Raw genomic sequence first — 41,256 nt, 5'->3', positions numbered from 1 at the left:
ACAACCGAATCAGGCTCCACAGCCATAACAACTACCTGCCGCCAATAGCCATGGAGCAGCAGGCAGCTTGATCACCGTAATCGGTGTCCGGAAAAACTTGACCAGAACAGGCTCGCTCCCACAGGTTTTTTCAGGGTGTGGAGGAAAAGTGAACACCCAGAAACAACAAAGCCCCCGCATTTCTGCGAGGGCTTCGTCTTGTATGGTGCCGGCACCAGGAGTCGAACCCGGGACCTACTGATTAAAAGGAAGGTGCTTAAGACTTATAAAACAATGAGTTAAGTGGTTCCTTGTTACGTGCGGACACGCCAAAACCCTTATGTTCCGCGGGCTCTGGCTCGCCTGTTACGTGGCGGATAGGCACTCAGAGATTCTCGGATATGAGGATTGGCATTTCGCGTGACCATTCGCCTAACCCCTCAATATCGAGATCGACACGGAATCGATACCAGCCACCCTCACCGACAGTGTCGATTTGCTCAATCGAAATAACCTTCCGAACACAGCGCAACGGCGTCGTCGGCGGTGTTATGCCGTGGCTGTCTACGTATGGAATTGCGGCCATCCTAATCGCCTCCAGCTTGATTAGACGTGGAAGCCAGGGCGAGCCAAAGAAACCGACGGAATACTCACGAATTCGCGTGCCGTAGCTGGGAGCGAAGTAGGACTCCGCACGGCTCATTGAAAGACACGTTTTGACTTGTTGAGGGAGCGCCTCCAAGCCTCTTATACGAGCGAGACTTCCGTTGAGTATTTGAAAGTCATGGTCGTCACCCAGTGCCATCGTCATTGGAAGCTGATGGACATCGATCTTCGGAAAACTGGGCTTAACCAGAGTTGTGATCACGCAGTCATTGCCGGTTTTCGACCATGACGGCGCGGCCAACAGTTCGCGGCCGTCACCAAGTTCATTGACGAGCACGTATTTATCATAAGGATCTGCGCTTTCGAACTGGTCTATGTATCTCAACAGTTCAGAAAGATTTCCTATTACGAAGTGCTCTACGCGATAGCTCCACTTGCTCTGCTCTGCAGCTACTAAATCACCGACAAAAACTATCGACGGGCCGATGGCTATGAAGTCAAAAGCGTTTCGTCCAGGGTTTAAACCGGAAATTTCAAGATTTATGCGCGCTTCGTGCTCGGCTTTCATTGCGCGGAGTAAGTGTGCGGGGTAGACAGAGGGATCAACATCGATGAGCCGAGCGTGAATTTTACACATCCATATCCCGTTGCTGATGCTAGTCCTCTGCTCTGGGGTCAGGGTGGGATCGTACCGCGCGCCTCCCGGTGCAGCAGCGGTGATATGGGCAGCCTCACCGATGCTTATGGTTTTGGTAATGGCGGAATCGCTTGGGCCGATGGTTGTCTTGTCGCAGTTTCTAAATGAGCAACGGTAGGCAACGCGCAGTGCAAGCATGCTTTTCGTAGTAGAACTGAACTCATCTCGCGCTGATTTAGCGATGCGTCCTTTGCTCGGTTCGTCAGTTCTCATGCATCGTTTCCCTACGTTGGCCGCATTCAGCCGTGGCTTGTCAGCTTAGCTTTTTTGCGGCTGCCTCCGCTATTTTTTGAAGGCAACTGCCCTTCTCAGGATAGAGGTGTCAGTCAGCAGTGAAGCGGGGAATTTACCGCAATCTGTTTCCAGTTTCTCTACGTTAGGCGCCATTGCTGTTGATCTTTCCAATCATTTGGAAATCCCATGAGCCTCAAGTAATCCAGTTCCTGCTGATCCATGATTTCGGCCAGGCGAAGCTTCCACTGGCTGTCTGGGCTGATCAAGTCGGTTAGGTAGGCCAGCATCGTCAATACGACGTATAGCCGCTGTTTGGGCTGAGGCTGGTCGGCGGGGGCAGTGGGAATGGCCCATTCTTTAGGTAAGGACGGTCGAATCGAGAGCTCTCGGTTCCATAGTCGTGAGTGGTGGGCACAGCAGTTGCGAATGAAGGTCAGCGTGTGTAGCCAGGAGGCCAGTACTTCGAAGGGTAGGCTGAATCTGGTGGCGATAGCTTTCTTGTCGGCGCTTTTGCCTATGGCATTGAAGAGGGTAGATACCGTCCCAAGGCTGAGTTCTTCCAGGACCGCCCAGGCGGGTGGCAGCTCAGGGGAGGCATAGGTTGCAGCGTAATATCGGAAGTAGTTGTCACGCATGCGGTTTTCTATCCGCTGTTGTTGGAGCCCATCGGCTTGCCGGCCCTTTTTGATGCGGTCGATATCTCGTCTGAGTTTGTTGCGTTCCTTATTCAATTGCTCCCGCAACGGACGCAACAGATCGGGGTGTGAGTATGAAGAGGAGAAGACTGACGCGTCAGCTATCCAGTCAGGCCCGTACTTGGGGCACATATGATTGCTGATAGTCGCTCGTATGGCGACTTCGACACGTTCGATGGCATCCATGGTGATGCGCCGTAACGAACCATCGAAGCGGTAGATATCGACGATTGCCTTCAGTTTGCTGCCGGGCTTGAAAGTATGTTCAGGATCTGACTCCTGAAAGGGGCGCATATAGGGACTCAGGCGAAACAGCGTGACCACTTCGAGAAAACGCATGGCCCGATCATCGTTGGCGATGTGCAAACCTCGTTGCTTTAGCAGTTCCAATTGCTGTTCTACGCTGAGAGCCGGTTTGTCGAAGGGCCTCATTGTAGTTTTCTCCGGGCAAAAAAAACCCGCACGATTTGAGCTTGCTGACTGGGTCAACCTAGGCTTGGCGGGTGTGTTGGGGTGCATTATAGGTCGGTGTAAGAGACCGTCAACATTGTCCTGACGTGAAATTGTAACGGGTAGGTGCGCAGGCAAGGTTCGGTCTGTGGATGCCGATAAGGCGATATCGGTCTTATCTAGCTCCTAGGAAGGTTCAACCTCCAGAAACAACAAAGCCCCCGCATTTCTGCGAGGGCTTCGTCTTGTATGGTGCCGGCACCAGGAATCGAACCCGGGACCTACTGATTACAAGTCAGTTGCTCTACCATCTGAGCTATACCGGCGTGTGGGCGACGATTATAGCGATTGAGTGATTTCTGTAAACCCCTGAATTCTGACTATTTTTGCCCGGACCTTAGGTCGGCTGAGAACCGGAAGCTTTCCTGGTTTGTCCTCGGCTTGGCAGGCACGGTTGTTCAGGGGGACCTGGAGCACGCCTTGACCTGTTTGGCGCAGGTAGGGATGTGATGGCTGGTGCTTTCCACTCCTGATTTTTCGACCGTTATGCCGATTTGCTTGGGCGCTTATGCACAACGGACACGACTGGACGAATGGCGTCTTGCGATTTTGTGACAGCCTTCTCGTTTGCTTGCAAATGCCTGTTTTAATGGTTTTTTCTGTTGATGAGCAAAAAATGATCAGTTGTAATTTGCTTAACAAAACGCGGATTTATTGGATCCAGGCATATTCCATCAACAGAGTTATCCACAGGCTGTTTCACCTCGGCAACGCTCTGCCAGCAGCATCAGATTTCGCGGTGTAATGGGTGTTTCGCAGAAAGTGCCAAGGCGAACGTCGTAGCCTTTTCCAGTGAGGAAAAGAGCTCGATCCAGTGCCAGCCAAAGTTCCAGTGGCCGTCGGAAAAGGCCACGCACCAGTTCCAAGTTACGCACCTCGACCAAACGTCGATGACCTGCGGCTTCTAGGGCGACCCAATCCGGCGAGCCAACGATGGACAGGTTTTTCAGGGCTGCCAGATCGATGCAGTATTGATCGAAGGATTTATCCAGCCACGCAGTGGGTAATGAGGGGGTGGGTAGGTAGTCGTTGTGGCCTCGGATCTGTCGTTGCAGTAGGTCGAAACCCAGGCGCCGGGCCATGGACTGATCTCGTTGTCTGCGCACACGGGCCCCGGCGGTAACGGTTTCGGTCAGTGGCAGGCCGAGATCGTCGATGGACAACTGCAGGGCTGAGTCCCGTGCGGCGTCGGACAGTGGCTGATAACGGTCAGCGCTAATGCGGTTATAGCAGCAGGGTGCAATCGCCAGCTGGGTGCAACCAGCGGCGGAGGCCAGTTGCATCAGACGGACATGCAAGTCACCGCAGGCGTGCAGGGCGACCGGTGTGTGCTCGGCATGGATCGCCTGGGCTGCCTCCGGTGCCAGTACATCTTGCTGCAGGTGCGTGGCGGCCAAATGGTGACGCTGGCTGAGTTGTTGGCCGTTGATGACCAATGCTGGATCGTATTCCAGACAGGTCAGTCGTTGGTCACTGTGCAGCAAACGTCTGCCGAGGTGGCCCTTGCCGGCGCACCAGTCGAGCCAGTGGGTCGGTTCGGTGGAGAATTGCAGGCGGCTGGCGAAGGCTTCGATCTGCTGCCACTTGCGCCCGGGTACGTCGACGTTGAGGCGCTGGGTTGGCGCTTCGAGTCGTCTGCCGGGCAGTTCCGCGACAGTGCTCAATGCATGGGAGCGCATCGCCAACTGCGGAAACGGCGCTGGCGCGTGCTCGATCAGCCAGGGCTGGTGATGGTCGTTCTCCGCATCTTCCAGCGAACGCCGGCGTAGCCACTGGGCGAGTTCCGGATACGATGTTTCCCAGGGCAGTTGCAAGTGGGTAAACGGGCGGGGTTCCCACAGCGCCTGGTGTGTCGTGAGAAATTCATCCAGTTCGACGAAGCGGGCGAGCAACGCTGCGCCCGTCAGCACGTCGGCTTCAGCGCCCCTGGCAGGCATCGACGCGTAACCAGCGTTCTAGCTGCTTGAAACCTTGCACCAGCAGGAACGCTATCACCAGATAGAACAAGCCCGCCGCGAAAAAGATCTCCACGGGCAGGTAGGTCCGGGCGATGATGGTGCGGGCCATGCCGGTGAGTTCCAGCAGGGTCACAGTGCTCGCCAGGGCGCTGGCCTTGAGCATCAGGATCACTTCGTTGCTGTAGGCCGGCAGCCCGATTCGCGCGGCCCGCGGCAGCATGATGTAGAACAGCGCCTTGGGTCGCGACATGCCCAGGGCCCGGGCGGCTTCGATCTCGCCTTTGGGGATGGCCTGGATCGCGCCCCGCAGGATCTCGGCGATGTAGGCGGCAGTGTGCAAGGTCATGGTGGCGGTGGCGCACCAGAACGGATCCCGCAGGTATGGCCACAATGCGCTGCTGCGTACGGCGTCGAATTGCGCCAGGCCGTAATAGACCAGAAACAGCTGGACCAACAACGGTGTGCCGCGGAAAAAGAAGATGTAGGCGTAGGGCAGTGCCCGCACGTACCAGAGGCGCGAGGAGCGGGCGATGCCCAGCGGAACCGCCAGCAACAAGCCGGCGATCACGGCGATGGCAACCAGTTCCAGGGTCAGTGTCGCGCCTTGGGCCAGTTTTGGCAGCCATTTGATGATGACTTCCCAGTTCATTGGGTGCTCCTGGCAAAGCCGCGGGCGGCGCGTCGTTCCAGCATATGCATGCCAGCCATGGCCAGGACCGTCAGGCCCAGGTACATGAACGCGGCCACCATGTAGAAGGTGAAGGGTTGCTTGGATACGGTCACGCCGATCTGTGCGTGGCGCATGATTTCTTCCAGGCCTATCACCGAAACCAGTGCGGTATCCTTCATCAGGATCATGAACAGGTTGCCCAGGCCGGGCAGGGCAATGCGCCACATCTGCGGCATGATCAACTTGGTGAAGATCCGCCATTTCGACAGGCCCAGGGCCACGCCGGCTTCACGGTGACCTTTGGGGATCGCCAGGATCGCGCCACGAAACACTTCCGTGGCGTAGGCACCAAAACACAGCCCCAAGGCGATGACGCCGGCGGAGAAAGGATTGAGGGCCAGGTCCGGGTTGCCGAAGTACTTGCCCAGGGCTCCCATCAGATTGATGGTGCCAAAGTAGATCAGCAGCACCCAGAGCAATTCCGGGACGCCGCGGACCAGTGTCGAATAGGTGCCACCAAGCCATTGCAGCGGCTTATGGGCAGAGGTCTTGGCCAGGGCGCCGAGCAGGCCGAGCACCAGTCCCAGGCACAAGGCCGAGAGCGCCAGTTTGACGGTCATCAGTGCGCCAGCGGCAAGCGCCGGGCCGAATCCGTAGAGGTCGATCATCATGGGTATGTGTTCATATCGCGGCAGGCTTTGCTAAGGGCCGGCGCTGCGGTACAGCAGCGCCGACCAGGCACGTCCGCATCAGTAGATGCTGAACGGGAAGTACTTGTCGTTGATCTTTTTATAGGTGCCGTCGGCAACAATTTCTTTCAACGCGGCGTTCAGCTTGTTGCGCAGGTCGTCGTCACCCTTGCGCACGGCGATGCCGATCTTGTCGCTTTCCACCACCGGGTCGCCCTTGAATTCATAAGCGCGGCCGGCGTCGGTTTTCAGCCAGTCGTAGTTTACGTATTTGTCCGCCAGGATCGCGTCGACGCGGCCGGAGGTCAGGTCCAGGTAGGCGTTTTCCTGGGTGTCGTAGAGCTTGGCCGTGATGTCGCTGCCCAGTTCGTCTTCCAGCCAGGTACCGGCGAGGGTCGCGCGTTGAGCACCGATGACCTTGCCTTTGAGTGAAGCCTTGTCGGTCTTGAACTCGACATTCTTCGGCGCGATGAATTGCAGTTTGTTGGAGTAGTACGGATCGGTGAAGTCCACGGCCTGCTTACGCTCTTCGGTAATCGACAGAGAGGAAATCAGGAAGTCGAACTTCTTGGCGTTCAGGGCCGGGATGATGCCGTCCCAATCGGAGGTGACCACTTCGCATTCGACTTTCATCTTGGCACACAGGGCGTCACCGATGTCCTTGTCGAAGCCCACGACCTGACCACTGGCGTCCTTGTTGTTGAACGGCGGGTAGGCGGCTTCGATGCCCATTTTCAATTTTGGGGTCTCCGCGGCATTGGCCGAGAGCACCAGGCTGGCGACAGCGGCCAGGAGGATTTTCTTGTAAGTCTGCATATGCACTGCTCCGTTAGCGGTTGCTGGACATGAATTGCTTGCAGCGCGCCGAAAGCGGGTTTTCGAAGACCTGCTGTGGCGATCCTTGCTCTTCGACCAGGCCCTGATGGAGGAACACCACTTCGCTGGAAACCTGACGGGCGAACCCCATTTCGTGGGTCACCAGCAGCATGGTGCGACCTTCTTCGGCCAGGGCGCGGATCACATTAAGTACTTCCTGGACCATTTCCGGGTCAAGGGCGGAAGTGGGCTCGTCGAACAGGATAACCTTGGGTTGCATCGCCAGGGTTCGGGCGATGGCGGCTCGTTGCTGCTGGCCGCCGGACAGCTCGGCGGGATAGGCGTGACGTTTGTCGGCGATGCCGACCTTGGCCAGCAAGGCTTCGGCTACTTCGACTGCTTCGGCCTTACTTTGGCCGAGTACTCGGCGTGGGGCTTCGATGATGTTGTCGAGCACGCTCATATGTGGCCAGAGGTTAAAGTTTTGAAACACAAAACCAATCTCGCTGCGCATGCGATTGATCTGTTTGCCGTCGGCGGCCACCAGTTCACCGTTTTTCGCGGCCTTGAGCTTGAGCGCTTCACCGGCCACCAGGATCTCGCCCTGGTTGGGGTTCTCCAACAGATTGATGCAGCGCAGGAACGTGGACTTGCCGGAACCGGAGGAGCCCAGGATCGAGATCACATCGCCGTCGCGGGCGGTCAGCGAGACGCCTTTGAGCACCTCCAGCTGCCCGTAGCGTTTGTGCAGGTTGCGGATTTCAAGCGCGGGCGTGGCCTGGGCCATGTGCGGTCCTCATGATAAGTGCTCCCTTGCTGTTGGCAGCCTTCCTGGCGAGGCGGCCAAGCTAGCATGCGTCCGAACGGCAGCCAACAGCGCTACGGGTGGTAAACCGGTGATGTGCGGCAGCTTGTCGCATCGGCACAGCAGACTGTCGCGCCATCAACAACCGAACGGCTGTTTGAACCGTGTTTGCCGGTGAAGATCCGGGGGAGTCGCGTAAAAAAAGGCGCGATGGTGCCAGCTTTGGGCGGGGGTTGGAAGGGTTAACCGGATGAGCGTTTCATTCCAAACTGCATTCGAGCCAACTTCCAATTGATCTAAACCCGAACGTTGGTTAACCAATCAAATGAGATGGCTTTCCAGAATCAGGAGTTGCCATCATGAAAACCCTCCATTGCCTTATCGCAATTGGTGCACTGCTGTTCCCCATCATGCTCAACGCCACCAACCTCGCTCCAATAGACAACGCCGGCGTGCAGGTTCAGCCGCTACAGCAAAACGGCATCACCTACCTGTCCGGTGGTATTGGCGAGGACGAGGCCCGGGCCATCAGGCAGGCGCAGGGGTACAACCTGCACATGATTTTTGCGGTCGGGCCTGAAAACAAATACATCCCTGATGTGCACGTCACGATCCACAACGCATCGGGGCAAACACTGCTGACGCTGGATGACGCGGGACCGTTGGTTTATGTGCAACTGCCGCCGGGCAAGTACGCCGTGATGGCGACACGTAATGGCGAAGAGCGCCGCGACACCGCCGACATAGGCAACGGGGCCGCACGCAATCTGGTGTTCCATTGGAACGGTGACGAATAGCCAATCGGCTTACTCGCCGGCGGGCTCTTCCATCGATTGGCGATAACGGTCCAGCGCTTCGCTGAAGTCCTTGATGAATTCGGGAGTGCTGAGCCAGCGCCGTGCCGTTTCGCGGTCCATATCGTCGGCCCACATGCGGTAATCCACCAGCATGTCGGCGGCCAGGTTGGTTGCCGCCATGCTTTCGTTCTCGGCGTTCTTCAGATCCAGCAGGCCCGGGCGTTCGCTGATCATCACGCTCAGGGAAGAAAGCAGCGTATCGAGCAATTCGCTTCGACCGACGGCTTCGGCTTCGCGCAGTTTGGCGAACAACTCCAGTACGTAGACGGGTGGCTGAGCGGTAGCGTGGGCCGGATCGCCATACATTGGAATGGATTTGCGCCCGGTCATGCGGATCTGCTTGGCTTTGTCTTTGGCGCGCCTGGCGCGTTTCTGCTGCTTATTCAATGAGGCCATCGGGCTTCGGTTTCCAATTCGTCAGGTGGCAATGTCCGCCTCAAGCCATTTTGGCAGGGTCGGTGGTCTGTTAGACGGGTAGTTTACCGCTTCGGACTCGGATAATGCCCAGATCAGCGTGAGGGGGTCAGTTGCCTTCAGCCGCTGTGCCCGATGCTCGTTCCTCAAGTCGCGCCCGCTCACGATCCAGTTCATTGCGTAGCTCTTCTTCTGTAGGGAGTACAAGCTGGTACTGGCTGGCGAAAAGTTGTTCGTTGCCTTGCAATACGGAGTAGCGCACTACCGACTCGTCCTTTTGCGCGCAGAGGATAATTCCGACGGTGGGCTTGTCGTCCGGGCCGCGCCTCTGGTCATCGTAGAGGCGGACGTACATGTCCATCTGGCCGATGTCCTGATGGCTGAGTTCGCCACGCTTGAGGTCGACAATCACAAAGCACTTGAGCAGATAGTTGTAGAAGACGAGATCGATGTAGAAGTCCCTGCTCTCGGTGCTGATGCGTTGCTGACGGGCAACGAAGGCGAAGCCCTTGCCCAGTTCGAGGAGGAAACCCTGTAGCTGGTCGAGCAAGGCCTGTTCCAGATCGGTTTCCAGCAGGAGGCCGGCATTGGGCAGCCCGAGGAACTCCAGGACGACCGGATCCCTGACGATATCCCTTGGGCCGAGTTCGAAGGCTTTCAGGTTGTCCGAGGCCTCCTGCTTCACCTTGGGCCGGTCGCGGCTTGCCAGCAGGCGCTCGTAGCAGAAGGTTCCGATCTGGTGTTCCAGAGCGCGGGTGGACCAGTTTTGCGTGGCGGTTTCGTTCATGTACCAGTGCCGGGCGTTATCGTTTTCCACCCGTAGAAGCGAGCGGTAATGGGTCCAGCTCAATTCGTGACGCAGTGCGTCACACTTTGGGAATGCCTGATAAAAAAGCCGCATATAGCGCAGATTCGAGGCATCGAAGCCTTTACCAAACTTCGCCGTAAGTGTTTTCGCCAGAATTGGCAGCAGCCGTTTTCCATAAGCTGCACGCTCTGCTCCTCTCTGCTCGAATTCAACGATATGCCGTCCAATCTGCCAGCAGGTATGTACTTGAAGCGTATCAACGGCGCGCAGCACTTTACGGCGTGCCTGCTGGATCAGCTCACCGAGTTCGTTGATCAGTGGCGCAAGCTTTGGATCGTCTTGGGGTAAAAGTGGACTCATCGAGTATCAGCCGAAGTGGTGGGCGGTCCAAAAAAGAATGCTCCAATCGGTATGTTGATGATGCCGGACGAGGCTGTTTGGCCTGGGTGAAAAGCGACGGATTCATGCGGGATCGGTTTGAGGCGGGGCTATGTCAGTTGCGTCAGGACCTGTAGGCACTGTCCGAATAAAATGTCGGTGTGCGGAAAATTCTGACGCAGGCTACCCGGTTCGACCGGGCAGCTTCGTGGGCAGCGAAGTTAATCGGACGCTTGCGTCAGTTCCCGGGACGCCGCGACGTAATCGGCCTGGAATTGGGGGCTTTCGACCCAGTCCAGCGCGGTTTGCTCGTCGACACCCATGGTCAGGCGACGATATTCGATCAAGGCGGTAAAGATGAAGTCCGTGGCTTCTTCTTCACCTTCCTGCTCCAGCACCAGCGCCAGCAGTGGATGGCCGAGGAAGGCCGCGCACATGGCCTGCTGGCTGACTTTTTCGGCGATGCGCATCTGGTTGAACAGATCGGACAGATCCACCGTTTCCAGATCGATGCGCTCATCGTTCGGGTCCAGGAAGTCATTCGGCGCAGCTGCACGTTGAACGCGGTTCTGCTTGGCTTTCGCCTTGGCGCGCTGGTTACGTTTCTGCTGTTTGTTCGCCGATGCCATGGGCCGGATTCCTGACGTGAGATAAGGCTGTATATCCTACAGCCTCAAGGCCAATGCTTCGAACCTCAATCCACCACGAACAGGGTGGCACCCTGGGATGTCGAAGAACGGTGGGGCTCGGCCTGGTCAGCCACCTGATAGCTCATGCCAGGCTTGAGCACGAAGTGCCGTCCATCCTCCAGCTCGGTGTTCAGCTCACCTTTCAGACAAAGCAGGATGTGCCCCTTGGTGCACCAGTGGTCAGCCAGATACCCCGCCGTATATTCCACCATTCGCACCCGGATGTTCCCGAATTGTCGTGTCCGCCAATACGCCGTGCCGGTGATGCCTTTGTGTTCGGTGGGTTCGATGGTTGACCAGTCGGTGGTGCCAAAGGGAAGGTCTGTGATGTCCATGTCGGCTCGTTTGTCGGGAGGGCAAGTGGGAGTCGAATGTAGCCGAGTCGCAGACGCGGCGAAAGAGCCGGGACCTCGCGCCAGTTGTGTGATGCAACGTGGGAACGGGTCGGGGTGAGGTAAGATGCGGGTACTTTAAATCTGGGTTCAGGTTGCCATCCGAAGAAACTCGCGAGTCATAAGGACATAGTTTGAACAAAGAGCGGTTGGAGCAGCACCAGATTTCGATCTACTTCGGTGCTGTCATCGTCGCGGCCATCGCCGGCCTTGCTGCGCCTGCTGCCTCCCAGGCCCTGAGTGTGCTGGTGACTCCCGTCATCGCGGTGCTCATGTACGCCATGTTTCTCCAGATCCCGTTTCTCGATCTTCGCGAAGGGCTCGGCAACAGGCGCTTCATGCTGGCCCTTCTCATGGCAAACTTCATCGTCATTCCGTTGTTGGTCTGGGCCTTGACCAGGGGGCTCACTCATCACCCGGCGATCCTTGTAGGCGCCTTATTGGTTTTGCTCACCCCGTGTATCGATTACGTCGTGGTATTCACTCATATCGGCAAGGGTGATTCCAGACTGACTCTGGCAGCCACACCGGTACTGCTACTTCTGCAACTTGTGCTGTTACCCCTGTACCTGGCCTTTATGCTCAGTGGCGATTCAGCTGTTGTGATCTCTATCGGCCCATTCGTCGAGGCCTTTGTGGTGCTGATTGTTTTGCCGATGGTGCTGGCGATAGCCACCGCTGCCGGGATAAAGAAATCACCCTTCATAAAAAGGTGGCACAACGCCTGGGCCTGGATGCCCGTTCCGGCCATGGCCGCTGTCTTGGTCGTGGTAATCGCTTCGCAGATTGGGTGGGTTGTCAGGGACGTGGATAAGTTATTGCCGGTCGTCCCTGTTTATGTTGCCTTCATGTTCCTGGCACCGCTGCTGGGGGCCTGGGTAGCCCGGCTCTTCAAGTTGCCCGCGACAACGGCCAGATCGGTGGCGTTCAGCAGTGCTACGCGTAATTCATTGGTGGTGCTCCCACTGGCGCTGGCCCTACCGGAAGAGATCAGAGGGCTTGCAGCGGCTGCGGTCATCACTCAGACCCTGGTGGAACTGGTCAGTGAGTTGATTTACATCCGCGCGATTCCCGCCTTGGTTCGGTCCGGGAAGCAGTTTTCTTCGGGTCGTTGATCCGCCACCCTGTCGAGCGCCAAGGGTTTGGGAAGGACACTGGTCAGATGGGGCAGCCCTGAAGAGGCGAACGTGCAACAACGCTCTGAGCGACCATGCATGAAACCTTGTGTCGCTCACATGGCCAAGGTCCTGTCATCAGAATGGTCCGCTGATAAAACAACAGGCAATAAAAAACCCCGATCAATTTCTTGATCGGGGTTTTCGGTATTTTGGTGCCCAGAGACGGAATCGAACCGCCGACACGGGGATTTTCAATCCCCTGCTCTACCGACTGAGCTATCTGGGCAACGGGGCGCATTAAACGGGTTTTTCAGGGGGGCGTCAAGCAAGTTCTCAAAAAATATTTAATTATTACCGTCGCTTACGATTCGCCCCGAGTCCGGACAGCTTATTCGGACGGCGGCACGTAGCCTTCGGCCTTGGCATATTCTTCGCCGGAAAAGAACTTCGCCATTTCGCCCTGAAGGTATTTGCGGTCGTCGGCGTTCATCATGTTCAGGCGTTTTTCGTTGATCAGTAGCGTCTGGTGTTTCTGCCAGTCGCCCCAGGCCTTGGCCGAGACGTTGTCGTAGATATCCTGGCCGATGGGACCCGGGAAGGGGGCTCGTTCCAGGGCGGGCAGTTCTTCTTTGTATTTACGGCACATGATGGTGCGGGTCATGACAGCTCTCCTGCGTTCAATACGGCGGCCGCGCGCTCGAGCAAGGTTTTGACCGGGGCGGCCAGGCCCAGGCGCGGTGGGGTGGCGAGGTTATACCAGAGCCAGTCGGCCTCGGCCACGTGATGGCCGTTTTCCCGAACCTGGACCAACCAGGGTTCGATTGCCAACTGGAAGTGGCTGAAGGTATGTACCAGGCCGGGCATCTCCTGCTGCTGGCCCAGCTCCAGGGCATGTTGCAGGGCCAGGTGCTGAAGGTCGTCGAGGTCGTCGAGTTCCGGCAGGCTCCACAATCCGCCCCACAGGCCGGTGGAAGGGCGACGATAAAGCAGGATGGCGCCTTCACGGTTGGCCAGCATTGGCATCAGCGTGCGTTTCTTGGGGACCTCCTTGCGCGGCTTGGGGATCGGGTAGCGGGTTTCCAGGCCCAGCATGTGGGCTTCGCAACCTGACTTGAGAGGGCAGAGCAGGCAGCTGGGCTTGCTGCGGGTGCAGAGCGTGGCGCCCAGGTCCATCATCGCCTGGGTATAGGCGTTGACCCTGTCCTGTGGGGTGAAGCGCTCGGCGGTGGCCCACAGTTGCTTGGCGACCTTGGGTTCGCCCGGGTAGCCTTCCTGGGCCGTAAAGCGCGCCAGCACCCGCTTGACGTTGCCATCGAGGATTGGCGCCCGCAGGCCCATACTGATGCTGGCGATGGCGCCGGCGGTAGACAGGCCGATCCCCGGTAGTTCGGTGAGTTTTTCCACATCCCGGGGGAATTCACCGCCGTACTGGTCGACGACGATCTTTGCGGTCTTTTGCAGGTTGCGCGCGCGGGTGTAATAGCCCAGGCCGGTCCACAGGTGCAGTACTTCGTCTTCCGGCGCGGCGGCCAGGGCTTCGACGGTCGGCAGTGAGGCCATGAAGCGGTCGAAGTAATTGAGCACGGTGCTGACCTGGGTCTGCTGCAGCATGATTTCTGAGACCCACACCCGGTACGGAGTGATGCCTTGTTGCCAAGGCAGGTCGTGACGCCCGTGGCGGTCGAACCAGTCCAGGACAGCGGAGGAAAACTGCTCGGCTCTCATCGTTTGAACAGCCCCTTGAGCGCGTCCTTCAGCTCGGGACTGACCTTATCGCCCAGCTTCTCGTCGATCTTGTCGCCGAGACGGTCGCCGGCCAGTTTTGCCGCCACCTTGCCCAGCCCGTCGTTGTCCAGACGGCACGCCTTGGCGCCGAGTTCCAGCGGGCCACGGCAGCGCAGCGGCCATTCGACGTCGACGTAGCGTTCGTTGACCTGGCAGGCCGGGTCGGGCATATCGCTCTTGTCACCTTCGACGATGACGCCGACGCGGTAATCCATGCCGAGCACGCGCAGGTCGATGTCACCGTTGCCGTTGACGGCCATGCCGGGGATGCGGACTTTCAGGTCCGGGTTGTTGGCCACGCCGTTGTGGAAGGTCAGGTTGCCGTCGAGTTGCTGGAACGACGTGTCCTTGCCCCGAGGTTCGCCGCTGAGGCTCTTGCGGTTCAGTAGGGCGATGCCCTTGCACAGTTGTTGTTCGAGGTTGGCGTTGAGCAGCACACCGTCGTTGATGACGAATCCGGCGTTGCCGTTCAGGCTTTCGATCAAGGCTTTCTGGCTGTTGCCGCTGGCGGTGACGGCGCTGTTGAGTGTCACCAGTCCCTTGACCGGCGGATTCTTGCCCTGGCTCTCGATGATTTTCTCGGCGGGCACCCGGTTGATCCGGGTTTGCAGGCTCAACTGCGGCGTGGGCTGGCGTACATCCAGCGTGCCCTTGGCTTCGAAGTTGCCGTTGAACAGATCGCCCCGCAGGTTCTCCAGGGTCAACAGGCCGCCCTGGCCGGTGGCCTTGAGGGCCGCATCCTGGATCGGCAGCTTGTCGAGGGTCAACAGGCCGAAAGTCAGGTCGGCATCGAGGTCCAGCTTGCTCAGACGCTCCACCGGAAAGAGCCGGTCGTTGCTCCAGGCGCCCTGGGTCGGGGCGTTCGGCAACGGCGTGGTGCCGGCGCCGGCCATGGCGCTGGCCTCGGTGTTGCTGACTTCCTCCTCGCGGGCGGCCTTGGCGCTGTTGGTCTCGGCGGACTTTGGCGGCAGGTAGCGATCAACGTTGAACGTGTCGGCCTTGAGTTGCGCGCGTAGGGACTGCTTGGCGAAGTCTTCCACGGCGATACGGCCGCTGAAGCTGCTGTCGTCGACCTTCAGATTGATATTGTTGAATTCGACGCTGCTGGGTGTACCGGCGATGCGGCTGACCAGTTCGACCTTGGTCAGGCTGCCTTCGCCCATGGCCGGCAGTTTCTGGCCGATGCTGTCGACGAAGTTCGCCAGGTCGAACTGGGCGATCGATACGCCGCCGTTCAACTGCGGGGTCTTGTCGAGGTCGTTGACCTTCAGCTCGCCCAGGGCACGCAACTGGTTCAGGGACAGCTTGATACCGGTCCATTCGGCAACGTTCGCGGCCCTGTCCAGGAACAGCTGGCCCTGGGCGTTGAAATTCAGGATCTTGCCCTGTAGCGGATCGCCGGTGACTTCGCCGGACAGTTTCAGGTCTTCGAACTTGTAGCGCTGCAAGGCGCGTTCGAAGCGCAGTTCGCCGGTGACCTCGGTTCGCACGCGTACGGCTGGCTGGCTGCTGGACAGGAAGGCGGTCAATTTGACCGGGATGTTGGTGGAGTCGTGGACCGCGCCGGTGCTCAGTTGGATACTTTCGGCGCTGAACTGCTTGCCGGTCTGCTCGTCGGTGTATTCGACCCGGGCGTTGTTCACGGTCAGGCTGTCGATGTCCAGGCGGGTCGGCTGGGTTGGTTTTTCCGCCGGGGTACTGGCCGGCGGAGCAGGCTGCTCGGCCGGTGCCGGCGTGCCTGCTGTGGTTGAGGATGCGGGGGGCTTGCCAATATCTTCCCAGTTGCCGTGGCCGTTCTTGTCACGGTTGAGGCGCAGGTTCAGGCCTTCGACCCGCACGTCGCTCATCTGTACTTCCCGGCGTAACAGCGGCATTACCCGTACGGAAAGACCGAGCATCTGCAGGTCGGCAAAAGGTTGTGTCGGGTTGGCCAGCGTAGCGACGCTGGCTTCGTGCAGTTCCAGGCCCAACCATGGGAACAGGCTCCAGCCGATGTCGCCATTGAGGGTCAGCTCAATGTGGGCCTTGTCGCGGGCTATCTGGCGGATCTCTTCCTTATAGTCGTTGGGATCGAAGAGGTGGGTCAGGGCGAAGCCCAAGGCCACAATGATCAGCAACAGCCCGAGAAGTACCAGACCCAGGATTTTGCCGAACGCTTTCATGGGCGAGTCCTTATAGGTTGAGTTCAGAATTGGCCTGCGAGTATAACGCCGTGGATTGCTGGTGCGTTGGGGTGATCGTTTTTCCGTGGCGCTCAACCTTCGTCCAGCGTCAACTTCAACTTGGCTGCCAGGGCCTGGGCCATCAGATGCCCGGCAGGGGCCAGCAGCCGCAGTTCGGCACCCTCTTGCCGGGCCATCCGCTGTGCTTCGCCGACCAGTCGCTCTGCTACGCCACGACGACGGGTCAAGCTTCGTACGCACATCTGAGACAAGTGCCAGACGTTCTGGTGCCGTTGCAGGCGTGCGGCGCCGAGCAGTCGATCGTTGAAGCGCGCCGCGATCAAAGAGCCATCCTGCAGGTAATTCTGAATCAACCGAGTGGCGTCGCTGAACGGCTCGAGCAGCCAGGGCGGGGCGTCCAGGTAGATTTTATGCAGGTCCTGCCGATCCTGGCCGGTGGCTTCAATCAGCTGCTCGACGACAATGGGCATGGAAGCTCCTGAAAAATAAATGACTTTTGCCCTATAGAAAGCAAACAGGGGTGCGATAAGACAGATGACGTGAAAAAGGTGATGTCACTTTGGTTTTTCTGTCACGAGCAAATGGTAACCTTTACCCGTTCGCCCGTCCTTCTGCGACTTGATGTCACACCGACGGGGAGCTTCACCAGAAAATACAGTCGCGCCTGCGTGCAAATAAGGCTGAGGGTGATGCGTGGCTGGCGGACCATTCTAACAATTGGGGGATACACAATGAGCACGAGCATCACGGCCGGCGGCGTTGCCGACCAGCCTGCGTTCCTTTCCAAGGAACGTATCATCGCCAAGTCCGGTTTCAACCGGTGGCTGGTTCCACCGGCCGCGCTGGCCATTCACCTGTGCATCGGCATGGCCTACGGCTTCTCGGTGTTCTGGTTGCCGCTGTCCAAGGCCTTGGGTATCACCAAACCGGTGGCTTGCGCACCCGACATGAGCTTCATCTCACAAGTCTTTTCATCCCAGTGCGACTGGCCGATCTCGATGCTCGGCTGGATCTACACCCTGTTCTTCATCTTCCTGGGGTGCTCGGCAGCCATCTGGGGTGGCTGGCTGGAACACGCCGGGCCACGCAAGGCTGGTGTCGTGTCGGCCTTGTGCTGGTGCGGTGGCCTGCTGATTTCCGCGTTGGGTATTTATACCCATCAGATCTGGCTGATGTGGGTCGGTTCCGGCGTGATCGGCGGTATCGGCCTGGGGTTGGGCTACATCTCCCCGGTGTCCACCTTGATCAAATGGTTCCCGGATAAGCGCGGCATGGCGACTGGCATGGCGATCATGGGCTTCGGCGGCGGTGCGATGGTCGGTGCTCCGCTGGCTGCAGCGCTGATGAACCATTTCGCTTCGCCGACCGGCGTGGGCGTCTGGCAGAGCTTCCTGGTCATGGCCGCGATCTATTTCGTGTTCATGATCGGTGGTGCCTTGTCGTACCGCGTGCCACCGACCGGCTGGAAGCCTGAAGGTTGGACTCCGGCGCCGAAGAAAGCCGCGAACGCGATGATCACCCATCGCCACGTTCACGTGAACGTCGCCTGGAAAACCCCGCAGTTCCGCCTGGTATGGCTGGTACTGTGCCTGAACGTATCCGCCGGTATCGGCATCCTGGGCATGGCTTCGCCACTGCTGCAGGAAGTGTTCGGCGGTAAATTGCTCGGCAACGACCTGCCTTTCGGTCAACTGGATGCCACGCAACTGGCCCAGATCGCCGCCATCGCCGCCGGCTTCACCGGTCTGCTGAGCCTGTTCAACATCGGCGGGCGGTTCTTCTGGGCATCCTTCTCGGATTACCTGGGCCGCAAGAACACCTACTTCGTGTTCTTCGCCCTGGGTGTTGCCCTGTACTCGCTGATTCCGAACCTCGGTCACCTGGGCAGCATCGCGCTGTTCGTGGCGGCGTTCTGCATCATTCTGTCGATGTACGGCGGCGGTTTCGCCACTGTACCGGCCTACCTGGCGGACCTGTTCGGTACGCAAATGGTCGGCGCAATCCACGGTCGCCTGCTGACCGCCTGGGCTGCGGCCGGCGTGCTGGGTCCGGTGCTGGTGAACTACCTGCGTGAATATCAGCTGAGCATTGGCGTTGAACGCGCCGCGGCCTATGACATCACCCTGTACATCCTCGCCGGTCTGCTGGTGCTGGGCTTCTTGTGCAACCTGATGGTTCGTCCGGTAGCGGACAAATACTTCATGACCGACGCTGAACTGGCCGCCGAACAGGCGTTGGGCCATGACAAAGGCGCCGACAGCACCACTTCCCTGGAGTGGAAAGCCGCACCGGGCACCAAGCTCCTGGCGGTCGCCGCCTGGCTGGTGGTGGGCATTCCGTTGGCGTGGGGTGTGTGGGTGACCCTGCAGAAAACGGCGGTGTTGTTCCACTAATAGTTGAACAAACGCTGCGTTCCTTGTGGGAGCGAGCCTGCTCGCGATGAGGCAGTGTCAGTCGACATCTTAGTCGGCTGACCCACCGCTGTCGCGAGCAGGCTCGCTCCCACATTGTTTTTGGGTCTGTCCATTTGCTTGTATGGACATGTCTATCCCCGATAACTCGGCATCCAGCCCGTCAGTCATATCACCGTTCATGTTTCTGTTTGTCGCTCGCGCCCCTATAATGGCTGCCTTTTTCGCCCAATGATTTTGCGGAGCTGGTGATGGCCGAACGTAAGGCGTCTGTCGAGCGTGACACTCTGGAAACCCAGATCAAAGCCTCGATCAACCTGGATGGCACCGGAAAGGCCCGGTTTGATATCGGCGTGCCTTTTCTTGAGCACATGCTGGACCAGATCGCCCGTCATGGGCTGATCGACCTGGACATCGTCAGCAAGGGTGACCTGCATATCGACGACCACCATACGGTGGAAGATGTTGGCATCACCTTGGGCCAGGCCTTTACCAAAGCCATCGGCGACAAGAAGGGCATCCGTCGCTACGGTCATGCCTATGTGCCGCTCGATGAAGCACTGTCGCGGGTGGTCATCGATTTCTCCGGTCGTCCGGGCCTGCAGATGCACGTGCCGTACACCCGCGCCACCGTCGGCGGCTTCGATGTCGACCTGTTCCAGGAGTTCTTCCAGGGCTTCGTCAACCACGCCAACGTGACCCTGCACATCGACAACCTGCGCGGGCACAACACCCATCACCAGATCGAAACCGTGTTCAAGGCTTTCGGCCGCGCCTTGCGCATGGCCGTCGAGCTCGATGACCGCATGGCCGGGCAGATGCCCTCCACCAAGGGCGTCCTGTAATGCAGACGGTTGCGGTTATCGACTACGGTATGGGCAATCTGCACTCGGTGGCCAAGGCCCTTGAGCATGTGGGCGCTGGCAAGGTCCTGATCACCAGCGATGCCGACGTGATTCGCGAAGCCGACCGGGTGGTATTCCCCGGTGTCGGTGCGATTCGCGACTGCATGGCCGAGATCCGCCGCCTGGGCTTCGACGCGCTGGTCCACGAAATCAGCCAGGATCGTCCGTTCCTGGGCATCTGCGTGGGCATGCAGGCTCTGCTCGAGCGCAGCGAAGAGAACAGCGGTGTCGATTGCATCGGCATGTTCCCGGGCCAGGTGAAGTTCTTCGGCAAGGACCTGCATGAAGACGCCGAACACCTGAAAGTCCCGCACATGGGCTGGAACGAAGTGAAGCAGGCGGTGGACCACCCGCTGTGGCACAACATCCCGGACCTGGCGCGCTTCTACTTCGTGCACAGCTACTACATCGCGGCCGGCAATGCGCGGCAGGTGGTGGGCAGCGGTCACTATGGCGTCGATTTCGCCGCAGCCCTGGCCGACGGGTCGCGATTCGCCGTGCAGTTCCACCCGGAGAAGAGCCACACCCATGGCCTGCAACTGCTGCAGAATTTCGTCGCGTGGGACGGCCGCTGGTAATGGCACGCAAGAAGCCGCCCATCCTCAGCCTCACGCCCGAGCAGGAGAGTGAGGCCAACCGCAAGATCCAGCGGTTCATGGAGGAGCGTTTCGAATTGGACCTGGGTTCGTTCGAGGCGGCGGAAATTCTTGACCTGTTTACCCGCGAAATTGCTCCGCACTATTACAACAGGGCGATTTTCGACGTGCAGGCGCACCTTAAGGAAAGGTTCGAAAGCATCGAAAGCGACCTGTGGGCACTCGAAAAAAGCAGTTGAGAGCTTCAAGCTTCAAGCTGCAAGAGAGAAACATAAACGCATGCTTGCAGCTTGTGGCTCGCAGCTTGTGGCTCTTTTGACGAAGGAAAAAGCATGCTGATTATCCCCGCTATCGATCTCAAGGACGGCGCTTGCGTACGTCTGCGTCAAGGCCGGATGGAAGATTCCACGGTATTTTCCGATGATCCGGTGAGCATGGCCGCCAAGTGGGTGGAAGGTGGCTGCCGCCGCCTGCATCTGGTCGACCTGAACGGCGCCTTCGAAGGGCAGCCGGTGAACGGTGAAGTGGTTACCGCCATCGCCAGGCGCTACCCGAACCTGCCAATCCAGATCGGCGGCGGTATTCGCTCGCTGGAAACCATCGAGCACTACGTCAAGGCCGGCGTCAGCTATGTGATCATCGGCACCAAGGCCGTCAAGGAGCCTGAGTTCGTCGCCGAAGCCTGCCGCGCCTTCCCGGGCAAGGTCATCGTCGGCCTGGACGCCAAGGACGGTTTCGTCGCCACTGACGGCTGGGCCGAAGTCAGCACCGTGCAGGTGATCGACCTGGCCAAGCGCTTCGAGGCTGACGGCGTGTCTGCCATCGTCTACACCGACATCGCCAAAGACGGCATGATGCAGGGCTGCAACGTCCCGTTCACCGCCGCCCTGGCCGCCGCCACGAAGATCCCGGTCATCGCCTCCGGCGGTATCCACAACCTGGGCGACATCAAGACACTGCTCGACGCCAAGGCGCCCGGCATCATTGGTGCGATCACGGGCCGCGCTATTTATGAGGGCACGCTGGATGTGGCAGAAGCTCAAGCTTTTTGTGATGGCTATGCGGCCAGCTCCAAGCGGTAAGCTGCAAGCTGCAAGCTAAGGCGCGATCGCAATCCGCTCTTTCTTGCCGCTTGAAGCTTGAAGCTTGCAACTCGAGGACTAACCATGGCACTAGCAAAGCGCATCATTCCCTGCCTGGACGTGGATAACGGCCGGGTGGTCAAGGGCGTCAAGTTCGAGAACATCCGTGACGCCGGCGACCCGGTGGAAATCGCCCGGCGCTACGACGAACAGGGCGCGGACGAGATTACCTTCCTGGACATCACCGCCAGCGTCGATGGCCGCGATACCACGTTGCATACCGTCGAGCGCATGGCCAGCCAGGTGTTCATCCCGCTGACCGTGGGCGGTGGCGTACGCACCGTGCAGGACATCCGCAACCTGCTCAACGCCGGTGCGGACAAGGTGTCGATCAACACTGCGGCCGTGTTCAATCCTGAATTCGTCGGCGAGGCCGCCGAGCGTTTCGGCTCGCAGTGCATTGTCGTGGCGATCGATGCGAAGAAAGTGTCCGGCCCGGGCGAATCTCCGCGCTGGGAAATCTTCACCCACGGCGGCCGCAAGCCCACCGGCCTCGACGCCGTTGAGTGGGCGAAGAAGATGGAAGGCCTGGGCGCCGGTGAGATCCTGCTGACCAGCATGGACCAGGACGGCATGAAGAGTGGTTTCGACCTGGGCGTCACCCGGGCCATCAGTGATGCCCTGGGCATTCCGGTGATTGCCTCCGGTGGTGTCGGCAACCTGCAACATCTGGCCGACGGTATCCTCGAAGGCCACGCCAGCGCGGTGCTGGCGGCAAGCATTTTCCACTTTGGCGAATACACCGTGCCGGAGGCCAAGGCCTACATGGCGCAGCGCGGGATCGTCATTCGCTGAGCCGGTGCCGATAGAACCGATGCCCTGAATCAGGGAGTTGCCGGATCGGCATCTCGCGAGCCTGTCGTGGGCTTCAAGATGTCGATCCTCGGCTCGGATGCCTGTCCTGATTTGTCGTAGGCGATCGTGCAGAGCTTCACCGGCAGTTTTGTATCGTCAAACCGGAGCTCCAGGTAGGTGTGGGTTGCGTATCCGGCATCCTTCGAGCAATCCGTGGTTTCTACCGGACCGAACTTGGCGGCGTAGCTCTGATGTTTTTCGGTGCGTGCCAATTCTACGATGACGCCGGTAGTGATCGATAAATCGGGTTGTGCCGTGGGAAGGTCATCCAGGAGTTCTACTGGCAGAGACAGGCTATTCCTGATGAGTCCGAATTCAGCGCCTTGAGCTGCGGAGTCGACACCGAGGATGCATAGGAAATAGAAACCGGGCTGGCTACCGATCTCGGAGTTTATGAAGCTGTCGTTGGCACTGATCGCGTCACTGTAATGGTGACCACTTTCGCAATCCTTTGCTGTGCGAACGGTTTTATAGCGATAAAAAGCCGTGCTGATGGAAAAGCGGTAATCCCACGTTGGAGTGTGCACCGTGCCATCGTCTCCTTTCTTCAGCTTCCTGTACCTCGCCGGAGCGTTTGAGTCGGCGCTCACGGTAAAGGCCGGATAGAGCGAGCACGAGGACGACGCATCGCTGGCCAGATGGCCCTGTATGAAGCAACCATTGAGAAGAACCGTTGGATTCCCGTATATATTTTCCGCAATCGCCTTGTAGCTATCGCCTATTCGCGTGCAGGGTGCATCTTCGTCGCAGGGGGTCAGGCCGGCAGCCAGGTTGCCGGTGCCTACCACGCCGATGATCTCGTTCGAATGACGATCAAGAATGGGCCCTCCCGAACTGCCTCCCGCTATGTCCTGACAGCGAGTCATCAAGTTATTTCGCCATACCCATGGGCCTTCAATGATTTCCTGGGCGGGCTGCAAGGTGCAGGCGGCCATGCGCAACGTGGCATTCTCGAAACCGAGTGGGGCGCTCACAATTAAGACGTCAGTGTCGTAGGCTGGTTTTTGCTGGGCCAGCTCCAGTGGCTGTATTCCTTCATTGATGAGTTCCTGAAGACTGGCATCCAATTCGACGATGGCCAGATCGACACCTTGCATGCTGCGCCACGCGACTTTTTTCAGTGAATAGGTTTTGAATTGGGGCGTATCGGCAAAGTAATCGAACTGCATGATTCCGCTCACCGGCTTATCCGTCACGATGTTGCCATTGCCTGTTTCGATACAGTGTCCTGAGGTGAGTACATAGGCAGGGGTTGGCCCGGTCAATGAAGGTTCACGTGTGTCGAGAAGCGTTGCGGTACAAGAACCCTTGATGTACAGACGCCCGATACCTCGCCAGTGGTTGTACGATCCATCGGCATTTTCAAGGACCTTCGAGGCCGTGAAGTTCTGCATGTTTTCGCCGTAATCCAAGGGGTGTGCAATTGCGTTTGGAGCCAGCGAGTAAAGCGCGCCAACCAGCAGGAAAAAGAGTGTTTTCATCGAATGATGTCTCTGATTAATTGAACGTAACCGGCAACGGCCGGTGGTTCCAATTAATCAGTTGCAGGCATACGGATGGCGGTAATTAATTACCTCAGCTGCGACATCACGAACACCTATTCTGAGGGGTTGAAAGTGTCACGAAAGTAACGGGCGGTGGACATGTCTGCAGGCCCAAGGCACTCTTGGGCACACCATGGATTGCGGTAGCCCGACATGCTCAAACGTCTCGTTCTTGCCTTTGCCGGTGCCACGCTGATACTCGCAGGCACCGCCAGCGCCGCCGATACGTCACTGGTATTGCTGACGGAGAACTTCCCGCCTTACAACATGGCCAAGAACGGCAAGAACTTCGCCCAGGACGAGAACATCCATGGCATAGCCGTGGATATCGTCCGCGAGATTTTCAAGCGCGCCGATATCAGCTATAGCCTGACGCTGCGTTTTCCCTGGGAACGCATTTACAAACTCGCCCTGGAAAATCCCGGCTACGGTGTGTTTGTCATGGCGCGGTTGCCGGAGCGTGAAGCACTCTTCAAATGGGTTGGCCCCATCGGTCCGGATGACTGGATCATGCTTGCCAGGGCGGACAGCAAGATTGCCCTCGACTCGTTGGCGCAGGCGCGCCAATACAGGATCGGCGCCTACAAGGGCGATGCAATCGCCGAGACGTTGGCCAAGCAGGGATTGAAGCCGATTGTCGTGTTGCGCGATCAGGACAACGCCAGGAAACTGGTCAACGGCCAGATCGACCTGTGGGCCACCGGGGACCCGGCCGGGCGTTACCTGGCACGTCAGGAAGGGGTGAATGATCTCAAGACCGTGCTGCGATTCAACAGTGCCGAGTTATACCTGGCGCTGAACAAGGATGTGCCCGACGACGTCGTTGCACGGCTGCAAAAAGCCCTGGATGAGCTGCGCAAGGAAGGGGCGGTGGACGCGATCATGGCGCGGTATCTCTGAGACCGCGTCGCCTCCATCGCGAGCAGGCTCCCACAGGCTATTCAGGGCGGACATAAGATTTGAGTTCGCTGAAGATCCAGTGTGGGAGCGGGCTTGCTCGCGAAAGCGGTGGATCAGCTTGCACTGATGTTGAATGTGAGGGCGCCTTCGCGAGCAAGCCCGCTCCCACATTTGGACGGAGTTCACAGGTCCATGTGGGAGCGAGCCGCGGTTACCGATACACCCCATCTTTCCCATGCCCCGCCATCGCCCGATTGCTGCGCAGGCTGATCATCGACTTGATATCGATCCACTCGATGTCCTGGGCCTTGAGCTTGGGTAGTTCGCGCTCGAGCACCGCCAGGGTTTGCGGGTAGGGATGACCGATCATCACGGCCGAGCCCTGGCGGCGGGCCAGGTCGATGGCGGTCTGTAGCTGGTGAGCGATGGCGGCTTCGGTGCGCTCGTCGTCGAGGAATACGTCTCGCGACACACTGGCGAGGCCAATCTTCTGGGCTTCGGCGGCGGCGACGGTCTGGGCGCTGGTGCGGCTGTCGACGAAGAACTTGTGCCGCTGTTGCAAATCCGCCATCAGCCACGCCATGGCCTGGGGCTGGGCGGTCATGCGGCTGCCCATATGGTTGTTGATCCCACTGGTATAGGGCACAGCGGCGAATGCGGCGTCGAGGCGTTTGCCGAGCTCTTCAATCGGTAGCTCAGGATGCCAGGCGAACGGCCCGGTCGCCGGATCCATAGGCATGTGCAGCATGACGATCTTGCCGGCGCGGTGAGCCTCGCGGGCGAACTCGGCGGCGTGGGGCGTGTCGGGCATGATCGCGGTGGCGACCGGGCCGGGAAGCATCAACACCCGGCGATCCCGGGGCAGGTTTTGCCCCAGGTCGTCGATGATCAGGCTCAGGTAGGCTTTGTGCGGTGACACCTCAGGCGTGCCGGGCGCCGCAAAAGCTACGCTCGCCAGGCAGCACAACAGGCCGAGGATGAAACGCCGGCCCATCTCAGCGGCCGGAAGTGATGTTCAGTCCTTTGAGCAGGCTCAGGGCCTGGGCCAGTTGGTAGTCGTCATCCTGCGGCATCGGCTTGCTCTTGCCGCCGGAGCCGCTCGGCTTGTCGGCACCGCCGTTGCCATTGCCCAGGTGACCTTGCAGGTCGGCTTCCTTGAAGTACTCGCTGTCCTGCTCGTTGGTGATCTTGGCCTTGCGCACCTCGATGTCCGGAACGATGCCCTGGGCCTGGATGGAGCGGCCGTTGGGCGTGAAGTACAGCGCAGTGGTGATCTTGAGCGCACGGTCATTGTTCAGCGGCAGCACGGTCTGCACCGAACCCTTGCCGAAACTGGTGGTGCCCATGACCACGCCGCGTTTCTGGTCCTGCAGGGCGCCGGCGACGATTTCCGAGGCCGAGGCACTGCCCCCGTTGATCAACACCACCAGTGGCACGGCTTCGCTGAGGTCGTTGCCGGTGGCCGAGAAGCGCAGCTCGGAGTTGGCGATACGGCCTTTGGTATAGACGATAAGGCCCTTGGTGATGAAGTGATCGACCACTTCCACCGCCGACTGCAGCACGCCGCCGGGGTTGTTGCGCAGGTCCAGGACCAGGCCGTTGAGTTTCTTGCCATTGTCCTTGCGCAGCTTGGCCAGGGCCTTGGCGACTTCTTCGCCGGTCTTGACCTGGAACTGGGTGATGCGGATGTAGCCGTAGCCCGACTCCAGCAACTGGCTCTTCACGCTCTTGACCTGGATCACCGCCCGGGTGAGGGTCACGTCGAACGGCGTGCCGCCATCGCGCACCAGGGTCAGGGTGATCTTCTGGCCGATCTTGCCGCGCATCTTGTCCACGGCTTCGGTCATGCTCTGGCCGCGGGTCGGCTGGCCGTTGATCTTGACGATGAAGTCGCCGGCCTGGATTCCGGCCTTGGAGGCCGGGGTGTCGTCGATCGGCGAGACCACCTTGATGAAGCCGTCTTCGCTGCCGACCTCGATGCCCAGGCCGCCGAACTCGCCACTGGTGCTTTCCTGCAATTCGGCAAAGTCTTCCGGCCCCAGGTAGGCCGAGTGCGGGTCGAGGTTGCTGAGCATGCCCTTGATGGCGTTCTCCAGCAGCATTTTGTCATCCACCGGTTCGACGTAGGCGGCCTTGATCCGGTCCATGACTTCGGCGAAAGTGCGCAGTTCATCCAGCGGCAGCGGGGCCTTGGTGGTCGCGGCCGTGGCGGCAGGCGCGGATGGGGCCGGTCCGGCGGCAAAAGCCAGGGGCGCACCGATCACGAGAGCGATCGTCAGGGCCAGCGAGGTGAGGCGGGACAAATGCAGCATGTCGAACGAACTCCTTAATTGGATGGGCGCGCTTATCCTTGCGCACGACACCATTGGGCCGGGTCACTGGGGCGACCCTGCTGACGAATTGCGAAATACAGTGCGGGCGTATCCTGCCCGCCACTGTTGCCGACCGTGGAGATGGACTCACCGGCCTTGACCACGTCTCCCGCCGACTTGAGCAGCGTCTGGTTATGGCCATACAGACTCAGGTAACCGTTGCCGTGGTCGAGGATCACCAGCAGGCCGGCGCCGCGCAGCCAGTCGGCGAACACCACGCGCCCGCCATGTACGGCATGCACCTGGCTGCCGGCGGATGCACTGATCATCACGCCGTCCCACTTGGTACGGGTGTCGTCGCCGCGGGTTTCACCAAAGCGCGCAAGTAATCGACCATTGACCGGCCATGGAAGTTTGCCCCGGGCGGAAGCAAAGGCGCCGCCGAAGGTTTCGCCATCGCTGGAAACCAGCGCGCCGGGGCTGTATTTCGTCGTTTTGCGCGGGGCGTCGTCCGCGTCCGCATCAGCCTGGGCTTCACGTAAACGCTTTTTTTCCGCTTCCTGCTGGGCGATCAGCGCTTTCTGCCGCGCTTCCTCTGCCTCTCGCGCCTGACGGGCCAGGGTTTCCTCGATGGTTTTCAAAACGTTTGCCAATTCGGCCTGGTCTTGCTCGCGAGCCTTGAGCTTGCTGTCCCGCGCCTTCATGTCGTCATTGAGTTTGGCCAGGGCCACCGCGCGTTCCTTGCGTACTTTCTCGAGCTCTTCGCGCTGGGTGTCGAGGCTGCTTTTCTGCACCAGCAACTGGGCCTGCTGCAGTTCGATGTCCTTTTCGACGTTGGCCAGTTGGCGCAGGGTTTCGTTGAATTTCTTGAGTTGCTCCAGGCGTGCCTGGCTCAGGTAGTCGTAATAGGTGAGGGTGCGGGCGAATTTCTCGGGGTTCTGCTGGTTGAGCAACAGCTTGAGGTACTCCTGACGGCCGCTCTGATAGGCCGCACGGGCCTGGATGGCGATCAGGTGTTGCTGTTCAGTGCGCGCGCTCTGGAGTTTTTTTTTCTCTGCATCGAGCCGCTGCAGCTCGGATTCGCTTTTCTTCAACTCTTTTTGCAGGGCATCGACCTGTTTCTCCAGGTTGCCCATTTCGGTCTCGGTGCCACGCAGCTCTTTCTGTACGCCGGCTTTCTCTTCCTGCAGCTTGCCCAGCAGCTTCTTCAGCTCTGCAATGTCCTGGCGCGTGGCTTCCAACTGTTGTTGGGTTTGCGCGCGCTCGTCAGCGAAGGCCGGTTGGAGCAGGCAGGTCAGAGCGAGGGCTATCAGGACGCGAAGCATAGAGGCGGGCGATACCAGGGAAAGGGACGGCCTAGTATGCCCGCCCCACGCCGCAAAAAAAACGCCCATTTGGGGCTGTGTGATAACTGGCCGGAAAAACACCTCAAAACCAATGTGGGAGCGGGCTTGCTCGCGAAAGCGGTGTGCCAGCCACAGTGATGCAGACTGTCACGGCGTCTTCGCGAGCAAGCCCGCTCCCACCGTCGATTTGCGGTGTTCCAACCAATCAAACCAGAATCGAAGTCCCGGTCATTTCCGCCGGTTTCTCCATCCCCAGCAGCATCAGCATGGTCGGCGCCACGTCAGCCAGCACACCCCCCTCACGGACCTTGAAGTCGCGCTTGCCGACATAGATGAACGGCACCGGCTCGGTGGTGTGGGCGGTGTGGGCCTGTCCGGTGGATTCGTCGGACATCTGCTCGACGTTGCCGTGGTCGGCCGTGATCAGTGCTTCGCCACCGACCTTTTCCAATGCGTCAACGATGCGGCCAACGCAGGTGTCCAGGCATTCCACGGCCTTGACCGCCGCTTCGAACACGCCGCTGTGACCGACCATGTCGCCGTTGGCGTAGTTGACCACGATGACGTCGTAACGCTGGTTTTCAATGGCGTCGACAATCCGGTCGGTGACTTCCGGAGCGCTCATCTCGGGTTGCAGGTCGTAGGTGGCGACTTTCGGCGAGGGGATCAGGATGCGTTCTTCGCCCGGGAACGGTTCTTCGCGCCCGCCCGAGAAAAAGAACGTCACGTGGGCGTACTTCTCGGTCTCGGCGATGCGCAGCTGGGTCTTGCCGTTCTTCGCCAAGTAGTCGCCAAGCACGTTTTCCAGGCTGCCGGCGGCGAAAGCCGAGGGTGCGGGGATGCTGGCGGCGTACTGGGTCAGCATCACGAAACCAGCCAGTTTTGGCTGGCGAGGGCGTTCGAACTCCTTGAAATCGTCTTCGACGAAGACCCGGGTCAGCTCGCGGGCACGGTCGGCGCGGAAGTTCATGAATACCACGGCGTCGCCATCCTCGACCCTGACCGGCTCGCCGATAGTGGTGGCTTTGACGAACTCGTCGCTTTCGCCGCGCTCGTAGGCGGCTTCGAGGCCTTCCTGGGCGGTGGCGGCGTTGAATTCGGCGTTGCCATCGACGATCAGGTTGTAGGCCTGGGCGACACGATCCCAACGGTTGTCGCGGTCCATGGCGTAGTAACGGCCGACGATGCTGGCGATGCGACCCTTGCCGAGCGCCTGGAAGGTGGCGTCCAGCAGCTCGATCGAAGAGGCGGCGCTTTTCGGCGGGGTATCGCGGCCATCGAGGAAGGCGTGCAGGTAGATCTTCTCGGCGCCGCGTTTGAAGGCCAGTTCGGCCATGGCGATCAGGTGGTCTTGGTGGCTGTGCACGCCACCGTCGGACAGCAGGCCCATGAAATGCACGGCTTTGCCGGCGGCCACGGCTTTGTCCACGGCGGCGCAGATGGTCGGGTTCTCGAAGAACTCGCCGTCGCGGATCGCTTTGGTGACGCGAGTGAAGTCCTGATAAACCACGCGGCCCGCGCCGAGGTTCATATGGCCGACTTCGGAGTTACCCATCTGCCCGTCCGGCAGGCCGACGTCCATGCCGCTGCCGGAGATCAGGCCGTTCGGCACGGTGGCCCACAGGCGGTCCAGTACAGGCTTGTTGGCCGAATACACAGCGTTGGATTCGTGGCTGTCACTGTGACCGAAGCCGTCGAGAATCATCAGGACCAAAGGTTTAGGCGTGGTAGTCATGGAATCCACTCGTGGCTGGTTAAAAGAAGACGATGGAAAAGGGACGGGCAGTTTAAAGGTAAGTTCCGGTGCCGTCACCGCCGGGCGGGGTTTGGCCGACCCTGAGTGCTGTGTATACTGGCCGACATTTTAACGCCCTGGAACCTCCTTCGATGGTTGCTCACCTGATTGAATTTGCCACTAACCACTACATTCTCGTCGGTATCTTCGTCGTACTGCTGGCATTGCTGGTCGCCCATACGATGCAGGGCGGCGGCCGCAGCCTGAGCACCGCCGAACTGACCGCGCTGGTCAACAAGGATGCCGGCGTGGTGGTGGACATTCGTCCGGGCAAGGAATTCGCCGCAGGTCACATTGTCGGCGCGTTGAACATTCCCCAGGACAAACTGGCCGCGCGTATCGGCGAACTGGAAAAGCACAAGGCCAAGACCATCATCCTGGTCGATGCCATGGGCCAGACGGCCGGTACCCATGCCCGCGAGCTGATGAAATCCGGTTTCACCGCCGCCAAGCTGTCCGGTGGCGTGGCGACCTGGAAAGCCGACAACCTGCCCCTGGTGAAGTGAGATGACCCACGTCGTTGTCTATTCCAGCGATTACTGCCCCTATTGCTCCAGAGCCAAGTTCCTGCTCCAGAACAAGGGCGTGGCTTTCGAAGAGATCAAGGTCGACGGCAAGCCACAGCTGCGCGCCGAGATGACCCGGAAGGCCGGACGCACCTCCGTGCCGCAGATCTGGATCGGCAACACCCACGTGGGCGGTTGCGACGACCTGTATGCCCTGGAGCGCGCCGGCAAGCTCGACGCGTTGCTCCAGGCCTGAATCCCCTGAAGAACCTTAAAGTAAGAAGGATCTGCGATGACTGACCAACAGAACACAGCTGCCAGCGAAGAAGAAGCCGCACCGCAATTCTCCTTGCAGCGCATTTATGTGCGTGACCTATCCTTCGAAGCCCCGAAAAGCCCGGCGATCTTTCGCCAGCAGTGGGAGCCGAGCGTAGGCCTGGACCTGAACACCCGCCAGAAAGCCCTGGAAGAAGACTTCCACGAAGTGGTGCTGACCCTGTCGGTTACCGTGAAGAACGGTGAAGAAGTGGCGTTCATCGCTGAAGTCCAGCAGGCCGGGATCTTCCTGATCAAGAACCTCGATGCCGCTTCGATGAGCCACACCCTGGGCGCGTTCTGCCCGAACATCCTGTTCCCGTACGCCCGTGAAGCGCTGGACAGTCTGGTGACCCGCGGCTCGTTCCCGGCCCTGATGCTGGCCCCGGTGAACTTCGACGCCCTGTACGCCCAAGAGCTGCAGCGCATGCAGGAAGAAGGCGGCGCGACGGTTCAGTAAGCGCGACAGCCGGCTACAAAACCTGTGGGAGCGAGCCTGCTCGCGATAGCGGTGTGTCAGTCAACAGCGATGTTGCTGATCGATCGCCATCGCGAGCAGGCTCGCTCCCACAGAGTTTCTGGCGTTATGAATTCAGGCGAAACCGTTCTGCCGCCACGCCTCGTAGACAGCCACCGCTACCGTGTTGGACAGATTCAGGCTGCGACAGCCTTCGCGCATTGGTAGCCGCAAGCGCTGGTCTGCCGGTAGCGCGTCCAGCACGTCGGCCGGCAGGCCGCGGCTTTCCGGTCCGAACAGGAACGCATCGCCGGCGACGAAACTGGCGTCATGGAAGGGCCGCGAACCCTTGGTGGTGAAGGCAAACAGGCGCGGGTGACCGAGGCTTTCCAGACAACTGGCGAGGTCGGCATGACGTTGCAAGGTGGCATACTCGTGGTAGTCGAGACCGGCTCGGCGCAGGCGCTTGTCGTCCATCTCGAAGCCCAGCGGCTCGATCAAATGCAGGTGGCAGCCGCTGTTGGCGCACAGCCTGATGACATTGCCGGTATTCGGCGGAATTTCCGGTTGAAAAAGGATGACGTGAAACATGCACGGCTCCGATAACAAAGATGATGCGCATTCTACGCTGCAAACCGATGAGCGTTCGAAGCTATTCCCGCGGGTCATGGGCTCGCTGGCAATCTTCGGGATGATGATTGGCCTGATGATCGGCCGCTTGACCAATCCCGAACCGAGCGTGTTGCAGCGGATCGAGGTGGGCGATGGGGTGCTGGTGGCCTGGTTCAACGATGAGCCCAAGCTGCACGGGGAAATCGTCGATGGCTCCGTGGCGCTGTTGTTCGAAGCCGAAGGCTCGGCGCAGAAGGGACAGTTGAAACTCAACGGCAAGGACGTGAACTGGCGGGTGCGCTTGAGTGACAAGGGGTTGCTGCTGACGCTGGTGGCGGCGCGTCCGTTGCGGGGTGAGTGGACCGGCAGCGAGGCGGATGACCGCTGGCGGTTGGAGGTCCGTCTCCAGGAGCAATAAAAGAGGGAAACCTTGACCTGCCTGTATCAAGGCCCCCAAAACGGTGGGCTCGATGAGCCCGGATAAAATGGGGAATCCCCGGCCTGCCTGTACCAAGGTCCCCGAAACTGGGTAGTGATTGGGTTATTGCAGGGGGCGTGCCAATTTTAAATGGCTTGTCACGAAAAACTTTCTGATGTCGCGCAAGGCCCCGTATTCCGGGGCTTTTCGCTTCTCTGGTACAGATTTTTTGTGGTGGCTCGATTGGTTTGGGCCTGAATGAAACGCGCAGTTGCGGTTCGTGGTGCATTGGTGTGGTGCACGGGACTCCAGGGTTTCAACCGGCGCGCTCATGTGGCTGGCGCTGCAGCTTTACTTGTGGGAGCGGGCTTGCCCGCGTATGCGTCATGTCAGCCAACATCAAATTGACTGATATGCCGCTTTCGCGAGCAAGCCCGCTCCCACATGGGTTTTACGCCGGGGTGAAAGGCAATTCAGCCCTCGTCGCTCTCATCATCATCCCCGCCATCGACCTTCATCCCCAATTCCTTGATCTTGCGGGTCAAGGTATTGCGACCCCAGCCCAGCAGCACGGCGGCGTCGCGGCGGCGGCCGGCGGTGTGCTTGAGAGCGGTTTCGATCATGATGCGTTCGAAGCTCGGCACGGCGCTGTCCAGCAGGCTCGACTGGCCACGGGCCAAGGCCTGGTCGGCCCACTGGCGCAGGGCCTGTTCCCAGTTGGTCACCGGGGCCGAATCCTGGGGCAGGCTCAGCAATTCCGGTGGCAGGTCGCCGATATGCACCTCTCGTCCCGAGGCCATGACGGTGATCCAGCGGCAGGTGTTCTCCAGTTGGCGCACGTTGCCGGGCCACGGCAGGTTCTTGAGGTATTCCTCGGTCTCGCTCTTGAGCAGCTTGGGCTCCACCGCCAGTTCCTGAGCGGCACGGCTGAGGAAATGCCTGGCCAGGGTCGGGATGTCTTCGCGACGATCCGCCAGGCGCGGGATATGAATACGGATCACGTTCAGGCGGTGGAACAGGTCTTCCCGGAATTTGCCGGCGTGTACCAGGGTTTCCAGGTTCTGGTGGGTCGCGGCGATGATGCGTACATCGACCTTGACCGGGGTATGGCCGCCCACCCGATAGAACTCGCCGTCCGCCAACACGCGCAACAAACGGGTCTGGGTGTCGGCCGGCATGTCGCCGATCTCGTCGAGGAACAACGTGCCGCCGTCGGCCTGTTCGAAGCGCCCGCGTCGCAGGTTGGCTGCGCCGGTGAATGCGCCTTTTTCGTGACCGAACAGTTCGGACTCCATCAGGTCCTTGGGAATCGCGGCCATGTTCAGCGCAATGAATGGCGACGCTGCCCGTGGACTATGGCGATGCAGGGCATGGGCCACCAGCTCTTTACCGGTGCCGGATTCGCCATTGATCAACACAGTGATATTGGAATGGCTCAGGCGTCCGATGGCGCGAAACACTTCCTGCATCGCCGGCGCTTCGCCGATGATCTCCGGTGTGCGGGCCAGGGCCGGCACTTCTTCCAGGCCCTGTTGTTCCTGGGCGTGCTGGTTGGCGCGCTTGACCAGCGACACCGCTTCATCGACATCGAACGGCTTGGGCAGGTATTCGAAGGCGCCGCCCTGATAGGACGCCACGGCGCTGTCCAGGTCGGAGTGGGCGGTCATGATGATCACCGGCAGCCGGGGATGCTGCTCGCGAATCCGCGCCAGCAGGTCCAGGCCGCTGGCGCCGGGCATGCGGATGTCGGAGATGATGACGTCCGGTTGCTGACGGGCCAGGCGGCTCATCACGCCATCGGCGCTGTCGAAGCTCTGGGTGGTCATGCCTTCCTGTTGCAAGGCTTTTTCCAGGACCCAGCGGATAGAACGGTCGTCATCGACGATCCACACGGTTTCACTACGGCTCATGTCGATGTGGCTCCTTGTTCCAGTGGCAGGAAGATCGAAAAGGTGGTGTGGCCGGGGTGGCTCTCACACTCGATCAGGCCCTGATGCTGACTGATGATGTTCTGGGTAATGGCCAGCCCCAGCCCGGTACCGTCCGGACGGCCGCTGACCATGGGAAAGAAGATGGTTTCCTGCAATTCCGTGGGGATGCCCGGGCCGTTGTCGATGATCTCGATCTTGGTCACCAGGCGATGGCGTACATGGCCGATGGTGAACTGGCGCAAGGCGCGAGTGCGCAGGCTGATGCGGCCCAGGCGCAGCTCGTTCTGGCTGCCGATGGCCTGCATCGCGTTGCGCACGATGTTCAATACGGCCTGGATCATCTGTTCGCGATCGATCAGGACATCGGGAATGCTTGGATCGTAGTCGCGCACCAAGGTGATGCAGCCCTGGCTTTCGGCTTCCACGAGGCTGCCGACGCGCTCCAGTACCTCGTGGACGTTGCATAGAGCCAGGGACGGCAGCTTGTTGGAGCCGAGCATGCGATCCACGAGGTTTCGCAGGCGGTCGGCTTCCTCGATGATGACGTTGGTGTAGTCCTTGAGGCTTTCTTCGGGCAGCTCCCGGGCCAGCAATTGCGCAGCGCCACGGATGCCGCCGAGGGGATTCTTGATTTCATGGGCCAAGCCACGCACCAGCATCTTGCTGGTTTCCTGCTTGGACAATTGCGCCTCTTCCTTGGTGATGCGTAGCAGGCGATCACGAGGGTGGACCTCCAGCAGCAACAGGGTGGCGCCGTTGCTCAGGATCGGGGTTACCGCGTAGTCGACCGTCAGCGTCTGGCCGGTCAGGGCGGTGAGCATCGCTTCACGCTTGGTGAACGGATGAGCCTGCTCCACAGCCTGGCGCAAGGAGTTGAGTGCCTCGGCGGATTCGGTGAACAGCTCGCTGATGAACTGTCCATGGCTGCGCTGGCCGCTGACGGCCAGGAGCATCTCCGCCGCCGGGTTCATGTACTCGAGGCGCAGTTCAGCGTCGAGCAGAATGGTCGCGGTGGTGAGGTTGTCGAGTAGCAAACGGTGTAGTGCGTCGCTGATGGTCATCGGGACCTCTTTTGAAGCGTGGCAATTCGGGGCCGGTCCCAAATTGCGCGCGCGATGTAACGCGCTGATAGAAGGAAAATGCAAAAACCAAACCAAGGCTCCGAAAAGAAGCGTTTAGAGCCTGAAAAGGGCTTCTTTCGCCCGATTGCGTGGCGTTCTGCCAGTTTTTCCGGGTACTTTCGAACCAAAATGGGTTCGCGCCTTGGGTAGAGGTGCAACGATGTGCACCAATATAGTGCGATACCAGGGCGGGGCGTTAGAAGAACGGCAGGATGCTGCTTTCTTCTTCGGGTTTGTCAGCGAGAGGGCATTCGGGGCGCTGGCCGTAGTCAGCCGTGGCGCAAGGCTTGATGCGGCGCTTCTGTGCCAGGGAAATGCGTTGCATGTGGAAGGGCTGGTTGGCGGTGCGTTCGACGATGCGGTCTTGCTCGTCGAGGATTTCTACCGCCAATTGGTGAGTGCCTCGATCGATGTTACTCAAGGCAAACACTGGGCTTGGTCCTGGTTCGCCAGTGGGCCGACCGTCGAGCAGCAGGCGGTAGCGATGACCCTTTTTCAGCCCCGGCTCACTGGTGGCGGTGACGATCAATTCCCCCGCTGTGCTGCGTATCGTCGCGTCCGGTTCCGGGATCAGCAGCCGGAGCATCTCATAATGAAACAGGGGTTTTGGCTGGGCTTCGGCGGTTGGCGCCGCGGTTGCAGCCGCAGGCGGCGTGGACATCCGGTTGCCGGGTGGCAGCTGGACTTTTTTCGCATTGCCGGGGCGCGGTTGATCAGTGAAGACCCGATTGCCCTGGGCGTCGACATAGGTATAGACCTGCGCCATCGCCGGCAAGGCGGCCAGCGACAGGCACAGCGCAAGCACCCGGCGGCTCATGGCTGGTGCACCCGCTGCACGGTAAACGTAACGGTTTCGCTCTGTTGCACAAGGTTTTCCCCATCGATGACCTGAACCGCCAGGCGATGCTCGCCCCGGTCGATGTTAACCAGCTGCAGGCGCGGCACGTTGGAGGGCTGGCCGTAGGGCTGGTCGTCCAGCAGCAGGCGGAACTGATGAGGGCTTTGCAGGCGCGGTTGCGTCCGAACGCCGACGGTGAAGGTGCCATTGTTGGCGCGCAGGGCTTGCTCGGTGGGAATGTCCGTCAGTTCGAGTGTTTCGTAAGCCTTGCGCGGCGCTTCACTGTTGGCGGGAGCTGTCGGCGCATCCGGGCGGGTTGGAGACTGGCGTTCGATGCTGTTGAGCGGCGGCAATTCCACGGTCTGGGCCGGTACGCCTTGGGGCGGCTGGTTGCTATAGGCGGTGTTGCCGTCGGCGTCGGTGTATTTGTAGATCTGGGCTGCTGCGGGCAGCGCCAGTAGCAACAAAACGCCAGGAAAGACACGACCCATAAAAATCGACCGGAAACTGAAAGTGTTGAATGCAGCATAGGACACGGCGGCGATTGGCCCAACCCCAAACGTCCCCACACTGGAATCCCTGTGGGAGCCTGCTCGCGATGGCGATCGCTCAGCAACATGGCTATTGCCTGACACACCGCTATCGCGAGCAGCCTCTCCCACAAGGGGATGTGTATTGCCTCAGTTTTTGGCTATGCACAGCTCTGCAGTCGCCCGGATCAGGGCAAGCCGGTGCACCGGGTGCTGTTTGTTGTTGTGGGTGGCCTGGGCCAGCCATGTCGGGCATTGTGGGTCGGTACGGTAGGGGGTGAAATCGGCCAGTTGTTGCAACAGGCGCTTTTGCAGTCGATCAAGTTGCGGGCGGATTTGTCCCACCAGGTCCGGACGCGGCAGGTCCGGGGCCTTGCCTGCCAGGGCCCAGTCGGACAGGTCGATGTACTGCACCAGTTTGTTGGCTTCTATCTGGGCGCTGAAAAACGCTTCAACGGTTTCACCAGACAACTTGTAGACCGGCGCCTGGGCGACGGCGGCGGCAATGACTTCACGCTCGCGCTGGCGGTCTTCTACCGGTTTATGGCTGTCCCATTTGCTCAGCGCCACTTGATCGGCAAGGGCTATGCGTTCGCCAATGGCGTTCAGCAAAGGCGTCAGAGCGTCGGGAGCCGGTGTGGCTTGGGCGTTGGAGGCCAACAGCGCGACCGAAAGGGCAAGGCCAGATGTGAAGCGCAAGTTCATGGACAGTCTCTTCTTCGGGAGGGGCGGCAGTCATCATGCAGTAACCTGCGCCCATGAAAAAGGCCTCCCGAAGGAGACCTCTGTTGTTTCACGCCGCGTGTACGAGCGCTACTGGATCAGCAGCTGTAGTACAGCTCATATTCCAGTGGGTGTACGAAGGTGCGAACCTTGATTTCTTCTTCGCTTTTCAGTGCGATGTAGGCGTCGATGAAGTCATCGCTGAATACGCCGCCCTTGGTCAGGAACGCACGGCCCTTGTCCAGCTCTTCCAGGGCTTCTTTCAGGCTGCCGCAAACCTGCGGGATTTCCTTGGCCTCTTCAGGCGGCAGGTCATACAGGTTCTTGTCGGCGGCATCGCCAGGGTGGATCTTGTTCTGGATACCGTCCAGACCGGCCATCATCAGTGCGGCGAAGGCCAGGTATGGGTTGGCAGCCGGATCCGGGAAGCGGGCTTCGATACGGCGGGCTTTAGGGCTGTTCACGTAAGGAATACGGATCGAGGCGGAACGGTTGCGAGCCGAGTAGGCCAGCATCACCGGCGCTTCGAAGCCTGGGACCAGACGCTTGTAGGAGTTGGTCGACGGGTTGGTGAAGCCGTTCAGGGCCTTACCGTGCTTGATGATACCGCCGATGAAGTACAGGGCGGTGTCCGACAGACCGGCATAGCCTTCGCCTGCGAAAGTGTTCTTGCCGTCCTTGGAGATCGACATGTGAACGTGCATGCCCGAACCGTTGTCGCCGTACAGGGGCTTCGGCATGAAGGTCGCGGTGCGGCCATAGGCATCGGCAACGTTGTGCACGACATACTTCAGGGTCTGCACTTCGTCAGCCTTCTTGACCAGCGTGTTGAACTTCACGCCGATTTCGTTCTGGCCGGCAGTCGCCACTTCGTGGTGGTGAACTTCCACGGTCTGGCCCATTTCTTCCAGTGCGTTGCACATGGAGGTACGGATCTCGTGGTCGAAGTCGAACGGTGGTACTGGGAAGTAGCCGCCTTTCACGCCTGGACGGTGGCCCTTGTTACCACCTTCCACGTCCTGGTCGGACATCCACGAACCTTGTTCGGAGAAGATCTTGAACATGGAGCCGGAGATGTCGGACTTGAACTTGACCGAATCGAAGATGAAGAATTCAGGCTCAGGACCGAAGAAAGCGGTGTCACCGATGCCGGTGGACTTCAGGTATTCCTCGGCGCGGTGGGCGATGGCGCGTGGGTCGCGGTCATAGCCTTGCATGGTGGATGGTTCGATGATGTCGCAGACCAGGATCAGGGTCGGCTCTTCGGTGAACGGATCCAGGACGGCGGTTTCGTCGTCCGGCATCAGGATCATGTCGGATGCTTCGATGCCTTTCCAGCCAGAGATGGAGGAACCGTCGAACATCTTGCCGATTTCGAAGAAATCGTCATCCAGGGCATCACGGGCCGGCATGGTTACGTGATGTTGAGTGCCTTTGGTGTCAGTGAAGCGCAGATCAATCCACTTGACGTCATGATCTTTGATGAGTTGAACCGACTTCGACATATGTCCTCCGGGTGGCTTCGGGCGGGGTAATGGTTTGCCCGTAGATATGAGTGATGCCGGCGCGAATACTCTGCCATGGCAACCTGCCTCACAAGGGAGCAAATTGCATGCCAGTGCCCCAGCTTGGGTTTTTTGCACCAAACCCACGCCTTTTGAAGGCTTGAACGGTAGATTGTCAGACAGTCGTGCACTGTAATGTAGCGGATTGGTCGGTGCGAGACCTGTTTTGGTGCATTGAAAACCAGGCACACATTAATTGGTCAAACCTTGAGCAATTTCCGCTATAATCCGCGCCCCCCTTTTTCGGCTGGCCGTTCGCGCGCTGTTTTCATGAAACTAATCGTAAAAGTCTTCCCCGAAATCACCATCAAGAGCCGCCCGGTCCGGACGCGTTTCATCCGGCAGTTGGCCAAGAACATCCGTGCCGTGCTCCGTGATCTGGACCCGGTCGTGGTGGTGAATGGCGTGTGGGACAATCTCGAGCTGGAAACCCGCGTCAGCGAACCCAGGATTCTGAAGGAGATGACCGAGCGGCTGACCTGTATGCCGGGCATCGCGCATTTCCTGCAGGTGGATGAATATCCGCTGGGGGATTTCGACGACATCGTCGCTAAGTGCAAGCTGCATTATGGCGATGCGTTGGCCGGCAAGATTTTCTCGGTACGTTGCAAGCGTGCGGGCAAGCATCCGTTCAGTTCGATGGACGTGGACCGCTACGTCGGCAGCCAACTGCGCCGGCAGTGTGGCGCCGCTGGTATTTCGTTGAAAAACCCGCAGGTCGAAGTGCGCATCGAAATTCGCGACCAACGGTTGTTCGTCATCCACAGCCAGCACAACGGCATCGGCGGGTATCCGCTGGGGGCCCTGGAGCAGACACTGGTGCTGATGTCTGGCGGCTTCGATTCCACGGTCGCGGCCTACCAGATCATGCGGCGCGGCCTGATGAGCCATTTCTGCTTCTTCAACCTCGGCGGGCGTGCCCATGAACTGGGCGTGATGGAAGTGGCGCACTTCATCTGGAAGAAGTACGGCAGCTCGCAACGCGTGTTATTTGTGAGTGTGCCGTTCGAAGAAGTCCTGGGGGAAATCCTCGGCAAAGTCGATGACAGTCATATGGGCGTCATTTTGAAGCGTATGATGTTGCGTGCCGCGTCCAGCATCGCCGACCGCCTGCACATCGATGCGCTGGTCACCGGCGAGGCGATCTCCCAGGTATCGAGCCAGACACTGCCGAACCTGTCGGTCATCGACTGCGTCACCGAAAAGCTCGTGCTGCGTCCGCTGATCGCCAGCCACAAGCAGGACATCATCGACACGGCCAACGCGATTGGCACTGCCGAATTTGCCCGGCACATGCCCGAATACTGCGGCGTCATCTCGGTCAACCCGAAGACCGCCGCCAAGCGCGGACGCGTGGAGCACGAAGAGAAAGAATTCGATATGGCGGTGCTCGAGCGTGCGCTCGAAAACGCCAGGCTGGTGCCGATCGATCGGGTGATCGACGAATTGGGCCAGGACATCAAGGTTGAAGAAGTCGGCGAAGCGCTGGCCGGTCAGATCATCATCGACATCCGTCACCCGGACGACGCTGAAGACGACCCGTTGAGCGTCGCCGGTATCGAGGTACAAACGATGCCGTTCTATGCAGTGAGCGCGCGTTTCAAGGAACTGGACCCTACTCGCCAGTACCTGCTGTATTGCGACAAAGGCGTGATGAGTCGCCTGCATGTCCACCATCTGCTCAGTGAGGGGCATGCCAATGTGCGCGTTTATCGACCGAGCTAAGTGCCCGGGGCTGTTTGCCTGTGGCCTGCGTCACCGGCCCCCCGACGCCGTCGACAAGCTGTAGCGGCTTTGTCGGACTCAACGTAAATCGCTGCCACGACCTGTCAGCACACCGAATCCTCTGATCGAGATACACAAGTGATCGAAAATCTACGCAACATCGCCATCATTGCCCACGTTGACCATGGTAAAACCACCCTGGTAGACAAACTCTTGCGTCAATCCGGCACCCTGGAGCGCAACGAGCTCAACGACGAGCGCGTGATGGACTCCAACGACCAGGAAAAAGAGCGTGGTATTACCATCCTGGCGAAAAACACCGCCATCAACTGGAACGGCTACCACATCAATATCGTGGACACCCCGGGCCACGCCGACTTCGGTGGTGAAGTAGAGCGCGTGATGTCGATGGTCGACTCCGTGCTG

42 protein-coding genes and 2 tRNA genes (1 of these 44 only partly in view) are annotated in these 41,256 nt (G+C 59.5%); 15 read left to right on the top strand and 29 right to left on the bottom strand.

Annotated features, from left to right (window positions below):
- Positions 1 to 364 precede the first annotated feature (364 nt).
- The 8 genes from FBX99_RS06500 to FBX99_RS06465 all read right to left on the bottom strand — a co-directional run bounded on the left by FBX99_RS06500 (position 365) and on the right by FBX99_RS06465 (position 7,641).
- Positions 365 to 1,495 carry a hypothetical protein gene (locus tag FBX99_RS06500; protein WP_178111845.1) on the bottom strand — a complete coding sequence of 377 codons (1,131 nt, stop codon included), beginning with the start codon at positions 1,493 to 1,495 and terminating at the stop codon, positions 365 to 367.
- A gap of 158 nt (positions 1,496 to 1,653) precedes the next feature.
- Entirely contained in the window at positions 1,654 to 2,643 is a 990-nt protein-coding gene (locus FBX99_RS06495; RefSeq protein WP_145130973.1) for an Abi family protein, read from the bottom strand.
- A gap of 268 nt (positions 2,644 to 2,911) precedes the next feature.
- Positions 2,912 to 2,987, bottom strand: a tRNA-Thr gene (locus FBX99_RS06490).
- A 417-nt stretch (positions 2,988 to 3,404) separates the two neighbouring features.
- Positions 3,405 to 4,658: a methyltransferase gene (locus FBX99_RS06485; RefSeq protein WP_144928787.1), complete on the bottom strand. Its 1,254-nt coding sequence runs from the start codon at positions 4,656 to 4,658 to the stop codon at positions 3,405 to 3,407.
- On the bottom strand, positions 4,639 to 5,328 hold the full coding sequence (locus tag FBX99_RS06480; protein ID WP_144928789.1) for an ABC transporter permease: 690 nt from the start codon (positions 5,326 to 5,328) through the stop codon (positions 4,639 to 4,641). Before FBX99_RS06480 ends, FBX99_RS06485 begins: the two co-directional genes overlap by 20 nt.
- Positions 5,325 to 6,020, bottom strand: a complete 696-nt coding sequence (locus FBX99_RS06475; RefSeq protein ID WP_047699855.1) for an ABC transporter permease — start codon at positions 6,018 to 6,020, stop codon at positions 5,325 to 5,327. Before FBX99_RS06475 ends, FBX99_RS06480 begins: the two co-directional genes overlap by 4 nt.
- Before the next feature lie 78 nt (positions 6,021 to 6,098).
- Positions 6,099 to 6,854 carry an ABC transporter substrate-binding protein gene (locus FBX99_RS06470; RefSeq protein WP_145130971.1) on the bottom strand — a complete coding sequence of 252 codons (756 nt, stop codon included), beginning with the start codon at positions 6,852 to 6,854 and terminating at the stop codon, positions 6,099 to 6,101.
- A gap of 13 nt (positions 6,855 to 6,867) precedes the next feature.
- Positions 6,868 to 7,641: an ABC transporter ATP-binding protein gene (locus FBX99_RS06465; protein WP_145130969.1), complete on the bottom strand. Its 774-nt coding sequence runs from the start codon at positions 7,639 to 7,641 to the stop codon at positions 6,868 to 6,870.
- 377 nt (positions 7,642 to 8,018) lie between these two features.
- On the opposite strand from FBX99_RS06465, the gene FBX99_RS06460 reads away from it, so the two are divergent.
- Positions 8,019 to 8,456, top strand: a complete 438-nt coding sequence (locus FBX99_RS06460) for a carboxypeptidase regulatory-like domain-containing protein (RefSeq protein WP_145130967.1) — start codon at positions 8,019 to 8,021, stop codon at positions 8,454 to 8,456.
- Positions 8,457 to 8,465: 9 nt separating this feature from the next.
- Here the strand turns inward: FBX99_RS06460 and FBX99_RS06455 are convergent, their stop codons facing one another.
- From FBX99_RS06455 to FBX99_RS06440, 4 genes are all read right to left on the bottom strand, one after another.
- Positions 8,466 to 8,912: a hypothetical protein gene (locus FBX99_RS06455; protein ID WP_144928796.1), complete on the bottom strand. Its 447-nt coding sequence runs from the start codon at positions 8,910 to 8,912 to the stop codon at positions 8,466 to 8,468.
- A 127-nt stretch (positions 8,913 to 9,039) separates the two neighbouring features.
- Positions 9,040 to 10,098, bottom strand: coding sequence for a YhcG family protein (locus FBX99_RS06450; protein ID WP_145130965.1), 1,059 nt, complete (start codon positions 10,096 to 10,098; stop codon positions 9,040 to 9,042).
- Between the two features lie 239 nt (positions 10,099 to 10,337).
- Positions 10,338 to 10,745, bottom strand: a complete 408-nt coding sequence (locus FBX99_RS06445) for a hypothetical protein (protein ID WP_144928800.1) — start codon at positions 10,743 to 10,745, stop codon at positions 10,338 to 10,340.
- 65 nt (positions 10,746 to 10,810) lie between these two features.
- A complete protein-coding gene (locus FBX99_RS06440; RefSeq protein WP_047699844.1) occupies positions 10,811 to 11,140 on the bottom strand; it encodes a DHCW motif cupin fold protein in 330 nt (109 codons plus the stop codon).
- Positions 11,141 to 11,331: 191 nt separating this feature from the next.
- On the opposite strand from FBX99_RS06440, the gene FBX99_RS06435 reads away from it, so the two are divergent.
- A complete protein-coding gene (locus FBX99_RS06435) occupies positions 11,332 to 12,312 on the top strand; it encodes an arsenic resistance protein (RefSeq protein WP_144928802.1) in 981 nt (326 codons plus the stop codon).
- A 213-nt stretch (positions 12,313 to 12,525) separates the two neighbouring features.
- On the opposite strand, the gene FBX99_RS06430 is transcribed toward FBX99_RS06435, so the two are convergent.
- From FBX99_RS06430 to panM, 5 genes are all read right to left on the bottom strand, one after another.
- Positions 12,526 to 12,601, bottom strand: a tRNA-Phe gene (locus tag FBX99_RS06430).
- 102 nt (positions 12,602 to 12,703) lie between these two features.
- Entirely contained in the window at positions 12,704 to 12,976 is a 273-nt protein-coding gene (locus FBX99_RS06425) for an oxidative damage protection protein (protein ID WP_144928824.1), read from the bottom strand.
- Positions 12,973 to 14,040, bottom strand: coding sequence for an A/G-specific adenine glycosylase (gene mutY / locus FBX99_RS06420; RefSeq protein ID WP_144928826.1), 1,068 nt, complete (start codon positions 14,038 to 14,040; stop codon positions 12,973 to 12,975). The genes FBX99_RS06425 and mutY overlap by 4 nt, the downstream gene beginning before the upstream one ends.
- Complete coding sequence (locus FBX99_RS06415) at positions 14,037 to 16,262, bottom strand: AsmA family protein (RefSeq protein ID WP_144928828.1); 2,226 nt, start codon at positions 16,260 to 16,262, stop codon at positions 14,037 to 14,039. Before FBX99_RS06415 ends, mutY begins: the two co-directional genes overlap by 4 nt.
- A gap of 92 nt (positions 16,263 to 16,354) precedes the next feature.
- Positions 16,355 to 16,753: an aspartate 1-decarboxylase autocleavage activator PanM gene (gene panM / locus FBX99_RS06410; RefSeq protein ID WP_145130963.1), complete on the bottom strand. Its 399-nt coding sequence runs from the start codon at positions 16,751 to 16,753 to the stop codon at positions 16,355 to 16,357.
- Between the two features lie 261 nt (positions 16,754 to 17,014).
- Between panM and FBX99_RS06405 the strand changes: the two genes are divergently transcribed.
- From FBX99_RS06405 to hisF, 6 genes are all read left to right on the top strand, one after another.
- Positions 17,015 to 18,676: an OFA family MFS transporter gene (locus FBX99_RS06405; protein ID WP_047699834.1), complete on the top strand. Its 1,662-nt coding sequence runs from the start codon at positions 17,015 to 17,017 to the stop codon at positions 18,674 to 18,676.
- Between the two features lie 269 nt (positions 18,677 to 18,945).
- Positions 18,946 to 19,539 carry an imidazoleglycerol-phosphate dehydratase HisB gene (gene hisB / locus FBX99_RS06400; RefSeq protein ID WP_003186751.1) on the top strand — a complete coding sequence of 198 codons (594 nt, stop codon included), beginning with the start codon at positions 18,946 to 18,948 and terminating at the stop codon, positions 19,537 to 19,539.
- Entirely contained in the window at positions 19,539 to 20,177 is a 639-nt protein-coding gene (hisH, locus tag FBX99_RS06395; RefSeq protein ID WP_144928833.1) for an imidazole glycerol phosphate synthase subunit HisH, read from the top strand. The genes hisB and hisH overlap by 1 nt, the downstream gene beginning before the upstream one ends.
- Positions 20,177 to 20,434 (top strand): DUF2164 domain-containing protein, encoded by a 258-nt coding sequence (locus FBX99_RS06390; protein WP_047699830.1) that lies wholly within the window; start codon positions 20,177 to 20,179, stop codon positions 20,432 to 20,434. Before hisH ends, FBX99_RS06390 begins: the two co-directional genes overlap by 1 nt.
- A gap of 93 nt (positions 20,435 to 20,527) precedes the next feature.
- On the top strand, positions 20,528 to 21,277 hold the full coding sequence (gene hisA / locus FBX99_RS06385) for a 1-(5-phosphoribosyl)-5-[(5-phosphoribosylamino)methylideneamino]imidazole-4-carboxamide isomerase (RefSeq protein ID WP_144928835.1): 750 nt from the start codon (positions 20,528 to 20,530) through the stop codon (positions 21,275 to 21,277).
- An 84-nt stretch (positions 21,278 to 21,361) separates the two neighbouring features.
- On the top strand, positions 21,362 to 22,132 hold the full coding sequence (hisF, locus tag FBX99_RS06380; protein WP_144928837.1) for an imidazole glycerol phosphate synthase subunit HisF: 771 nt from the start codon (positions 21,362 to 21,364) through the stop codon (positions 22,130 to 22,132).
- A gap of 29 nt (positions 22,133 to 22,161) precedes the next feature.
- Here the strand turns inward: hisF and FBX99_RS06375 are convergent, their stop codons facing one another.
- Positions 22,162 to 23,673: a serine protease gene (locus FBX99_RS06375; protein ID WP_145130961.1), complete on the bottom strand. Its 1,512-nt coding sequence runs from the start codon at positions 23,671 to 23,673 to the stop codon at positions 22,162 to 22,164.
- Between the two features lie 216 nt (positions 23,674 to 23,889).
- On the opposite strand from FBX99_RS06375, the gene FBX99_RS06370 reads away from it, so the two are divergent.
- Complete coding sequence (locus FBX99_RS06370) at positions 23,890 to 24,636, top strand: ABC transporter substrate-binding protein (protein WP_145130959.1); 747 nt, start codon at positions 23,890 to 23,892, stop codon at positions 24,634 to 24,636.
- A 211-nt stretch (positions 24,637 to 24,847) separates the two neighbouring features.
- Here FBX99_RS06370 and FBX99_RS06365 read toward each other — a convergent pair whose 3' ends face one another.
- The 4 genes from FBX99_RS06365 to gpmI all read right to left on the bottom strand — a co-directional run bounded on the left by FBX99_RS06365 (position 24,848) and on the right by gpmI (position 30,029).
- Positions 24,848 to 25,630: a divergent polysaccharide deacetylase family protein gene (locus FBX99_RS06365; protein WP_145130957.1), complete on the bottom strand. Its 783-nt coding sequence runs from the start codon at positions 25,628 to 25,630 to the stop codon at positions 24,848 to 24,850.
- Between the two features lies 1 nt (position 25,631).
- Positions 25,632 to 26,948, bottom strand: coding sequence for a S41 family peptidase (locus tag FBX99_RS06360; protein WP_144928845.1), 1,317 nt, complete (start codon positions 26,946 to 26,948; stop codon positions 25,632 to 25,634).
- A gap of 32 nt (positions 26,949 to 26,980) precedes the next feature.
- Entirely contained in the window at positions 26,981 to 28,273 is a 1,293-nt protein-coding gene (locus FBX99_RS06355) for a murein hydrolase activator EnvC (RefSeq protein WP_145130955.1), read from the bottom strand.
- A 226-nt stretch (positions 28,274 to 28,499) separates the two neighbouring features.
- A complete protein-coding gene (gene gpmI, locus FBX99_RS06350; RefSeq protein ID WP_145130952.1) occupies positions 28,500 to 30,029 on the bottom strand; it encodes a 2,3-bisphosphoglycerate-independent phosphoglycerate mutase in 1,530 nt (509 codons plus the stop codon).
- A gap of 152 nt (positions 30,030 to 30,181) precedes the next feature.
- On the opposite strand from gpmI, the gene FBX99_RS06345 reads away from it, so the two are divergent.
- The 3 genes from FBX99_RS06345 to secB are packed head-to-tail and all read left to right on the top strand — an operon-like array spanning position 30,182 to position 31,370.
- Entirely contained in the window at positions 30,182 to 30,595 is a 414-nt protein-coding gene (locus FBX99_RS06345; RefSeq protein WP_041024715.1) for a rhodanese-like domain-containing protein, read from the top strand.
- Between the two features lies 1 nt (position 30,596).
- Positions 30,597 to 30,851, top strand: a complete 255-nt coding sequence (gene grxC, locus FBX99_RS06340) for a glutaredoxin 3 (protein ID WP_144928851.1) — start codon at positions 30,597 to 30,599, stop codon at positions 30,849 to 30,851.
- Positions 30,852 to 30,887: 36 nt separating this feature from the next.
- Positions 30,888 to 31,370 (top strand): protein-export chaperone SecB, encoded by a 483-nt coding sequence (gene secB, locus FBX99_RS06335; protein WP_047699815.1) that lies wholly within the window; start codon positions 30,888 to 30,890, stop codon positions 31,368 to 31,370.
- A gap of 132 nt (positions 31,371 to 31,502) precedes the next feature.
- On the opposite strand, the gene trmL is transcribed toward secB, so the two are convergent.
- A complete protein-coding gene (trmL, locus tag FBX99_RS06330) occupies positions 31,503 to 31,958 on the bottom strand; it encodes a tRNA (uridine(34)/cytosine(34)/5-carboxymethylaminomethyluridine(34)-2'-O)-methyltransferase TrmL (RefSeq protein ID WP_046064092.1) in 456 nt (151 codons plus the stop codon).
- On the opposite strand from trmL, the gene FBX99_RS06325 reads away from it, so the two are divergent.
- Positions 31,957 to 32,397, top strand: a complete 441-nt coding sequence (locus FBX99_RS06325; RefSeq protein WP_144928853.1) for a hypothetical protein — start codon at positions 31,957 to 31,959, stop codon at positions 32,395 to 32,397. The genes trmL and FBX99_RS06325 overlap by 2 nt on opposite strands.
- Before the next feature lie 473 nt (positions 32,398 to 32,870).
- Here the strand turns inward: FBX99_RS06325 and ntrC are convergent, their stop codons facing one another.
- The 6 genes from ntrC to glnA all read right to left on the bottom strand — a co-directional run bounded on the left by ntrC (position 32,871) and on the right by glnA (position 39,045).
- Positions 32,871 to 34,307, bottom strand: coding sequence for a nitrogen regulation protein NR(I) (gene ntrC / locus FBX99_RS06320; protein ID WP_047699810.1), 1,437 nt, complete (start codon positions 34,305 to 34,307; stop codon positions 32,871 to 32,873).
- On the bottom strand, positions 34,304 to 35,389 hold the full coding sequence (gene glnL / locus FBX99_RS06315; RefSeq protein ID WP_024778068.1) for a nitrogen regulation protein NR(II): 1,086 nt from the start codon (positions 35,387 to 35,389) through the stop codon (positions 34,304 to 34,306). Before glnL ends, ntrC begins: the two co-directional genes overlap by 4 nt.
- A gap of 256 nt (positions 35,390 to 35,645) precedes the next feature.
- The gene (locus tag FBX99_RS06310; RefSeq protein WP_144928855.1) at positions 35,646 to 36,266 is read right to left on the bottom strand and encodes a DUF4124 domain-containing protein; all 621 of its coding nucleotides are present in this window, start codon (positions 36,264 to 36,266) and stop codon (positions 35,646 to 35,648) included.
- Positions 36,263 to 36,778 (bottom strand): DUF4124 domain-containing protein, encoded by a 516-nt coding sequence (locus tag FBX99_RS06305; protein ID WP_144928857.1) that lies wholly within the window; start codon positions 36,776 to 36,778, stop codon positions 36,263 to 36,265. The genes FBX99_RS06310 and FBX99_RS06305 overlap by 4 nt, the downstream gene beginning before the upstream one ends.
- 189 nt (positions 36,779 to 36,967) lie before the next feature.
- The gene (locus FBX99_RS06300) at positions 36,968 to 37,522 is read right to left on the bottom strand and encodes a chorismate mutase (RefSeq protein ID WP_144928859.1); all 555 of its coding nucleotides are present in this window, start codon (positions 37,520 to 37,522) and stop codon (positions 36,968 to 36,970) included.
- Positions 37,523 to 37,638: 116 nt separating this feature from the next.
- The gene (gene glnA, locus FBX99_RS06295; RefSeq protein ID WP_053147846.1) at positions 37,639 to 39,045 is read right to left on the bottom strand and encodes a glutamate--ammonia ligase; all 1,407 of its coding nucleotides are present in this window, start codon (positions 39,043 to 39,045) and stop codon (positions 37,639 to 37,641) included.
- A gap of 330 nt (positions 39,046 to 39,375) precedes the next feature.
- On the opposite strand from glnA, the gene thiI reads away from it, so the two are divergent.
- On the top strand, positions 39,376 to 40,830 hold the full coding sequence (gene thiI / locus FBX99_RS06285; protein WP_145130950.1) for a tRNA uracil 4-sulfurtransferase ThiI: 1,455 nt from the start codon (positions 39,376 to 39,378) through the stop codon (positions 40,828 to 40,830).
- A gap of 138 nt (positions 40,831 to 40,968) precedes the next feature.
- A protein-coding gene (typA, locus tag FBX99_RS06280) for a translational GTPase TypA (protein WP_144928863.1) crosses the window boundary here: on the top strand, positions 40,969 to 41,256 show its 5' end (the start). Its footprint extends 1,533 nt past the window's final position; 288 of the gene's 1,821 nt are visible here — the first part of the coding sequence; the start codon lies at positions 40,969 to 40,971; the stop codon falls past the right edge of the window.

This window comes from Pseudomonas sp. SJZ074, assembly GCF_007828215.1.
Classification (GTDB): Bacteria; Pseudomonadota; Gammaproteobacteria; order Pseudomonadales; family Pseudomonadaceae; genus Aquipseudomonas.
Note: the sequence above shows the minus strand (reverse complement) of the source record. Positions and strands in the feature narration are given on the sequence as shown.

Bases quoted from the DNA above. Each gene is read 5' to 3' on its own strand.
- FBX99_RS06475 (WP_047699855.1), bottom strand. From the start codon at position 6,020: ATGATGATCGACCTCTACGGATTCGGCCCGGCGCTTGCCGCTGGCGCA.
- grxC (WP_144928851.1), top strand. From the start codon at position 30,597: ATGACCCACGTCGTTGTCTATTCCAGCGATTACTGCCCCTATTGCTCC.
- FBX99_RS06460 (WP_145130967.1), top strand. From the start codon at position 8,019: ATGAAAACCCTCCATTGCCTTATCGCAATTGGTGCACTGCTGTTCCCC.
- FBX99_RS06465 (WP_145130969.1), bottom strand. From the start codon at position 7,641: ATGGCCCAGGCCACGCCCGCGCTTGAAATCCGCAACCTGCACAAACGC.
- FBX99_RS06495 (WP_145130973.1), bottom strand. From the start codon at position 2,643: ATGAGGCCCTTCGACAAACCGGCTCTCAGCGTAGAACAGCAATTGGAA.
- FBX99_RS06405 (WP_047699834.1), top strand. From the start codon at position 17,015: ATGAGCACGAGCATCACGGCCGGCGGCGTTGCCGACCAGCCTGCGTTC.
- secB (WP_047699815.1), top strand. From the start codon at position 30,888: ATGACTGACCAACAGAACACAGCTGCCAGCGAAGAAGAAGCCGCACCG.
- FBX99_RS06445 (WP_144928800.1), bottom strand. From the start codon at position 10,745: ATGGCATCGGCGAACAAACAGCAGAAACGTAACCAGCGCGCCAAGGCG.
- FBX99_RS06325 (WP_144928853.1), top strand. From the start codon at position 31,957: ATGCACGGCTCCGATAACAAAGATGATGCGCATTCTACGCTGCAAACC.
- gpmI (WP_145130952.1), bottom strand. From the start codon at position 30,029: ATGACTACCACGCCTAAACCTTTGGTCCTGATGATTCTCGACGGCTTC.
- FBX99_RS06455 (WP_144928796.1), bottom strand. From the start codon at position 8,912: ATGGCCTCATTGAATAAGCAGCAGAAACGCGCCAGGCGCGCCAAAGAC.
- mutY (WP_144928826.1), bottom strand. From the start codon at position 14,040: ATGAGAGCCGAGCAGTTTTCCTCCGCTGTCCTGGACTGGTTCGACCGC.
- FBX99_RS06440 (WP_047699844.1), bottom strand. From the start codon at position 11,140: ATGGACATCACAGACCTTCCCTTTGGCACCACCGACTGGTCAACCATC.
- FBX99_RS06345 (WP_041024715.1), top strand. From the start codon at position 30,182: ATGGTTGCTCACCTGATTGAATTTGCCACTAACCACTACATTCTCGTC.
- FBX99_RS06500 (WP_178111845.1), bottom strand. From the start codon at position 1,495: ATGAGAACTGACGAACCGAGCAAAGGACGCATCGCTAAATCAGCGCGA.
- hisA (WP_144928835.1), top strand. From the start codon at position 20,528: ATGCTGATTATCCCCGCTATCGATCTCAAGGACGGCGCTTGCGTACGT.
- FBX99_RS06355 (WP_145130955.1), bottom strand. From the start codon at position 28,273: ATGCTTCGCGTCCTGATAGCCCTCGCTCTGACCTGCCTGCTCCAACCG.
- FBX99_RS06425 (WP_144928824.1), bottom strand. From the start codon at position 12,976: ATGACCCGCACCATCATGTGCCGTAAATACAAAGAAGAACTGCCCGCC.
- hisF (WP_144928837.1), top strand. From the start codon at position 21,362: ATGGCACTAGCAAAGCGCATCATTCCCTGCCTGGACGTGGATAACGGC.
- FBX99_RS06470 (WP_145130971.1), bottom strand. From the start codon at position 6,854: ATGCAGACTTACAAGAAAATCCTCCTGGCCGCTGTCGCCAGCCTGGTG.
- FBX99_RS06365 (WP_145130957.1), bottom strand. From the start codon at position 25,630: ATGGGCCGGCGTTTCATCCTCGGCCTGTTGTGCTGCCTGGCGAGCGTA.
- FBX99_RS06485 (WP_144928787.1), bottom strand. From the start codon at position 4,658: ATGCCTGCCAGGGGCGCTGAAGCCGACGTGCTGACGGGCGCAGCGTTG.
- FBX99_RS06305 (WP_144928857.1), bottom strand. From the start codon at position 36,778: ATGGGTCGTGTCTTTCCTGGCGTTTTGTTGCTACTGGCGCTGCCCGCA.
- hisH (WP_144928833.1), top strand. From the start codon at position 19,539: ATGCAGACGGTTGCGGTTATCGACTACGGTATGGGCAATCTGCACTCG.
- trmL (WP_046064092.1), bottom strand. From the start codon at position 31,958: ATGTTTCACGTCATCCTTTTTCAACCGGAAATTCCGCCGAATACCGGC.
- FBX99_RS06390 (WP_047699830.1), top strand. From the start codon at position 20,177: ATGGCACGCAAGAAGCCGCCCATCCTCAGCCTCACGCCCGAGCAGGAG.
- FBX99_RS06360 (WP_144928845.1), bottom strand. From the start codon at position 26,948: ATGCTGCATTTGTCCCGCCTCACCTCGCTGGCCCTGACGATCGCTCTC.
- FBX99_RS06415 (WP_144928828.1), bottom strand. From the start codon at position 16,262: ATGAAAGCGTTCGGCAAAATCCTGGGTCTGGTACTTCTCGGGCTGTTG.
- FBX99_RS06480 (WP_144928789.1), bottom strand. From the start codon at position 5,328: ATGAACTGGGAAGTCATCATCAAATGGCTGCCAAAACTGGCCCAAGGC.
- hisB (WP_003186751.1), top strand. From the start codon at position 18,946: ATGGCCGAACGTAAGGCGTCTGTCGAGCGTGACACTCTGGAAACCCAG.
- FBX99_RS06375 (WP_145130961.1), bottom strand. From the start codon at position 23,673: ATGAAAACACTCTTTTTCCTGCTGGTTGGCGCGCTTTACTCGCTGGCT.
- thiI (WP_145130950.1), top strand. From the start codon at position 39,376: ATGAAACTAATCGTAAAAGTCTTCCCCGAAATCACCATCAAGAGCCGC.
- panM (WP_145130963.1), bottom strand. From the start codon at position 16,753: ATGCCCATTGTCGTCGAGCAGCTGATTGAAGCCACCGGCCAGGATCGG.
- glnL (WP_024778068.1), bottom strand. From the start codon at position 35,389: ATGACCATCAGCGACGCACTACACCGTTTGCTACTCGACAACCTCACC.
- FBX99_RS06370 (WP_145130959.1), top strand. From the start codon at position 23,890: ATGCTCAAACGTCTCGTTCTTGCCTTTGCCGGTGCCACGCTGATACTC.
- FBX99_RS06310 (WP_144928855.1), bottom strand. From the start codon at position 36,266: ATGAGCCGCCGGGTGCTTGCGCTGTGCCTGTCGCTGGCCGCCTTGCCG.
- FBX99_RS06450 (WP_145130965.1), bottom strand. From the start codon at position 10,098: ATGAGTCCACTTTTACCCCAAGACGATCCAAAGCTTGCGCCACTGATC.
- FBX99_RS06300 (WP_144928859.1), bottom strand. From the start codon at position 37,522: ATGAACTTGCGCTTCACATCTGGCCTTGCCCTTTCGGTCGCGCTGTTG.
- glnA (WP_053147846.1), bottom strand. From the start codon at position 39,045: ATGTCGAAGTCGGTTCAACTCATCAAAGATCATGACGTCAAGTGGATT.
- ntrC (WP_047699810.1), bottom strand. From the start codon at position 34,307: ATGAGCCGTAGTGAAACCGTGTGGATCGTCGATGACGACCGTTCTATC.